This is a genomic window from Fictibacillus phosphorivorans, from assembly GCF_023715845.1.
GTDB lineage: Bacteria > Bacillota > Bacilli > Bacillales > Fictibacillaceae > Fictibacillus > Fictibacillus phosphorivorans_D.
The window spans coordinates 1-57,671 of the sequence record NZ_JAMBOR010000013.1; the positions used below are offsets into that span (position 1 = coordinate 1).

51 protein-coding genes and 2 pseudogenes (1 of these 53 running past the window's edge) are annotated in these 57,671 nt (G+C 41.2%); 17 read left to right on the forward strand and 36 right to left on the reverse strand.

Annotation, left to right across the window (positions count from 1 at the left end; genetic code table 11):
* Positions 1–184: 184 nt before the first annotated feature.
* From M3206_RS11130 to M3206_RS11145, 4 genes are all read right to left on the reverse strand, one after another.
* Positions 185–820, reverse strand: coding sequence for an FMN-dependent NADH-azoreductase (locus M3206_RS11130; RefSeq protein WP_251312598.1), 636 nt, complete (start codon positions 818–820; stop codon positions 185–187).
* Positions 821–841: 21 nt separating this feature from the next.
* Positions 842–991: a hypothetical protein gene (locus M3206_RS11135; RefSeq protein ID WP_251312599.1), complete on the reverse strand. Its 150-nt coding sequence runs from the start codon at positions 989–991 to the stop codon at positions 842–844.
* Between the two features lie 107 nt (positions 992–1,098).
* Positions 1,099–1,281, reverse strand: coding sequence for an alpha/beta-type small acid-soluble spore protein (locus tag M3206_RS11140; RefSeq protein WP_251312600.1), 183 nt, complete (start codon positions 1,279–1,281; stop codon positions 1,099–1,101).
* A gap of 190 nt (positions 1,282–1,471) precedes the next feature.
* Positions 1,472–2,041, reverse strand: coding sequence for a nitroreductase family protein (locus M3206_RS11145; protein WP_251312707.1), 570 nt, complete (start codon positions 2,039–2,041; stop codon positions 1,472–1,474).
* A 208-nt stretch (positions 2,042–2,249) separates the two neighbouring features.
* Between M3206_RS11145 and M3206_RS11150 the strand changes: the two genes are divergently transcribed.
* Positions 2,250–2,564 carry a MerR family transcriptional regulator gene (locus M3206_RS11150; protein WP_251312601.1) on the forward strand — a complete coding sequence of 105 codons (315 nt, stop codon included), beginning with the start codon at positions 2,250–2,252 and terminating at the stop codon, positions 2,562–2,564.
* 34 nt (positions 2,565–2,598) lie between these two features.
* Here M3206_RS11150 and M3206_RS11155 read toward each other — a convergent pair whose 3' ends face one another.
* The 3 genes from M3206_RS11155 to M3206_RS11165 are packed head-to-tail and all read right to left on the reverse strand — an operon-like array spanning position 2,599 to position 5,618.
* A complete protein-coding gene (locus M3206_RS11155) occupies positions 2,599–3,327 on the reverse strand; it encodes an exonuclease domain-containing protein (protein ID WP_251312602.1) in 729 nt (242 codons plus the stop codon).
* Entirely contained in the window at positions 3,324–4,316 is a 993-nt protein-coding gene (locus M3206_RS11160) for a DUF294 nucleotidyltransferase-like domain-containing protein (RefSeq protein WP_251312603.1), read from the reverse strand. Before M3206_RS11160 ends, M3206_RS11155 begins: the two co-directional genes overlap by 4 nt.
* A 27-nt stretch (positions 4,317–4,343) precedes the next feature.
* A complete protein-coding gene (locus tag M3206_RS11165; RefSeq protein ID WP_251312604.1) occupies positions 4,344–5,618 on the reverse strand; it encodes an ammonium transporter in 1,275 nt (424 codons plus the stop codon).
* A 210-nt stretch (positions 5,619–5,828) separates the two neighbouring features.
* On the opposite strand from M3206_RS11165, the gene M3206_RS11170 reads away from it, so the two are divergent.
* On the forward strand, positions 5,829–6,026 hold the full coding sequence (locus M3206_RS11170; protein WP_251312605.1) for a hypothetical protein: 198 nt from the start codon (positions 5,829–5,831) through the stop codon (positions 6,024–6,026).
* A gap of 94 nt (positions 6,027–6,120) precedes the next feature.
* Here the strand turns inward: M3206_RS11170 and M3206_RS11175 are convergent, their stop codons facing one another.
* On the reverse strand, positions 6,121–7,104 hold the full coding sequence (locus M3206_RS11175; RefSeq protein WP_251312606.1) for a bile acid:sodium symporter family protein: 984 nt from the start codon (positions 7,102–7,104) through the stop codon (positions 6,121–6,123).
* Positions 7,105–7,418: 314 nt separating this feature from the next.
* Positions 7,419–9,149, reverse strand: coding sequence for a ribosomal protection-like ABC-F family protein (gene abc-f / locus M3206_RS11180; protein ID WP_251312607.1), 1,731 nt, complete (start codon positions 9,147–9,149; stop codon positions 7,419–7,421).
* A gap of 393 nt (positions 9,150–9,542) precedes the next feature.
* Here abc-f and M3206_RS11185 point away from each other — a divergent pair, with 393 nt between their 5' ends.
* Positions 9,543–11,081, forward strand: a complete 1,539-nt coding sequence (locus tag M3206_RS11185; RefSeq protein WP_251312608.1) for an ATP-binding protein — start codon at positions 9,543–9,545, stop codon at positions 11,079–11,081.
* 38 nt (positions 11,082–11,119) lie between these two features.
* On the opposite strand, the pseudogene M3206_RS11190 reads toward M3206_RS11185, so the two are convergent.
* Positions 11,120–11,356 (reverse strand): annotated as a pseudogene (locus M3206_RS11190) (chitobiase/beta-hexosaminidase C-terminal domain-containing protein); the annotation flags it as partial.
* A gap of 455 nt (positions 11,357–11,811) precedes the next feature.
* Positions 11,812–12,723, reverse strand: coding sequence for an SDR family oxidoreductase (locus M3206_RS11195; RefSeq protein WP_251312610.1), 912 nt, complete (start codon positions 12,721–12,723; stop codon positions 11,812–11,814).
* Between the two features lie 86 nt (positions 12,724–12,809).
* Between M3206_RS11195 and M3206_RS11200 the strand changes: the two genes are divergently transcribed.
* The 3 genes from M3206_RS11200 to M3206_RS11210 all read left to right on the forward strand — a co-directional run bounded on the left by M3206_RS11200 (position 12,810) and on the right by M3206_RS11210 (position 14,637).
* Positions 12,810–13,781 carry a helix-turn-helix transcriptional regulator gene (locus tag M3206_RS11200; RefSeq protein ID WP_251312611.1) on the forward strand — a complete coding sequence of 324 codons (972 nt, stop codon included), beginning with the start codon at positions 12,810–12,812 and terminating at the stop codon, positions 13,779–13,781.
* 205 nt (positions 13,782–13,986) lie between these two features.
* The gene (locus M3206_RS11205) at positions 13,987–14,241 is read left to right on the forward strand and encodes a YiaA/YiaB family inner membrane protein (RefSeq protein WP_226536750.1); all 255 of its coding nucleotides are present in this window, start codon (positions 13,987–13,989) and stop codon (positions 14,239–14,241) included.
* 90 nt (positions 14,242–14,331) lie between these two features.
* Positions 14,332–14,637, forward strand: a complete 306-nt coding sequence (locus M3206_RS11210) for a GNAT family N-acetyltransferase (protein ID WP_349774011.1) — start codon at positions 14,332–14,334, stop codon at positions 14,635–14,637.
* Positions 14,638–14,657: 20 nt separating this feature from the next.
* On the opposite strand, the gene M3206_RS11215 is transcribed toward M3206_RS11210, so the two are convergent.
* The 4 genes from M3206_RS11215 to M3206_RS11230 all read right to left on the reverse strand — a co-directional run bounded on the left by M3206_RS11215 (position 14,658) and on the right by M3206_RS11230 (position 19,199).
* Positions 14,658–15,545 carry an AraC family transcriptional regulator gene (locus M3206_RS11215; RefSeq protein ID WP_251312613.1) on the reverse strand — a complete coding sequence of 296 codons (888 nt, stop codon included), beginning with the start codon at positions 15,543–15,545 and terminating at the stop codon, positions 14,658–14,660.
* A gap of 285 nt (positions 15,546–15,830) precedes the next feature.
* Positions 15,831–16,226 carry a hypothetical protein gene (locus tag M3206_RS11220; protein ID WP_251312614.1) on the reverse strand — a complete coding sequence of 132 codons (396 nt, stop codon included), beginning with the start codon at positions 16,224–16,226 and terminating at the stop codon, positions 15,831–15,833.
* Between the two features lie 399 nt (positions 16,227–16,625).
* Complete coding sequence (locus tag M3206_RS11225) at positions 16,626–18,257, reverse strand: M4 family metallopeptidase (protein WP_251312615.1); 1,632 nt, start codon at positions 18,255–18,257, stop codon at positions 16,626–16,628.
* Positions 18,258–18,635: 378 nt separating this feature from the next.
* Positions 18,636–19,199 carry a GNAT family N-acetyltransferase gene (locus M3206_RS11230; RefSeq protein WP_251312616.1) on the reverse strand — a complete coding sequence of 188 codons (564 nt, stop codon included), beginning with the start codon at positions 19,197–19,199 and terminating at the stop codon, positions 18,636–18,638.
* 163 nt (positions 19,200–19,362) lie between these two features.
* Between M3206_RS11230 and M3206_RS11235 the strand changes: the two genes are divergently transcribed.
* Positions 19,363–19,815: a universal stress protein gene (locus M3206_RS11235; RefSeq protein WP_251312617.1), complete on the forward strand. Its 453-nt coding sequence runs from the start codon at positions 19,363–19,365 to the stop codon at positions 19,813–19,815.
* 51 nt (positions 19,816–19,866) lie between these two features.
* Here M3206_RS11235 and M3206_RS11240 read toward each other — a convergent pair whose 3' ends face one another.
* The 5 genes from M3206_RS11240 to blaOXA form a co-directional block, all read right to left on the reverse strand.
* Positions 19,867–20,571: a polysaccharide deacetylase family protein gene (locus tag M3206_RS11240; RefSeq protein WP_251312618.1), complete on the reverse strand. Its 705-nt coding sequence runs from the start codon at positions 20,569–20,571 to the stop codon at positions 19,867–19,869.
* 723 nt (positions 20,572–21,294) lie between these two features.
* Positions 21,295–21,945 (reverse strand): YrrS family protein, encoded by a 651-nt coding sequence (locus M3206_RS11245; protein ID WP_251312619.1) that lies wholly within the window; start codon positions 21,943–21,945, stop codon positions 21,295–21,297.
* A 237-nt stretch (positions 21,946–22,182) separates the two neighbouring features.
* On the reverse strand, positions 22,183–23,436 hold the full coding sequence (locus tag M3206_RS11250) for an L-lactate MFS transporter (protein ID WP_251312620.1): 1,254 nt from the start codon (positions 23,434–23,436) through the stop codon (positions 22,183–22,185).
* Positions 23,437–23,680: 244 nt separating this feature from the next.
* Positions 23,681–24,019: a hypothetical protein gene (locus M3206_RS11255; protein ID WP_251312621.1), complete on the reverse strand. Its 339-nt coding sequence runs from the start codon at positions 24,017–24,019 to the stop codon at positions 23,681–23,683.
* 146 nt (positions 24,020–24,165) lie between these two features.
* Entirely contained in the window at positions 24,166–24,957 is a 792-nt protein-coding gene (blaOXA, locus tag M3206_RS11260) for a class D beta-lactamase (protein WP_425590733.1), read from the reverse strand.
* 137 nt (positions 24,958–25,094) lie between these two features.
* On the opposite strand from blaOXA, the gene M3206_RS11265 reads away from it, so the two are divergent.
* A complete protein-coding gene (locus M3206_RS11265; protein ID WP_251312623.1) occupies positions 25,095–26,441 on the forward strand; it encodes a PLP-dependent aminotransferase family protein in 1,347 nt (448 codons plus the stop codon).
* Between the two features lie 35 nt (positions 26,442–26,476).
* On the opposite strand, the gene M3206_RS11270 is transcribed toward M3206_RS11265, so the two are convergent.
* From M3206_RS11270 to M3206_RS11290, 5 genes and pseudogenes are all read right to left on the reverse strand, one after another.
* The gene (locus M3206_RS11270) at positions 26,477–27,565 is read right to left on the reverse strand and encodes an NAD(P)H-dependent flavin oxidoreductase (protein WP_285876930.1); all 1,089 of its coding nucleotides are present in this window, start codon (positions 27,563–27,565) and stop codon (positions 26,477–26,479) included.
* A gap of 68 nt (positions 27,566–27,633) precedes the next feature.
* Positions 27,634–28,905: a C4-dicarboxylate transporter DctP gene (gene dctP / locus M3206_RS11275; RefSeq protein WP_251312625.1), complete on the reverse strand. Its 1,272-nt coding sequence runs from the start codon at positions 28,903–28,905 to the stop codon at positions 27,634–27,636.
* Between the two features lie 197 nt (positions 28,906–29,102).
* Positions 29,103–29,260, reverse strand: a pseudogene (locus M3206_RS11280) (GNAT family N-acetyltransferase); the annotation flags it as partial.
* Positions 29,261–29,421: 161 nt separating this feature from the next.
* Positions 29,422–30,108, reverse strand: a complete 687-nt coding sequence (locus tag M3206_RS11285; RefSeq protein WP_251312626.1) for a response regulator — start codon at positions 30,106–30,108, stop codon at positions 29,422–29,424.
* Positions 30,105–31,694, reverse strand: a complete 1,590-nt coding sequence (locus M3206_RS11290) for an ATP-binding protein (protein ID WP_285876933.1) — start codon at positions 31,692–31,694, stop codon at positions 30,105–30,107. Before M3206_RS11290 ends, M3206_RS11285 begins: the two co-directional genes overlap by 4 nt.
* Positions 31,695–31,795: 101 nt before the next feature.
* Here M3206_RS11290 and M3206_RS11295 point away from each other — a divergent pair, with 101 nt between their 5' ends.
* Complete coding sequence (locus tag M3206_RS11295) at positions 31,796–32,857, forward strand: DctP family TRAP transporter solute-binding subunit (RefSeq protein WP_251312628.1); 1,062 nt, start codon at positions 31,796–31,798, stop codon at positions 32,855–32,857.
* 63 nt (positions 32,858–32,920) lie between these two features.
* On the opposite strand, the gene M3206_RS11300 is transcribed toward M3206_RS11295, so the two are convergent.
* A complete protein-coding gene (locus M3206_RS11300; RefSeq protein WP_251312629.1) occupies positions 32,921–33,565 on the reverse strand; it encodes a pentapeptide repeat-containing protein in 645 nt (214 codons plus the stop codon).
* A gap of 283 nt (positions 33,566–33,848) precedes the next feature.
* On the opposite strand from M3206_RS11300, the gene M3206_RS11305 reads away from it, so the two are divergent.
* Positions 33,849–35,054, forward strand: coding sequence for an endonuclease (locus M3206_RS11305; protein WP_425590730.1), 1,206 nt, complete (start codon positions 33,849–33,851; stop codon positions 35,052–35,054).
* A 55-nt stretch (positions 35,055–35,109) separates the two neighbouring features.
* Here M3206_RS11305 and M3206_RS11310 read toward each other — a convergent pair whose 3' ends face one another.
* Complete coding sequence (locus M3206_RS11310; protein ID WP_251312631.1) at positions 35,110–35,679, reverse strand: DUF4256 domain-containing protein; 570 nt, start codon at positions 35,677–35,679, stop codon at positions 35,110–35,112.
* A gap of 100 nt (positions 35,680–35,779) precedes the next feature.
* Positions 35,780–36,730 (reverse strand): phospho-N-acetylmuramoyl-pentapeptide-transferase, encoded by a 951-nt coding sequence (gene mraY / locus M3206_RS11315; protein ID WP_251312632.1) that lies wholly within the window; start codon positions 36,728–36,730, stop codon positions 35,780–35,782.
* A 239-nt stretch (positions 36,731–36,969) separates the two neighbouring features.
* Here mraY and M3206_RS11320 point away from each other — a divergent pair, with 239 nt between their 5' ends.
* Both M3206_RS11320 and M3206_RS11325 read left to right on the forward strand, forming a co-directional pair.
* Positions 36,970–38,631, forward strand: a complete 1,662-nt coding sequence (locus M3206_RS11320; protein ID WP_425590731.1) for a serine hydrolase — start codon at positions 36,970–36,972, stop codon at positions 38,629–38,631.
* Positions 38,632–38,738: 107 nt separating this feature from the next.
* Positions 38,739–39,107 (forward strand): VOC family protein, encoded by a 369-nt coding sequence (locus tag M3206_RS11325; protein WP_251312633.1) that lies wholly within the window; start codon positions 38,739–38,741, stop codon positions 39,105–39,107.
* A gap of 56 nt (positions 39,108–39,163) precedes the next feature.
* Here M3206_RS11325 and fdhD read toward each other — a convergent pair whose 3' ends face one another.
* Together fdhD and M3206_RS11335 are read right to left on the reverse strand one after the other, a co-directional pair.
* Complete coding sequence (fdhD, locus tag M3206_RS11330) at positions 39,164–39,958, reverse strand: formate dehydrogenase accessory sulfurtransferase FdhD (protein ID WP_251312634.1); 795 nt, start codon at positions 39,956–39,958, stop codon at positions 39,164–39,166.
* Positions 39,959–39,970: 12 nt separating this feature from the next.
* Complete coding sequence (locus M3206_RS11335) at positions 39,971–40,315, reverse strand: DUF2294 domain-containing protein (protein ID WP_251312635.1); 345 nt, start codon at positions 40,313–40,315, stop codon at positions 39,971–39,973.
* A 374-nt stretch (positions 40,316–40,689) separates the two neighbouring features.
* Here M3206_RS11335 and fdhF point away from each other — a divergent pair, with 374 nt between their 5' ends.
* Together fdhF and M3206_RS11345 are read left to right on the forward strand one after the other, a co-directional pair.
* Complete coding sequence (gene fdhF / locus M3206_RS11340) at positions 40,690–43,617, forward strand: formate dehydrogenase subunit alpha (protein ID WP_251312709.1); 2,928 nt, start codon at positions 40,690–40,692, stop codon at positions 43,615–43,617.
* Positions 43,618–43,632: 15 nt separating this feature from the next.
* Positions 43,633–44,112 (forward strand): DUF1641 domain-containing protein, encoded by a 480-nt coding sequence (locus M3206_RS11345; protein WP_251312636.1) that lies wholly within the window; start codon positions 43,633–43,635, stop codon positions 44,110–44,112.
* A 20-nt stretch (positions 44,113–44,132) separates the two neighbouring features.
* Here the strand turns inward: M3206_RS11345 and M3206_RS11350 are convergent, their stop codons facing one another.
* A complete protein-coding gene (locus M3206_RS11350) occupies positions 44,133–44,816 on the reverse strand; it encodes a TetR/AcrR family transcriptional regulator (protein ID WP_251312637.1) in 684 nt (227 codons plus the stop codon).
* A 108-nt stretch (positions 44,817–44,924) separates the two neighbouring features.
* Between M3206_RS11350 and M3206_RS11355 the strand changes: the two genes are divergently transcribed.
* On the forward strand, positions 44,925–45,464 hold the full coding sequence (locus tag M3206_RS11355; protein ID WP_251312638.1) for a DUF2269 family protein: 540 nt from the start codon (positions 44,925–44,927) through the stop codon (positions 45,462–45,464).
* Between the two features lie 396 nt (positions 45,465–45,860).
* On the opposite strand, the gene M3206_RS11360 is transcribed toward M3206_RS11355, so the two are convergent.
* The 4 genes from M3206_RS11360 to M3206_RS11375 form a co-directional block, all read right to left on the reverse strand.
* The gene (locus M3206_RS11360; protein ID WP_251312639.1) at positions 45,861–46,418 is read right to left on the reverse strand and encodes a GNAT family N-acetyltransferase; all 558 of its coding nucleotides are present in this window, start codon (positions 46,416–46,418) and stop codon (positions 45,861–45,863) included.
* A gap of 94 nt (positions 46,419–46,512) precedes the next feature.
* Positions 46,513–47,370 (reverse strand): amidohydrolase family protein, encoded by an 858-nt coding sequence (locus tag M3206_RS11365; protein ID WP_251312640.1) that lies wholly within the window; start codon positions 47,368–47,370, stop codon positions 46,513–46,515.
* Between the two features lie 12 nt (positions 47,371–47,382).
* Complete coding sequence (locus M3206_RS11370) at positions 47,383–50,505, reverse strand: GNAT family N-acetyltransferase (RefSeq protein WP_251312641.1); 3,123 nt, start codon at positions 50,503–50,505, stop codon at positions 47,383–47,385.
* A 701-nt stretch (positions 50,506–51,206) separates the two neighbouring features.
* Positions 51,207–52,085 carry an SMP-30/gluconolactonase/LRE family protein gene (locus M3206_RS11375; RefSeq protein WP_251312642.1) on the reverse strand — a complete coding sequence of 293 codons (879 nt, stop codon included), beginning with the start codon at positions 52,083–52,085 and terminating at the stop codon, positions 51,207–51,209.
* A gap of 453 nt (positions 52,086–52,538) precedes the next feature.
* On the opposite strand from M3206_RS11375, the gene M3206_RS11380 reads away from it, so the two are divergent.
* Both M3206_RS11380 and M3206_RS11385 read left to right on the forward strand, forming a co-directional pair.
* Positions 52,539–56,642, forward strand: coding sequence for a S8 family serine peptidase (locus M3206_RS11380; protein ID WP_251312643.1), 4,104 nt, complete (start codon positions 52,539–52,541; stop codon positions 56,640–56,642).
* A 491-nt stretch (positions 56,643–57,133) separates the two neighbouring features.
* On the forward strand, positions 57,134–57,592 hold the full coding sequence (locus M3206_RS11385; RefSeq protein ID WP_251312644.1) for a hypothetical protein: 459 nt from the start codon (positions 57,134–57,136) through the stop codon (positions 57,590–57,592).
* Positions 57,593–57,628: 36 nt separating this feature from the next.
* Here the strand turns inward: M3206_RS11385 and M3206_RS19010 are convergent, their stop codons facing one another.
* Positions 57,629–57,671: the 3' portion of a hypothetical protein gene (locus tag M3206_RS19010; protein ID WP_285876931.1), read on the reverse strand. 89 nt of this gene lie beyond the right edge of the window; the window shows 43 of its 132 coding nt (coding positions 90–132); the start codon falls outside the window, past its right edge — the gene reads right to left on this strand; its stop codon occupies positions 57,629–57,631.

The following is a 57,671-nucleotide window of genomic DNA, read 5'->3' on the forward strand; positions in this document are numbered from 1 at the left end:
ATAAAGCGCCCATAATAAAAAGCCTCTGTGAAGAGGCTCATTGATGTTCATATGAAAATCCCTTAAGAATGGGACTCAATTGAATATTTCTCACAAAATTTATCTCCACTTTATTGACAGAAGTCCATACTTAAGCAATAGGACCCAGCCCATTGCTTCTTTCTTAATTCAGATATGATTTTTCTTAAAAGGTATGCGCTGCGTCTTTGGCTCGTGCGATGGCGTTTTCCTTTATTTGATCGGCCTTGTCAGGCATTGCGGCATGTCCTTCGATAAAAATCCCTTCGAATGAGGGAACACCGAAAAATTGCATGATGATGCTTAAGTAGCGATGTCCCATTTCCATTCCTGCTGCAGGTCCTTCGGAATAAATGCCTCCGCGCGCTTGGATGTGTATTGCTTTTTTATCCGTTAGAAGACCAACCGGCCCTTGCTCTGTGTATTTAAATGTTTTCCCTGCAACGGCGACTGAATCGATATAAGCTTTCATTACTGGCGGGAACGAAAAGTTCCACAATGGCGTAACAAAGACATATTTATCGGCTGAGACGAACTGATCACATAACTCTGAAAGTCTTCCCACTTTTGCCTTTTCTTCTGAAGACAGTTCGTCAAATCCTTTACCTGATTGAAGTTTCCCCCAACCACTGAAAACATCTACATCGATTGGAGGAATATCATCTTTATAGAGATCCACGTTCACTACTTCATGATCGGGATTAATAAGTTTGTACTCTTCGATAAATACTTTGCCTACCGCCATGCTGTAAGACATAGTATCATCATGAGGATGTGCGGTTATGTATAAAACTCTTGTCATAGAATGAACCTGACCTTTCATTTATTCATTGGTTTCATGCAAATAAGGATTTCCGCTGATCTTCGCTCTCACTTTATCCGTTAATTCAAACGGCTCTGTTATCACTTCTTGCTCTGTTTCCCTTGTGCTTGGCAAGCTTCCATCATAATGAACTGGTTTATTTTCCACCATACACTCACCCCCCACTTATTTTATACCCTATATTTACACCTATTCATTTACTCTTTATTACAAAAAGACTATCTGCTTTAACAGATAGCCTTAGCCATGTTATTCAATTATTTACGGCCACCAAGAGCTTGAGCTACAAGACGCTTTGTGATCTCACCACCTACAGATCCGTTTGCACGAGATGTAGTGTCTGCTCCAAGGTTTACACCGAATTCAGAAGCGATTTCATATTTCATTTGGTCGATAGCTTGTTGTGCACCTGGTACTACTAATTGGTTGTTGTTAGGCATTATTTTCACCTCCTTGTGTTATTAAAGTTATAGTTCCACCCTCTTTTTTTCTTATACATACAAGGAAGAGGTAGTATTTGTTAAGAAATATAAAAAGAAACGATTGAAAAAACAATCGTTCCTGTGAAACTAATGGCAAACACTCATTTATACTCTTAATTTTTCACTGAACATTTAACTAATATTCTTTTTAATTCATCCATACTGTGTAATCTTCAAAGTCAGTTTTCTTTACGGCTTTTGGCGTTAAATCAGGGTACCCGATATAGATAAAGCCAGCCATTTCTCCTTTTGGTGTTAGCCCAAAAAATTCTTTTACTTTTTCATGATACGCTGCGCCCCCTGTTCTCCAAATCGCTCCTAAACCTAATGCGTGCGCGGTAAGCAGCATGTTTTGAATCGCGCTGCAGACTGCTGCATACTCTTCTTTTATCATAACGTTCTTCTTATCTCCAGGTTCCACACCTACCGCGATGATGACAGGAGCTCTTAAGGGATTATTCCTCGCTTTTTCCGCTTTTTTGTTCCATTCATCCGGCACTAAATCTACATTTTCAAGCCGGGCGATATCTTCTAATACTCCTCCGAGCTTTTTTCTGCTATCCCCTATTAACACAAAAAAACGCCAAGGCTCAGTTCGGTAATGGTTCGGTGCATATGTTCCTGCTTCAAGAATTTTTTTAATAGCGTCGGAAGAAACCGGATCATCTTTTACTTTGCCTATACTTCTCCTTGTTTTAATGGCTTCTGTAAGATCCATGATGGCCAACACTCCCCTCCCTAATAGAAGTATTCTGACCTTCCGATATCTAGAATACATAAAAAAATAGGAAGTAATCACCATTTTAAACGATAAACATAAAATAATGTAAGGAATCCTAACATGATTATGATATAATAAGTAACAAAATTCTGAAAAATAGTAGATAAATTGCTTTTCCTTCATTCTTAAAAGGGAGGTAACATCGATGTCTGATGATAAAACGTCGTATAAACACAAAAAAGTTATGTCGATCGGTATCGTTCGAGAGCTCACTGGTTTGTCAGAACGGAAGATTCGTTATTACGAAGAAAGAAAGCTGATCTTTCCTGAACGGACCGATCGGGGCACACGAAAATATTCTTTCTCTGATGTGGAAACGTTGATGGAGATTGCAAATCGGATAGAAGACGGCGTCCAAACCTTTGAGATTAAAAAGGAAATGAAGAGAAAACAGCAGCGTGAAGAACGAAACAAGATGATACGCGGACAGATCAACGCACAGTTTAATATAAGAAAATAAGACAGCTGGCTTACCCTACAGGTTTCCGGCTGTCTTATTTTGATAGCTTTTCATATACATCACGCAGCGTTTTACAACCCTGCTCTTGAATCTTATCCACGCATTGACACCAAAGTTCGGCAGTCATCTTCGCATCCCCTAATGCATGATGCCGGTCTTTTACTGGAATTCCGCAATGTTCACAGCAATCTTCCAATCGGATTACATTTGAATCTGGTTCTGCAATTTTTAATAAAAAAGACGTATCCACGATTCTATGCTTGAAATGCGTTCTGAATAGTTTCCAGTTGAAATGCTGCAGAAAGCTTTTTTCGTGGCTTGCATGATGAGCCACTAGGACATCCCCCTTTACAAACTTATAAAAATCGATAAGTACGTTTGATAAAGTTTGTGCATTCTCAAAGTCTTCTTCCTTTAAACCTGTCAACTGTTTGATCTCTGGGGTCAGTTCAGTATTGCATTTGGCCAATGAATAAAAGCTTTCTTCATCGACTACTTTTCCATGTTTTACTTTTACAGCACCAATCGAAAGAATCTCATTTCCTTTATCGGGGAAAAAACCGGTTGTTTCGAGGTCGAATACAACAGCATTCAGTTCGTTCAGCGGAATATCCAGACTTTCTTCAACTTTCACTTCTTTTTGAAGTTGTCTCAAAAAAGCCATGTGCTGAGCACTTGACTGCCCTTGCAACGAGGCATAAACACCCGGATTGATCTTGCCATGTACCTGTTTCATAAACTGAATGAATGGATTGATTCTCATTTACTCATCAATCCTTTGATGATTGACTGTGTATACTCCTGGAGTTTTTGTCCTGATTTTAAAATCTGTTTTAATTCTTTTCTTTCATTCTTATTTAACCCTTTTATGTTCAGATAGTGAATATCATCATAACTTTCCTTCATCGTCTTATGAAACAAAAGCCTGTAATGAAGCAGTTTCTCAAATTCACTTTTATATGCTAGCAGGTTATGGCTGTATTTTGGTAGCTGTGACAAAGCTTCCATCCTAGAAAGTGTCGAAACTTCTTCTACGTTTTCTTTAAGCGCTAATAATCGTACTGCATTCACATAGGGCAGGAATCCAGACTGCTTAATGTCAATGCTCCCGGCATGCGAACCATGAGTTTCAGGTAGAAACTGATGGAAAAAGCCGACTGCTTTTTTCGTGTGTATCGTATTTTCTAAAAAACGTTCTAGAAGTTCGGGCTTATTCTTGATGGTGTCATGAACCGTTTCCTTTAATTGAAGAAGATATTCCCTCTCTCCTTCCAACGCCCTCGCATCATAAAAGATCAGCAAGTACCGCAAGCTCTCAAAGCTTCGTTCATTAAGCCATCCTCTGAGCTGTTGTGCCCAGCTCACTCTAGATTTGCACCAGACAGGATTGGAACTCATCACTTTACCATCACAATAAGGATAACCCGCTTCATTCAATCCAAACGCTAATTCCTTTCCAAAGGCAATAAAGTAAGCGGCGTACTCCTCGCCATCTTGCTCATAAACGATACCGTGGTCTTGGTCACTGATGATCGCCTGTTCATACCTGCCTGCACTGCCCATGACAAACCAAGCATAATTACAAGGTGGTCGACCCATTTTCTTTTGAGCTGAATCAAACACCCTTTTCATGAGGGAATCGTGAAAGGCATTTAATTCGTTGGAGTCATTTATTTTTTCAATTTGGCTGTCTCGCCATTGTTTGATTTCGGTATAGGACATAAAAAAACACTTCCAATCGTGTAAAAGCATTGAGGCGCCCCCAATGCTTAACACTGTTTAATTTGCGATTTTATTCGTTTTTTCATTTGTAATAAATGCTTCAGGATAACCGTAGGTGCCGTGCTCACTTACGTCTAGACCTATAATTTCTTCTTCTTCACTCACACGCAATCCTTTCATCACTTTTTTCATAATAAATAAAATGGCGAAAGAAACTCCAAAGGCGTAGACCGCGGAAACAGAAACACCCAATGCCTGAACACCAAGCTGCGAGAATCCACCTCCGTAAAATAATCCCGGCTGACCGACTGTTGCGAGTTCTGGTGTAGCAAACAGTCCCGTCGACAATGTGCCCCAGATTCCTGCAGCTCCATGAACGGACAACGCGTAAATTGGATCATCCACTTTCAACCTGTCGAAGAACTTTACACTGTAGAAAACTAAGATTCCCGCTATAAATCCGATCACAACGGCCGCCCATGTTTCCACGAAAGCACAGGATGCTGTAATGGCTACGAGCCCCGCAAGTGCACCGTTTAAGATCGTGGGGATATCTGATTTCCCAAGCACAACCCATGAAATGATAAGCGCAGCTACTGCTCCCGCACCAGCAGCAATGTTCGTGTTAAGAGCAACAAATCCAAAAAAGCCATCATCTACTACAAGCGTACTGCCGCCGTTGAAGCCAAACCAGCCTACCCATAGAACGATTACCCCAAGTGCTGTGTAGACTTGATTATGACCAAAGATGTTGTTAACGGTACCGTTCTTATTGAACTTCCCAATGCGCGGTTTGAGTAAGACTGTTGCCGCGAATGCTGCCATCGCACCTGTTAAGTGAACGACGGTCGAACCTGCGAAGTCTTGCTTCCCATGTTCAGCTAACCATCCGCCACCCCAGATCCAATGTGCAACAACTGGATAAACGACTACTGAAAAAAGAATCGCGAATACGACATATGCAGATAACTTAGCGCGCTCAGCGAAACCACCAAATGCGATGGTTAAGGAGATGCCAGCAAAAGCGAGCTGAAAAAGGAAAAACGCTGCTGTGGCATAAGGCATGTCACCTAATTGTTCACCAGAATAAAAAAAGTCCGATAAACCAACAAAGAAATTTGCGTTTTCTCCAAAAATAAATCCGTAGCCAACTGCCCAGAATACGATCGATGCCAACCCAAACGTAAAGACTGTTTTTCCGGCAATGTGACCGGCATTTTTCATTCTAGTTGATCCTGCTTCAAGCAGGATAAATCCCCCTTGCATCAAAATGACGAGTAGTGCACCAAGCATCAGCCAGACACTATTCAATGAAAATAAGATTCCTTCCATTTTAGGACGCCCCCTGTAAGTGATATTTCTTTCATTCTATACGGTTCTGGCGCAGATTCTACTTTCATGTAAGGAAATCTGACATGGTTTTTGAATGAGCATCTTTAAGTCACTTTTCTTTACTTTTCTATTACAAATATTTATAGAAAAAGGACTGTCTGCTTATAGAGAGAAGTTATTATTATTCTGAAATAAGAAGGGGGTTCAATCTTGAATAAGGATCATTTTGATTTATTTCTCGTTGAAGCTGCCATTGAAAACAGATTGCATCGTGTGGTATATACAGTTCCTTCAGTACCTGAGGCATATGAGAAATTCATGGGGGAAATTAAGAAGAATCAGGATGTTCAGAAGATCAAATCACTTGCTGTAAAAAAAGGCACGATCCCGCTCGACATTTTCAAATAATTCTATTACAAAGCGAAAGGGAACTTCCTTTATGGAGAGTTCCCTTTTTATTGAATATGAGGATAATGTATGAGGAGGATTATGAACGAAATGATTACAGGGTTTTAACTTCAGCTTCATGCAGTTCGTTTTTGGCGTTTTGTGCAGGGTGTTCTTCTGCCCGTTTTCCCCACCACGTCGCTAAGAGTGGACCTGAGATGTTGTGCCATACGCTGAAAATCGCACTCGGGACAGCGGCAAGGGGTGAAAAGTGAGCCACTGCTAGAGCAGCACCCAATCCTGAATTCTGCATGCCCACTTCTATCGAAATCGCCTTTTGATCAGCAAAGTTTAGCTTTAATGCTTTCGCGATCAAAAAGCCGATCAAAAGTCCGAGCACATTATGAAGGACAACAATAGAGAATATTAAAAGACCTGTTTCAGCGATCTTTTCGGCATTAACTGCTACTACAGCTGCGGCAACGGCTACGATTCCAACAACGGAAACTAGCGGCAGGACCGTAATGCTTTTTTCAACCTGTTTGCGGAACAATACTTTTACCACAATCCCTAAAACGATAGGCACGAGCACGATCTGTACGATGGATAAAAGCAGATCACCCGCTGAAACGGCAAGCCATTTACTCGCAAACACTAGCGTTAATGCTGGTGTTAGAATCGGCGCTAACAAGGTAGATACCGAGGTTACCGCAACCGATAAGGCTGTGTTTCCTTTCGCAAGAAACGTCATGACATTTGATGCGGTTCCGCCTGGACAGCACCCAACTAAAATCACGCCTACTGCCACTTCAGGACTTAAACGGAAACCGACTGCCAGTCCAAATGCTAGGAGCGGCATGATCGTATATTGAGCAATCACTCCGATCATTACACTTTTTGGCTGTTGAAAAACGGCCTTAAAGTCACCGAGCGATAACGTTAGTCCCATACCAAACATGATGATGCCCAACAACAAGGCAATATGAGGAGCGATCCATGTGAATCCACCTGGAACAAAAAAGGCTAGGATGGCAAAAAGAATCACCCAAACTGCAAATGTACTGCCTGCTGCTTTACTTATTTTCTCTAGAAAACTCATGGTTCCCACTCTCCTTTTATGAGAGTATAAACTAGTTATCAGAAATTTCAATATATATTCAGCTAAAAGTTGAAAATTGTTTGGTGAGGCTTCCTCAAAATGTAAAATTGGACGGTGATAGTGTATTTTTGTACAGTCGCGCGCGCTGTATTTTTGTACAGTGGAATTTATACATCGGACAACATCCGTTCATTATCCGCTAAATACCCTCGTAAATTGCGGTTATCAATCCACTAACTAACAAAACAAACTTTCCGAATGTACAAATCCCAAACACAAAAAAGCCAACTCAAAATTGAGCTGGCTGCTAAAAACTACAATTCTTCCATCAGTTTTCTCTTTCTCTTCATGAATGCTTGCAGCTCCTGATCAACTTCTAGGTATTCATCGGTTCCTGTTTTGCAGAAGCTGATCTTACCGAGCAACTCGGTTATTTTATTTTCGACCAACACCAGTTCGTCGGCTATATTCCGATCTGACTGACCTGTCGTCTCAGCCTTCTTATCCTCATATTCTTTCAGCCCCATCTCATAGCGATGGATTTGCTTATTCTCGATGACGAGCAGTTTATCGCAAAGCTTCTCCACAAAGAATCGGTCATGCGACACGATCATGAGGGTGCCGTTGAATTCGTTCAATGTATCTTCCAGTTGCTCCCGGCTTGGCAAATCTAGATGGTTTGTCGGTTCATCCAGGATCAGAACATCATAGTCTTGAAGGATCATCCCTACGAGCTTCACGCGTGTACGTTCTCCTAAACTAAAATGAGAGATCGGCTTTGAAAGTTTCGCGTGATCGAGGCCCATGTTCGCAAAGATCGTTTCTGCTCTTCTCACACGGTCCCGCTCCTCTAACTCTAGATACTCATAGACGTTCATGTCTTCAGGAAGGTCACTTACATCCTGTGACAGGTATGCGATTTTCATCGATTCACTTTTCCAGATAGAACCCTTTGTTACAGGTTCTTCTTCAAGCAGCATCTTAATAAAAGTCGTCTTTCCTGCTCCGTTCGAACCGATGAGCGCAATCCGTTCACCATGCTTGATGTAAAAATGGCTCTTTTCAAATAGAAGATTTTCACCGTATTGTTTTGTCAGCCCCCGAATTTCAATCAGCCTCTTTCCTCTTTTTCCGGCCGAATCAAAATGAAAGAACACGTCTGCCTCTTCTTTAGGCTTTTCAACACCCTTTTTGGACAATTCTAGGTTCAATCGGTTCAGCTTGGACTTCACCTGCTTATCCTTTTTCTTCGCCTTTGCCCGTTCGAACTGCTTAAGACCCATCTGTCTGTTTTCAGAAAGTGTGCCTCCTTTACCTGCTTGTTTATGGGCTTTTTCGGCAAAGTTCTTTATGACGCTTACTTGCTCCTCGATCATCGCCACTTTTCTCTGCTGTTTTTCATATTCACGTTTCTGTTGTTCATACCGGCGTTTTTTTTCACTTCGATAAGCGGAGTAGTTCCCATCATATATGTTCAGTTTTCCATCTTCAATCTCAAAAATTTTATTAACGGTTTGATCGAGAAACCGACGATCATGCGAAATGATAAGAGCGGCTCCATCATAGCGGCTCACTTCTTCTTTCAACCAGTTGATCCCTTGAAGGTCCAGATGATTCGTGGGTTCATCGAGGATCAAGAACTCTGGGTGGTTCGCCCAGATCTTCGCGATTGATAACTTTAACCGCTCTCCGCCGCTAAGATGCTGAAACTCTTCATTTTCAATAATTTGTTTATGAAGGCCCAGACGTTTGCTCGTCTGAAAAAGCTCTTCCGCTGAATGCGTTAGCTCATCTTCAACATTCAGCGTATAATCTGTGGATTGCGGCAGGTAGCCCATCTTCAGATTTAATGGCCACGTTGTGATCGATCCCCTATCGTATGCCACTCTTCCCATCAGCATGTTCACAAGTGTGGTTTTCCCGCTTCCGTTCCAGCCAACAAGACCGATTTTCTCCCCTTGTCTGATTTCAAAACTGATTCCTTTTATAATTTCTCGTTCTCCAAATTTTTTCTGCAGATTCTTTACTTGTAATACCGTCGTCATGCAGTCTCACCTCGTTATCTATTTATAAACAGGAGGCAAACAAAAAACCTCCCTGGAGACCAGAGAGGTTTTTACTGCAAATTTGCTTAGTACATATCCAAACAAACACAAAAAACAACATGTTTTTGTGTGAAGTCACATTTGGGTTGTGGTACTTGTATACGCAAAATGGGCAGACTGATCCTATTCTCCAGGTCTCACTATTTATGAGTTAGCCTAAGAAAATAAGATTTTTCCACATCAGCGTAGTACCTTTCCTTTCCCTTTTGACTTCTTACAGTTACAGTATATTTTGGCAATACTATATTGTCAATTAGATTAAAATTAAAGGGTTTTTAGATCTAATTGTCTAATAGGAATAATATTCAAATTTTGTCAAGAGGTGAAAGAATCGTGAACACAGATGTAAGTTTATTCGGTTATATGCTGCAGATGCGCAGCCAACTGCTAGCAAACAAGATAACTGAGATTCATCAGCTAAGGAATCATTCACCTGAACCTGACAGGAAAGAAATGATCGAATGGCGCAGCAAGCTCTTCGAGTATCTCGGTTATGCTTTAAGTGAGAACTATGAAAAAGCTCAGGCTGATATTCAGGATTGGGCAGATTTAAAAAAGCAAAACGTCCCACATGAATACTCGCTGACCTATTATTTAAACTCGGTCTTCTATACCCGAAGTCTCATCTTGAGCGTTTTAGAAAAAGAAATAAAGGATAACACCGTATCTTCAAAAGCGCTCCTCGAAATCTTAAAGGTTATTGATCCATTACTCGATCATGCCACAAATTCGTTGACCACTAACTATACGAAAAATACATATCAAAACGAAACGGATGAAGACTTAATTATAACGTTAGAAGAATTGAAGGATTTTAAATTCGCCTTAAATGAGGCAACGATTTTCGCTGTAACAGATCAGAATAACATCATTTCCTATGTGAATGACCATTTCTGTAAAATCTCAAAATACTCTCGTGACGAGTTGATCGGAAAAGATCACGGTGAGATTTTCAAATCCGGCTATCATACAGAAGAATATCTAGATAACATTATCCATTCCATTCAACAGGGAAAAGTGTGGAAGGGAGAGATCTGCAACAAAGCGAAAGACGGGTCTCTCTATTGGGTAGATGCGACGATCATTCCCTATTTGAATTACGATGGCAAGACATATAAACACATCTCCATCCAATATGACATAACCGAGCAAAAGAAAACGGAAGAAATGCTGCTTAAATCAGAAAAGCTCTCTCTAGTAGGGGAACTGGCAGCTGGCCTTGCCCATGAAATCCGTAATCCTCTCACGACGATCAAAGGGATGGTCCAAGTGCTTCAGGAAACAAGTGAAGACAAAAGAGCCCTGTATTCAAATATCATCTTGACGGAAATCGACCGGATCAACTATATCGTCAGTGAATTTATGGTGCTGGCGAAACCGCATGCGATCTACTTTACGGAGTGCAGCTTAACAGAGATTCTAAAAAAAGTAATCTACCTCCTAGAAGCCGAAGCGAATTTAAAAAGCGTAGTCATCCAACATGAATTTAATGAAGAAGACATTACGTTGCATGGAGAAAAGAATCAGCTTACTCAGGTTTTTGTTAACTTATTCAAAAATGCGATGGAAGCACTGCCGAACGGCGGTATCATCCGGGTTTCCACATCACTCATTCAAGACCAAGTTAAAATTTCAATCGAGGATAACGGCGTAGGCATGACAGAAGAGCAAGTGAAAAAGATTGGTGAGCCGTTCTATACCACAAAAGCCACTGGTACTGGCCTCGGGTTGATGGTCAGCTATAAGATCATCCAGAATCATAATGGCAATATTTCTGTTAAAAGTGAAGTAGGTAAAGGAACAACCTTCGATATATGCTTGCCATTAATCAGGAACACACTTCATCATACATACAGTTCATCACATAATTAAAAGACGATGCCCCCAGAACAACCGGGGACATCGTTTTTTTATTTGATGACATACGTCTCTGAACGATAGTTTTTCTTTGTACCAACTGGGTTATAGTTGTTCTCTATGTTTCCACACGCATCCACTGCGAACCATTTTAACGTGGTTGTCCTATCAATGAGTAATGACTCCGCCCCTTCACGAGTACCACTCAACTGTAGTTTAGGAGAATCATAGGTTGGACGGCAACCATCCAGTGTATAGTAGATGGTTGCAGGCTCACTCATTTTAAAGTTTACTTCTACGGGATTTTTTAAGAGTCAGCCAAATATAAAAGCCATTAAGAGAAAGATAAAACACCCAATGGGATAAAAAATACTCATAACCAAAGATAAGATGGATAGCCTAAAGAATCGCCTATGACCGATGAACAACCTAACTGAAATAAAAGACAGCAAAAAACTGATACCCATTAAAATCTTATATGCCATTATGAGATGGTCACTGATATGCACCGGTAAATTAACATAGGATACGGTGAAATTTTCGAAATTAAGCTTTCCGAGTTGTAAGGTAGAAAAGATAGAAATAATTACAGGAGCGAGGAATGTAATAAGACTAAAGACCAAAGAGCTAATAAAGATTAAACGATATGATTTAATTGGTAATCCCTCCTCCAATCTTTTTTCTCATTTTACCAAAATATAGTGAAAATAGCAGAAGAACATTACTTCAGCTATTTTCTAATTTCTTACCTATACCCTTCTGTATTTGCTGGTTTCCCGGCTTCCACTACTTCTACTAAATACCGAAAGCAATCTGGCTGTGATCCATCCAGATCATAAAAGTCATATTTCTTTGCAAGTTCTCCACTTGAATAAGATAGACCATTCATTTCATGCCGATACTCATCCTGTGCGATGGCTGCCACAGCTCTTCCCACAAATCTTGGTGTTTCTGAGATGGCAAAGTGCGGGTCTTTCTCTGTTCCTTGTCTCCAGTTTTCCTCGGTTACACCAAATATCTCAAGCATAATTTCTGAACGCATCCAGCCTGGTGATACAGATACCACTGTACATTTGTAAGGAGAAAGCTCATGCGAAAGAGATTTTGCCATTCGGATCACAGACGTTTTCACTAGATCATAAAACATGGATACTCTATAGTTTTTATCGTTGTATTCTTTTGTCCCGTCCGTCATCTCAACCACGAGTCCGCCTTCATTTTTTATTAATAACGGAAGTGCATAATGGCTAGTGATAAGGTGTGTATCTACAGCAAGACGCAGCATGCGCAACCCTTTTTCAAGTGAATGTTTCCAAATGGGTGTATCCCACTCAATAAGATTTTCTCCGCCCCATATATCATTGACCAAGATATCGAGTCTGCCTTGTTCTTTTTCAATTTTTTCGATCAGCGCTTTCACTTGCTCGGGTACGAGATGGTCTGTCTGCATGGGGATTCCTATCCCACCTAATTCATTTACGCGATCGGCCGTTCCTTCAATCGTTTCAGGTCTTCCATATTCAGAAGTTTCGTTACGTGTCGTTCTTCCCGTAATATAAACGGTTGCTCCCGCAGCTCCTAACTCCATTGCAATCCCTCGTCCGGCCCCTCTTGTACCGCCGGCTACAAGTGCTATTTTTCCTTCTAGTGGTTTCAATTTGCATCCGCTCCTCTTTTAAATTATCTTTAGTTTATCCTTTAAAGTTGACACCTAATGTCATATTAAAATATAGGAGAAATCATATGAGAGCAGACCGACTGATCAGTATCTTATTACTGCTGCAAAATAATAAAAAGATGACAACGAAATCATTAGCAAAAGAACTAGAAGTAACTGAACGTACCATCCATCGTGATATGGAGGCATTAAGTGCTGCTGGGATTCCCGTACTAGCTGAACGCGGCAAACATGGCGGGTGGCGGTTGGTTGATCAATACCGAACAAAGCTGACAGGCTTAAAAGATACCGAGCTAAAAACGCTATTTCTTTCCCCTTCTTTTCAGTTGCTTAGCGATCTTGGTTTTACAAAAGACTGGAAGGAAGCAAGACAAAAGCTGTTGGCATCCCTTCCGACCACGATACAATCTCAAGCAGATGATATGTGGAACCGCGTCCATATCGATACAGATACTTGGAGACAGTCCCCGCAAGAACTTTCTGCATTAAGTACCTTGCAGCATGCAATCTGGGAAGAACGAAAAATAAAGATGGGGTATGAAAAAGCAAACCAGCAAACGTCAGAGAGAATCGTTGAGCCATTGGGGCTCGTCGCAAAAGGACGTACTTGGTATTTAATCGCGTCCTCAAACGGGGAACTCAGAAACTTTCGTGTATCACGAATAAAATCTTCTGAAATCATGGATGAGGGATTTGCAAGACCCCATAACTTTAATTTGGCGGAGTATTGGAACCAATCCAAACAAACCTTTGTTCAAAATCTGCCTGTTTTTAAAGTGGATGTTGAGGTGTCTCCTGCTATCCTTCCACGGTTATCGTTTACCGGTCGTTTTGGAAAAGTTCTCAGTACCGGAACACCAAATAAGAATGGTTGGATTCCTGTTAAGCTTTCTTTTGAAACGAAGGAAGAAGGAGTAGCCTATATTTTAGGATTTGGGGATCAGGTCAGGATTAAGCATCCTGTTTCTATGATTAATGATGTGACTAAAACGGCCGAGTCTGTGCTCTCTCTATACAACGAAGGACTGACTTCATAAAAAACAAATTTTACGGATCTTAAGCTGGTTAAGGGTAATTTGTTCAAGAACGTACTTCTATAGGCGTAAGGAAAACTCTTTTTGCTGTTCACCTCTTACCCGGCAAGAAAAATAAGGAAATTAAACCTTTTTTTGATTATAATGGAGATACGATTGGGCATATATATTTTTTATTCTATCTTATTGAAAAAAGGGGGATGTTCATATGCAAAAATATAGAAGAAGAAACACTCCAGCCTTCACCGTATTGGCGTATTTCACTTTTTTTGCAGGTGTTTCTATGTTCTGTATTGGTCTCTATAACGCGGATAATTTGCAGTTGAATGAAAAAGGGTATTACATTGCAGTGATGATCTTAGTCGCAGTAGGAGCAATCCTGACACAGAAAGTTACACGAGATAATGCAGAAGATGATGAGATCATCGCGGAACAAGAACGCCGAATGAGTAAAGCGGAATAGAAAAACAAGGGAAGGCTTTAAGAAAGCCTTCCCTTGTTAAATTCGTCATTTAAGTTTTTCGTTATTTTTTACGATTTTTTCTTTTGAAAGATCGCAACGGAAGACGATCATCTCATGGGTTGGGTTCTTGTGGGCACAGGAAAAAACTCATTTACAGAAAAGAGATACGGATTTATTTACGAACTTTTTGTCTTAGAGGCATTTCGAGGGGATGGGGTTTCTAAACGATTGATGGAAACGGGTATCCAACATCTTAAACAAGAAGGATATTCAGAAGTTCGTTTAAATGTATATGTAGGAAATCCAGTGATCAAATGGTATGAAAAATTGGGATTTGAAAATCGTACGATTACTATGAGCATGCCTATTTCAAACGAAAAGGAAAAAGACAGCTAGACCAGCTGCCTTTTTCGTGTTTATGCTTTTACTGTTCGTTTTATTACTGGGATATATATATCAATCTGTTTTTCTTTGCCCAAACATCTTTCATCATATAATTCGAACTCAAGACTGCCTTCTTGCTCGTATTCTGAACTCGGGAACCACTTTGAATAGATTTCAACCCATGTGGACTGGATACTCGACGGGAAGTTTTCTTCTGTTGCTTTCGGTGTTGTAAAGACCGCATACTCTTTTTTAGGGAAGCCTCTGTATACTAATCCCTCTGGTACCGGTGTCCCCTCCTCTACTTCCATCCCGATGATATAAACAAACTCTCCAGTTGTCATGTTGTAATCTGTACAAAGCCCTAGCTCATTTTTATTAAGCGGACTTGGTATTTTTGCCCCTAGATTGTTTTGAAGATAATGCTGCCAAAATTTAGGGACCTCACGATTGTTTTCTCCGTCTACGTTCCGAGTTTTCAGTTCATAGCCGATCAGGTTGAACGCCGGTTTTGTTACTAACTTCATTTCCATTGAAATTCCTCCCGTAAAACTGCTTCTACTCAGGTAAGCTTTTTGATGAAGAGACTTCGGAATAAAAGTTGCATTTCGGTACTGCCGAGGCGATACACCAAAATTTTTTTTAAAAGCACGATTGAATGACTCCTGGTATTGAAACCCGAGATCCAGTGCGATATCGATCACTTTTTCATCAGATTCAATCAAGCGGATGGCCGCTTGCGTCAGCCTTCTTTTTCGTACATAGTCCATTACGGATTCCCCTACGACAAAGTGAAACACGCGATGATAATGAAAAGGCGAGAAACAAGCGAGCTCTGCAAGCTCCTCTAATGTGATCCGTTCGTGCAAGTTCTCTTCTATATAATCCAGTGTTCGCTGAATACTAACTTTATAATCCATCTCTACCACCTACCCTGCCTCTATCATATACACGAACCCTTATTCGTTCTTAACCTTTTTTGCTAACCTTTAAATTCTAATCTTTTTTCTACAAAAAAAAGCCAATCCCTTTAATTGGATTGACTATTGTTCTTAAGATTTTATAGTTCCTTAATACTCAGTATCCATCATGTTTCTCGGACATGATAAAGTAGTCTGGTACGGATTTATCGTATCCATACCGCACAACTTTTCCGCCGCACTCAGGAATCCATCTCAGATTTTTTATTTCATTCATTTAGTGAATCAATCAAAAAAGGAGATATGGATCGTACTGCTAGTTCTTGATTTCGCAAAAAATTCCGCTTGAGCTCCATCAACAAAACCACCAATACTTCGGAAAATTCCACATTCACCTGCTGATAAATATCTTGCTCCTACATAATCATTATAACTTTCAGGATCATACTCCCATAATTCAACTTTCACCTCACCAGATGGACCCACGTTACGATCTCGACAAATCATATAATCTCCACCACCAGAGGCATACACATGACTTTCAGCACCATTTGAATAAAGAGTTTCTTCTCCTAAGTAATCCCATGATCCAGCTCCAGCTAAGTTAGCAGCTAAGCTAGAAGAAGGAGTGGCTAAAAGCAAAACGACCATTGCCGCAACAACCATTTTAAATGTTTTCAAGGTTTCATTCATCCTTCCGCGTTTTAACTTACACAACAATACCGCTTTTGTATGAGACAATGATGAAGAAATGTTACTCTGTCCGAACACAAGTAACCTGAGATACGGCTAAAACCCCTTTCTCAACTACTGTAAAAACTTACAGCGACATGGTTGGTTAGAAGATATATTAGATCTATTAAATTATGTATTTTATTTGTTTTACTAGTGGGATTTTATGACTTGTTATAATAAATCCCTCCTGTCTTTCTATCTATATCATTATTTCACTGTAATAATATTACAAAACCGACTCAGTATTCTAGATTAAAATTTCCTATTTTTAGTAAGACATAAAGGGTCATATTAACTAATTCCATAATAAAAAGCCAACCCTTCTTTTGAGGTTGGCTGCTTATCTTATTGAATGCCTACTGCATGAAATGCTTGATTCACCGATGTTACTTCTTGGGAAGATGCACCGTATAGATCCCTTGCAGCTTGGACCGCTGCTGCCCTCGCTTGGCTAAAGTTAGAGGAAGACGTCAAGTATACGGTATTCATGCGGTAGAAGATTGCTCCCAACTTTGCCCGTCCTATACCGGTTACTGAAACTCCATAATGTGTTCCGCCTTCACTTAATAAATAAGCCGCTTTGTTGATGATACCGCTGTTAATGTGAACTCCCCCGTTGTCACCTGTTCCTGTGTATCGAACAGAATAGTGATCCGGATCTTGATATTTAGCTGGGTTTGACATTGAGCGCAAGGCATCTCCTGCTGTACCTGGCGTATAGATATCTTCACCGATTTCAAAATCTGGATTTTTGCCGTTATAGTACTCAACTAAAGTTCCGAAAATATCGGACATTGCTTCGTTCAATGCCCCGGATTCATTCTGATACACAAGATCAGAACTTGTATCGGTTACCGCATGCGTAAGTTCATGGGCTACTACATCAATTCCACCGGATAAAGGGATGAAGGTTGTACCATCACCGTCTCCATAAACCATCTGCGATCCGTTCCAGAACGCGTTATTGTAATTCTTATTAAAGTGAACGGAAGATTTAATCTGTGCGCCATTATTGTCATAGGAGTTTCTGCCGAATGTATTCTTATAATAATCGTACGTCACGCCTGCATAGTAGTGCGCATCCACTACTGCTTTATCGTAGGTACTGTCGAAAATATTATCTGTCCCACTATAAAGCGTTCCTGGAAGGAAAAGTTCAGGCAGGAACGTACTGTTTTTCATGTCATAGGTGAAGATGCCTTTACCGCGTGTATTGTCTTGCATATAATATTTTCCGCTCGAAAGTGTAAGATTAAGAGTCTTAGAATCTCCTAGAACACCTTTACCGGTTCCCGTTGTGTTCGTTCCCGTTACTTCATGCATATCGTTGTAACGGTTGAGGATTTCCCCCGTTTGAGCATCTATAAAAAAGTTCCAGTTCCCTGGTTCTGGTGATAAGTAGTTTAAATTTACAAGATACGCATAATGAGCAGTATCCTCTTTCATATAGACGATCTTTTCAGCCTGAGGCTTTTTCTCAAATTGAGGAGTCAGACCAAGTGCATCTACAGCAATTTCCATCGCTTTTTTCGCTGGGATCTGTTTTTTAACCTTTAACTTCTCTTGCTTGTCCAATTCAGGAACAACTTCTCCTGAAATTACAGTCAGGACACCGTCTTTACTGATATGAGCGACTTGAGTAGAGCCCCAAACCGGTACACCGTTATAGTTTTGTTGAAGGCGAAGAACGTTGTTCCCATCTGCTTCTGTAGTACTTTCGATAATGGAAAATGACTCTTCGGCTTTTTTATTGCCTAATTTATAAGAGGATTTATGACTGTTCACGTAATCAAAAAGAATCTGCTGGGCTGAAGATTTAGATGGACCAGTTAGTTTTCCAGATAAAAAAGCTGGAGTTCCAAATTGGCTGTTCACCTTTGTTTGCACTTGTTCCGTTTGCGCTGAAGCTGGTGAAACAAAAGCCCCTGCTATTAGTGATGCTGCAATCCCTACCGCTACCCACTTCTTTTTTCTCATCGTTATTCCTCCATTTTCCTATAACAAATTAGCTAGCAAGCAACATCATATCACCTTTTCAACTTAATTTATATGAATTTTCTGAAAGTTAAATAGTTGTTACTAGGACTGAGGTTTAGTGATATATTCCTAGAGTCCTTTGGCATATTTTCATTTTAGTTCTTTGTTACCGTAAGAATATGTAACTATTAACCCCACAAAACTAACAAGTTAAAAGTTAACAGGTCCTCTTTTTCAGGAGAAAAGTATAATTCGCCAGTGTCTAAAACAAGTAAAATAGCACCAGAAATGAAATAACGTTAAAAACGACCAGATTTTTTTAATCTAGTCGTTTTCCCTTATTTATTATTTCGAATGATGTAAAGCGAAACCTCCTGTTTAAAACACTTTTGCATAAACACTTGTATCTCTTAGTATGGTTGTTGATCCCACTGCTAAAGAGTCATTCCTGTGAATTCCTTCTCGTGTAAAGCCTAATCGTTCAGGTATAGCAGCACTTCTAACGTTTTTCGTGTCACAGCGTATTTCAATACGGCGGGCTTTTAACTCATTCACTGCAAAATCAGTTATTCCTTGAACGGCTTCAGTCATGTAGCCTTTTCCAGCTTGTCTGGAGTCAATCCAATACCCGATCTCAAATTTCGGAATATCCCAATCAATCCTGTGCAAACCAGATGATGCGATGAATTCACCTGTTTTTTTTAAAAAAACAAGCAGGCGCAAATTTTCTCTCTTCAAAAATTTCAGGTGTGCTTCTCGAATGTTTACTTCCACATCTTCCTCTGTTTGATCAAGATGCGCAAATGGCAGCCATGGTTTAAGATCTTCAAGAGAAGCGTAGATCGCATCAAATATTACCTTGCCGTCTCCAGGCATCGGCATGCGAATGAACAGTCGATCTGTTGTAAATTCAGTTGGAAAGTCTAAAAGTATCGGTTTCATCAAGTACCTCCGAATTGTTATAAATATTGTATGATATAGGTTACTAAAACCCCTATTTAATGGAAAACGACTCATTGTTTACATAAAACTCCAAGGGGTACTATTTTTATAAGGCAACGATTTAGAAAGAAGTTGCCAAATCTGCATGAAAGGAGATCTCTTGATGTTATATGAAAAGATTCTCGTAGCAGTTGACGGTTCAGAAGGAAGCTTTGTTGCTCTTCACAATGCCATTGAGATCGCCAGAAACACGGGTGCTGAAATGACGGTGCTCTATGTGTCTAATGAAGTATCTCTTCCTTTATATGGCGGTGTTTACCCGGTAGGCATGTCAAACACAACGGTTGAAGTGAAAGAGGCTGCCATTGCCGAGCAAAGTCATGGAGAAGAAATCCTGAACAAAGCTCAATTTAGAATTGATCCTACAATCAAAACCACGTCAGCCATCCTGCATGGAGACCCGTCTGCGACTATTTGCTCGTATGCGGATACCCATAACATCGATCTCATCGTCATCGGTAACAGAGGCCATAGCGGATTTAAAAAACTTTTTCTAGGAAGTGTCAGTCAAAAGGTCGTAGCTGACGCACACCAGCCAGTACTTGTCGCAAAATAACATAGCACTTACAAAAATGAAGCCCACTAAAATAATGGTGAGCTTCTCTTTTTATTTCAGCATTTCAGAGACCGTTTGGAAACTGTACCCTTTAGCTTTCAAGTCTTTGATGATCCCTTTTACCGATTCCAATGATTCTTCACGGCTGCCATACATCACATGCAGCAGGATAATAGATCCGGGTTCTATTTTTTCATTTACATGCTTTACGATTTTCTCGGAGTCCGAGGCGATTTCAGGGTAAGAATCCGGTTCCAGGTTCCATAGGATCGTCTTTCGGTCGTGTTTGTCTAAATATCGAGGAAGTCCGATCAGTTTTTTTCCATATGGAGGTCTGAATGGAATCGGTCCTTTGTAACCGGCTTTCCGAATCAGTTCATCTGTTTTCTCGATCTCATTCTTGATAAAAGTTGGTGTTTTCAAAACCATTCGTTTATGAGAGTATGAATGGTTTCCCAGTTCGTGGCCAGATTTCGCAAGCTTTTGCGCCTCTTCAAAATTCTCCTTTACTTCTCGTCCAGTAACAAAAAACGTCGCTTTCACATCTTCTTCTTTTAGAATCGATAAGATCTCGTCTGTGTTATCCGTAGGACCATCATCAAATGTTAAGGCGACTACCTTATCTGTCGTTTCAGCTTTTGTGACGAGCCCGCCGTAAAACTGAAAATCTCTTGAACCGCTTATTCTGAAAAGACTGTATGCGACGACTAATAATACGGCAATTAAAAGCAGGGTAATGAATATCTTCTTTTTCATTTGTTTCTCCTTTAAATGTGGTCATTCATTAAACCTAATTCTTTTTATAAGTTAAAAAGTTTGCGTTTGCTAAAATTCGACGGGAATTTTCCAATCCCTTCAAATTTGGAGGAAATAGCTTTCTATTTTAAAATAACTATATTTTTAAAAGTGAAGACTATCACGGGGAAGTATTATCCACGCAGGGGCCGATGATCCTGCAGGCAACTCAGACGACCGCGTTTTGTGCGGGGAAATTAAGAAATCGCTTTGCTTTATGAGTGTGGAGAAACTTTGCGAGGTGAAAGGTGCATTGAACCACTTAAACGATGCATAGAAGTCTAGTTTTTGTGCATAGAAAAGCGTAATGTGCATAGAACTTTATTTTACGTGCATAGACCAATCCTTTTTGTGCATAGAAATCGAACTTATATGCATAGTCCTCACAGAACAGTACATAGAAAATCTTTCACGCTACTTCAAACATAAACAAAAGGCTAACGCCTACCTCTTGGCGTCAGCCAAGTTTCATTATAGTAAGAATTTCAGGAAAATGGACCTTTCATTGTAAAATAACTATTCTATCAGTCGATTGAATGGGTCAGCATCGAGTCCCCGACTGATATTTTTATGTTAAACAACACCGTTTTTTATTAAAAGCTAAAAAAATGAACTAAAAAAAGCTGACTCCATTATTCGGGATACAGTTCAGTTTAACCCTTTCTGGAATCAGCTTCTTTTTATTTACTTCTTCACACTCGTTACTTTCCAGCCTTTTTGGTCTACCCACTCAAGGTTTACCGTATATCGTTCACCCGGCTTACCATCCGGACTTACTTCGGCTACCGATTTTTGTGGTCCGCCGCCGTTAGCGATCTTCCAAACCGTCATGTTTTCATCAAGTCCAGTAGCAAGACGAATCGCTTTTAATTTCTCGTTCCAGTCTACACTGCCTTTTTCATAGCTTGATGTATGTGTTCCTGTTTGGGAAGTTCCGATTGGTTCATTGAGTTTAGGCTTATTGGCTGCCGCTTGCTTTTTCTTTTTCTCTTCTACTTTCTTCTTTTTCTCTTCTGCTTTTTTCTTTTGATCTGCTTCTTTTTCAGGATCTATACCGATCTCTTCAGAAGGCTCTTCAGTTGCTGTAGTTGCTTCTTCTTTTTGATCCTTGTTTGTCTCGTCATCATCATACGCACTCTCATTATCTGGCTGAAGCTTTACGACTTTATGTTTTGGTTCTTTGCTTTCCTTTTCAACCGGTTTTTCTTCTTCATTCCCTATTAATAATGCGTCTTTGGGCAGAAACAACAGAGCCAAAAGGATGGCACTTAGTGTACTGAACAAGACAACATTTCTTTTCTTTGTGCTGTTTTCTCGCTTATTATATCTTCCCATCTATTATTCACTCCTTAAAATACGGTTCCCTCTCTGTTTATAACAAAACAAAAAACTCCAATAAGAGGAGTTCTATCTCTTAAGGTCTCGTTTAATTACTCAACACTATTCGTTGAACTGGTGTAAAAAGATGAGGGTATAAGGAGCTTTACTAGAAATTGCTATCAAGTGAGTTTGGGAAATGGGGCATAGAAAAACAGTGCTTTCCCGCTAATGAAAGCACTGCATTCCTGTAGATTATGCAACTGATTTATCTTGTTTTGCTGCTAATCGTTTCATATCAAAACGTACCAAAATTGAAACGACGAGTGCCACAACGAACAGTCCTGAGAAAAATGACAAACTGTTAGCATAAGATCCCGTTGTGTCTTTGATCCAAGCAGCAAACAGTGGACCAGCTAGGCCTGCTACTGCCCATGCTGTTAAGATGTAACCATGAATCGCTCCAACTTGCTTTGTTCCGAATAAGTCGCCGATATATGCTGGGATAGATGAGAATCCTCCGCCATAACATGTGTAAATGACCGCTAACATCACTTGGAAGAGAATGGCCGAAGTGGTATGCGGCAGCATAAAGAAAAGAGCGATCTGTAAAACAAAGAACGTCGTATACGTGTTTGGGCGCCCGATATAATCGGAAATGGAAGCCCACCCGATACGGCCGAATCCATTGAATAATCCTAGCACTCCGACTAGTGCCGCAGCCTCTGCTGTAGAAAGTCCGATACTTTCTTGTGCGAGAGGTTTGGCAGCTGAAAGAATAGCTATTCCGCACGTTACATTAATAAAGAGCATGATCCACAGGTAATAGAAGCGGCGCGTTTTCACAGCTTCATTTGCTGTGAGTTGAGAGAGGTCATTCTTAATCTTCAACTTCCCGCTTTCCACTTTTTCTTTAAACCCTTCCGGCAGCCAGCCTTCTTCTGGTTTTTCTAAATAAAGCGAGGATAATGTCATGATGGCAAAGTATGCGATACCTAAAATAAAGAAGGTGTTCGCCACCCCTACGGACTTAATTAACGCATCCATGATCGGTGAACTGATGGCAGCCGCGAATCCAAAGCCCATGATCGCAAGACCTGTCGCGAGTCCGCGGCGGTCAGGAAACCACTTGATCAGTGTTGAAACAGGTGCGATGTAACCAACTCCAAGCCCTATTCCGCCAAGCACCCCGTAAAAGATATAAAGCAGCGGCAGTGAGCCTAGATTTACAGCTAGTCCAGATCCCGCAATCCCTACTCCAAAGAAAATGGCAGCCAGCATACCCGCCTTTTTGGGACCATGCTTTTCGACAAAATGACCTAGAAATGCGGCTGATAATCCCAAGAAAAGAATAGCGATACTGAATGTCATCTGGACTTGTGACGCTGACCAGCCAAACTTATCGATGAGCGGATTAGTGAAGTTGCTCCACGCATAGACAGACCCGATCGAAATATGAATACCAACAGCTGACAATGCAATAAGCCAACGATTTTTCGTCTTTCGCATTCAGACTTCCCCCTAAAAAGTTAATTTGGTTAAGTATTGATTCAAAAGGTCCCTCTATTGCAACAAAATAAAAAGGCAACATTCAAAAGAACTTATACAGGGATAAGTCTTAAAGAATGTTGCCTAACATCTCTACATACTCGTGCAGAGAGATCATTCATCATCATTTTATAAAATAGAAAATGAGCAGATCATGCAAATCTTCCATTCCATTTTGCAATAGTTGTAACCGCTTTTAATGTTATCAGATAGAACGGCAAGCCGCAATATAATTTTTTGATTTTTTTGACAATAACGATTTGAGATGTTTTTCTTCCATTTGAACGCATTTCATTTTACAGCGTTTGACCAGGTCACTTAAAAGGTTTGTGTCTGGTGAGGGTGTTAATTGAATAGGTTTGTCCAAAACTTCATGGAACACCTCGACTAGAATTTTCTCGGAGACTTGTTGATCTCCTGTTATTCTAGTGATTTTTTGTAAAAGTAGTGTGCTGTATGAACTGACGATTTGTTTAAGTGCATCCGGATCTTTTAACCCTCTTCTCTCAAAAAGCTTTCCATCTAGGTCGTTTTTTAGTTTCATACAGCATCACCTTTTCTTAGATTTATTTTACATTACCCCATCTCATCTCTTCGTTAAACGTTTGTATAGGCATTGCGCAATTATTTTTGTAGCGCACTGATAATCGCATTGGTCCATTTAAATAAACCTCTTTTACTCATCACGGCTTATTTAATAATTTTTTTCCGTTTCAACGTCTCCACTGTGATAGTTTTTGCTTCGGTCCCACTTCCATTAATATTCACAGCAAACACCCACGTATCTTTTTTGGTCTTGATAAAACCTACAAACCAGCCTAATCCAAAATCGGATAACCGAGTGCCGGTTTTTCCGTGTAAGACATAGTCATCCTGATCATCTTGAATCATGATTCTCTTTACTGTCTTCTGGTGCTTCTCTTCAAATGGGAGTTCTTCTTTAACGAGTTTTTCCATAAAATCCACTTGCTCGACAGCTGAAATCTTAAGTGAGCTATCCAGCCAGAATCTATCCATTCCGCCAGAGATGTCTTGATTACCGTACTCCATCCGGTTTACGTAATCTTGCATACGTTCCTCACCGATATCTTTAGCCATATCCTGATAGAACCAGATGGCAGACTCTCTCATCGCAGATGCCAGTGAGTGATCGCGGTTCCAAGTCTCGAATTCTCTTACTATGCCATCCCACCGCTTCACTTCATATTCATCTCTTACCGCACTAGTTTGCAATCCGATTAATGCATTTGGGACTTTATACGTTGATTCTGGCGTGATCCTTGTCATACTTCTTCTCTTATTGTACAGATAGGTCTGTTGTGTTTTGACGTTCTTCAGCACCATCGTTCCTTCTTTTCCCTTAAAAAGATCCTGAATCTTCAAGTCTTTTGTTTGCTGATCGGCACCAGAAGTTATTGTTCCTGAGAAAACTACCATAAACGAAATGACTAGCAGTAGGGCTGTTCTGATCATCTTCATTATTTCATCCTCCTTTTTTATAGGTAATTCTCATGATGTCGATTTCCTTTTGATACCCTATACTTTAAGCAATCGATGAGACCACGAAAAGCTTTGTTTTTTCCGTCTGTACCCATACAGATCAATAAGGAGAGATCATCATGCTTACTAAATATGAAGAAGTGATAATAGAAATTAAAAATAGAATAGAAGAAGGACATATAATGCCTGGGGAAAGGCTGCCTTCAGTCCGTGCTCTATCAAAAGAGCTTCAATGCAGCGTTAATTCAATCCTTAAAGCTTATGCAGAGCTTGAAAAAGAACATAAAATATACCCTGTTCCAAAGAGTGGGTATTTTCTGGTTGGGCGTACACCTCCTGTTCAGGAAAAACAGCCTGATCTGATCGACTTTTTATCCGCAGGGCCAGATCGCAGCAGAATGCCTTACCGGGACTATCAGCATTGTATGAACCAAGCAATTGAGTTTTATAAGGAGGAAATGTTTCAATACTCGGAACCGCTCGGACTTTTCACTCTTCGCCGTCAGCTTTCCAAACAGCTTCAGAATCTCCAGGTGTTCGCTCCTCCTGAAAGAATCGCTGTTGTATCAGGCTCTCAGCAGGCACTCGATCTCTTGATCACGCTCCCTTTTCCAAACGGTAAAGAGGTCATCTGTGTAGAACAGCCCACTCATTTTAGTTTTATAGAATCGATTACGTCGAGAGGATTAGAGGCCGTAGGAATTGAGATGACGAAAGATGGGATCGATCTTGAGCATCTAGAAGAGATCTTTAAAACACAGAGGATTAAGTTTTTTTATACGGTCTCTAGATTTCAGAATCCAACGGGCTACAGCTATTCGAATCATGAAAAAAAGAGGATGGTGCAGCTGGCACAAAAATATGATGTGTATATCATCGAGGATGATTACATGGGAGATTTGGATACGCGAAGGAAGGCTGATCCCATGTTTGCTTATGATCCATCTGGCCGGGTTATCTATACTAAAAGCTTTTCCAAGGTACTTCTTCCAGGTTTAAGACTTGGTGTCGCTGTGCTTCCTAATTGGATGATCGAGAACTTTACGAAGGCTAAATTTGCCGCTGATGTCCACACGCCCGTCCTTACTCAAGGGGCTCTTGAGATTTATTTAAAGAGCGGTATGTATTCTGCGCACATTCAGAAGTTAAGAAAACAGTACAAAACGAAGGGAAAAATCTTAAAGCATGCCTATTTAGAGCACCTTCCTAAAGGGACATCTTTTTCAGGGGGAGATTCCGGTTTTTACTCAACGGTTAAACTGCCGGGGCGCTTGAAACCTAGGCATCTTATTAAGCATCTCAAAAAAAAGAACGTCCTTGTGCAGGACGCTACGAATATGTACCTCACACCTTATCGTAAAGAAAATCAAATCCGGCTCAGTGTGTCACAGGTAGAAGATTCGCTCATCTCTATTGGTGTACAGAGGATAGGAGAAGGGATCCGGGAGCTTTTATTAAAAATGTGAGAAAAGGCTGATAGGTTGATTCAGCCCTTTTATTTTTATTTCCAATCTGTTGAAAGGCTGGATAGCGTATTTTTACAATCACTCACGAGCTGGTTGATCAGTTCTTTTGCTGTAGATTCTTTGCTCATGGCAGACGCCTGTCCTGCCCACATCGAAACGAACTCTTTGTTTCCTTGCCTTGCCGCTTCTTTTCTGATGTCCGATGTTAACATATGCTGAATCGGATAAGGCGGCAAGTTTTTGGTGTTCTCTAGACTTAACATCATTTCGTTCTTCATTCCTCGCGCGCTTTTTCCGGAGAACGCAGAAGTTACTTTTGTATCGGTATCCTTGCTGGCGAGGATCGCAGACTTGTGAATCTCGCTTGCTCCGCTTTCTTTGATGGTCAAAAAAGCTGTGCCCAGCTGTACCGCTGATGCTCCTAGTGAGAGAGCCGCCATCATTCCTCTGCCGTCCATGATACCGCCTGCTGCAATTACAGGACACTCGACAGCATCCACGATTTGAGGAACTAAAGCCATCGTGCCAATCAACGCTTCCTCTTCACCATTCAAGAAGGTTCCACGATGCCCGCCAGCCTCACTGCCCTGTGCCACGATCATATCCACACCGCGTAACTCTAGGTTCTTCGCTTCTTTTACAGTCGTCGCAGTCGCAATCACCGTAATTCCGTGGTCATGGAGTTTTTCTACCAAATCAGCAGAGGGTTCGTTGAATGTGAAACTCAAGACCTTTACGCCTGCTTCTATCATCACATTAAGCTGCTGTTCAAAATGATTCTGAATATCGGGGACCGTACTGACTTCTGGAAGGCCGAGCTTTTGTCGGTACTTGTTTAATTGTTTCTGCATGCTCAAGATCTGCTGTTCATTTTTTTCATAGACTTGTGGAAGAAAGAGATTCACAGCAAAAGGCTTTTCCGTTAATGTCATAATCTCTGAGAGTACCTTTCGTATGTCTTCTGGAGACATGTATCCTGCTCCAAGCGTTCCGAGAGCCCCCGCGTTGCTGACTGCAGCTACAAGCTCCGGAGTCGTCGGTCCTCCTGCCATTCCTGCCTGAATTATGGGGTATTTGATGTTTAGTCGTTTACAGATCTTCACGTACTCATTCACCTCTACCATCTTTTTTTAAATCATAACAAAAAGAAAGAGCTTTAGTCTGTTTTGACCAAAGCTCGATCTCTCCTGCACTATACGGCGACCTTTCTGTTTTCATACATTTCTTGGATCGCGTCTTCACTCTTGCTTTCATCAAATTCATTCTCACTCTTTGAAACTACAATTGTCGCGATTCCGTTTCCAATCAAGTTCACGATGGCACGTGCTTCACTCATGAAGCGGTCAACGCCAAGCAATAAGGCAAGCCCTTCAACAGGGATAACCTGCATCGCAGTCAGCGTGGATGCGAGGACGATGAATCCTCCGCCCGTAACCGCCGCAGCCCCTTTAGACGTGAGCATAAGAACCAAGATAATCGTTAACTGTTGAGTCAGACTTAGATCGATTCCGAACACCTGTGCCAAGAATACAACTGCCATGGATAGATAGATGGATGTTCCATCAAGGTTGAACGAATAACCTGTTGGGATGACAAGTCCAACGACTGACTTCGAGCAGCCGAACTTTTCCATCTTATTCATCATTCTTGGCAGGACAGATTCTGAAGAACTTGTCCCGAGTACAATCAGAAGTTCTTCTTTAATGAACTTCAAATACTTCCATAAACTGAACCCATACAATTTACAAATGATGTTCAATACGATAAAGACAAAGCAAAACATCGTCGTATAGACAGATATCATAAGTTTTCCTAGAGGTAAGAGCGACTGAAGACCGTAATTTCCGATCGTAAACGCCATCGCACCGAATGCTCCAAGTGGTGCAGCTTTCATGATGTAACCGACGATTTTGAAAAAGACGTTCAGCAACTTCTCAAAGAACTCAATTATCATTTTTCCGCTGTTCCCAAGCGCTGTTAGTCCTACCCCAAACAAGACGGAGAAGAAAAGGACTTGAAGGATATCACCTTTTGCAAAAGCGTCAACCATATTACTAGGAACAATGTGTGTGACGAACTCGATCCAGTCGATTTTTCCGCCACCTTCAGACGTATACTGTGAAACGTCACCTTTTTCAAGTTTATCAAAATCAAGTCCGGCACCAGGTTTAAGCACATTAACAACGATCAAACCGATTACGAGTGCGAGAGTTGTCACGATTTCAAAATAGATAAAAGCCTTTCCTCCAACTTTCCCGACTTTCTTCATATCCCCCATCTTTGCGATCCCAAGGACGATCGTTAAGAAGATAATCGGTGCAATGACCATTTTCACGGCATTGATGAACGTATCACCAACAGGCTTCATCTGCTTACCGACTTCCGGCCAAATCAATCCAACAAGCACACCAACTGCGATCGCAGTTAACACTTGAAACGTTAAGTTCTTAAAAAGCTTCTTCATGTTTCTCGTTCCCCTTCCGTGGTATGTTGCATTGAATTGTCTGGGGTCTGTCCCGGGACAGACCCCAGACAATTCATACACAATTCAAAATAAAAAAGCAGTATCAACATTTGTTAATGTCATGATACCGCTTTCAATCATTTGTTAGAATATTATGAACGTATTGGACGTTTTGGTCTTTTTGGTCTCGAACGTAATTATCTCACCATTTTGTACATTAAAACATCATCAACGTACTCATTTTCACTGAACTTAAACTCGTTCACTTTGCGTCGTTCTTCGACGAAACCAAGCTTTTTGTAGAGTTCGTTCGCTCTTTATGAATCGAGAACGTACCTAGTGAAACTATTTCAATCGTGTACGGTTAAGGACGAAAATTGTTCAGTTAAGCTTACTTTTTGTAAGGTTGCATCATATTTTTGTACAGTTAACCGCCATTTTTGTACGGTCCGCTCCAATTTTGTTCGTTTGACAGAGAATCACCTGTACGAACTCAGCCACACTAACACGATCAGCTTACTTCTTCAACAAATAACGGTTCACAGGGCGGCCAATCGTTCCATATTGGATATCCAATTCGATGCTTCCGTTCTTCACGAGATAGTCGAGGTATCTTCGGGCGGTCACGCGCGCGATTCCTACTCCTTCTGCCACTTCCTCAGCAGATTTCGCTACAGTTTGGGTCTTGAGAAACCCTTCAATCTGCCTGAGCGTTATTTCGTTTAGTCCCTTTGGAAGTTCAGTAGAATCAGCCACTGTTCTGCTCGTTTCCGCAAAGAAAAGGGTATCAAGTTCTTTTTGTGTAACGGATCTAGATGGTGATAGGGTTGTGTGAAAATCTTTGTATTTTTCAAGTGCCTTTTTGATCCGATCAAAATTGAACGGCTTGATGATATAATCGAAGGCACCATTCTGCAGCATCGCTCGGATAGATTCTTGATCGTTTGCGGCCGTGATGATGATCACATCAACAGGAATCTTTTCATTTCGTATCTGACGGAGTGTCTTCATACCATCCTGGCCAGGCATGTAAATATCGAGGACCACAAGATCTGGCTTTAATTTTCTTACGAGGCTTATGCCCTCGTTTCCGTCTGAAGCACATGCGATCACTTTGAATCCTTTTACTTTTTCGATAAACGCTTTATTGATCTCCTGTACCATCGGATCATCTTCAATCAGCAATACCTTTAGTTTACTCATACTTCTTCACCCCTATCTCCCATTGGGAATGTGATTAGGAAGCTTGTCCCTTGATTCTCGTGGGATGAGACTTCTAGTTCACCTTTCCCTTTTTCCACAATCTGCTTCACTAAATATAGGCCGATGCCTGATCCGTTCTCGCCTTTGGTTGTGTATCCCCTTTCGAATAGGTGCTCCTTAACATCGTTATTCATACCTGATCCATTATCTTCTACTAAAAGAGCACAAACATCCTCGTTCTGCTCGATGCTGATATCGATCCTTGCATCTGGAATCCCTGATACGGCATCAAAGGCATTCTCGATTAAATTTCCTATGATCGTTACAAAATCATGCTGATCGAGATGTTCGGGGAATGACTCAAACCGGCTCTCACTGTCGATCACAACCTTGACCCCTAATTCCTTTCCGCGTCCCACTTTACTTAATAAAAGACCTGCTAAACTTTCATTTTCGATTCGCTGGTTTAAGAACTTTGTGAGTTTCCCTTTTTCTTCTGATATTTGAAATACATATTGCATCGCTTTTTTTATTTTTCCAAGCTGAAGCAGTCCAGCAATGGTATGCAGCTTGTTCATATGTTCATGGTTCTGTACCCTAAGGGCTTCAACGAACGCTTTTACACCCGTTAGTTCCTCTGCCATTCTCGCCACTTCTGTACGATCTTGAAAGATGGCTACCGCACCGACGATCTGTCCGTTTACTTTAATAGGGACCCTGTTACTCATGATGACTTTTCCCTTGACCCGGATTTCCTGATTATAGACAGGGCGACTGAGTTCAATGATTTCTGGCAGACGCGTATCGGGAATCACCTCGCGGATCGGCTGTCCCACCACATCCCCTGAAACATTAAAGATTTGTTTCGCTTTTTCGTTAAAAATAGAGATGTGCTCCTTCGTATCAATCGCGATGACGCCTTCATGCATGGAGTGGAAGGTTGCTGTTCGTTCTTCCAGCATCCGGACGATCTCATGCGGTTCCAGATAAAACATCTGCTGTTTCAGGTGGCGCGCTAAAAGCCAAGCCCCAATGATCCCAAACGAAAGCACAAGCAATAGAATCAGCGTCATCTCGTCTTTCAGATCGTGAAACACTTCGTTAAACTCAGGGATAACGTGACCGACTGCAACAACACCGATCTGCTCAAGGTTCTCATTTTTAATCGGAACAAAAGCTCTTACTGCTGTACCCATCTCTCCTTTTGCTTTCGATATAAAAGTATGGTCTGCAAAAGCGGCGCTCTCGTCTTTTCCTTCTGATTTCGTTCCTAACATTTCTTTCACAGGATGAGAATACCGGACTCCATCCATATTCATGACAACGATGTAGTCTGCCTCATTGATCACTCGAATTTTCTCTACAACCGGCTCTATTCTCATCCAGCCGTCTTTTTCTTGAATATGCCCTTTCACCTCTGGAAGCTGAGCAACCGTCCGTGAAGTGATCATCGCACGTTTTCCAAGTTCTTCTTCTTGAATATCAAGAATTTTTCCGATTATGACGACACCACCGATGAGAATGGCGTAAAATACGATTCCAAAGGTGAGTACCATGATTTTAGTGCGGATAGGCAATCGTTTCATCGTCATTTCTCAGCTTCCTCCTTTAATCCTGACCTTATTGTATCATTCTCGACCACGTATGTTAGACTATTAAAAAAATGATGGATTCGGGGTCAAAGAGGATGAAAGCATTCTTAAGTGTTGCATTGTTATTATGTGTTGGTTTAGCTGTGTCCGTTTGGATCGGATTCCATTCGAGGTTCTCAGAGGGCACGCTCCCATTTGATGACGACCAAAAAGGGATCAAAGACCAAGTTGTGATCAAGTTCAGTCATGTCGTTGCTGAGAACACACCGAAAGGACTGGCTGCACAGCGATTCGCAAAACTTGTTAATGAGAAATCAGAGGGGAAAATAAAAGTAGAAGTGGTTCCAAACGGCGGACTGTATTCGGATCAAGAAGAACTCGAAGCATTAAAACGCGGAGATATTCAGATGATTGCTCCTGCCACAACCAAATTGAGTACCTTCTCTCCCAAGTTTCAGGTACTCGATCTTCCCTATGCCATGCCGACACGTGAAAGTATGATCGAAGTCTTAAACGGTGATATCGGTAAAACGCTTCTTCAATCTCTTACAAACAGCAACATGAAGGGTTTGACGTTCTGGACAAACGGCTTTAAGCAGATCACAACGAACGATGGGCCTCTCAAATCACCGTCCGATCTAAAAGGACAAACTTTTCGCATCATGCCCAGCCCTCTCTTAGAAAAACAGTTTCAGCTTCTAAACGCCAAAGCGGTCGGACTAGATTTTAATGAGACTTATCGATTGCTAGAATCAGGTGAACTGAACGGTGAAGAAAACACGATCTCCAACATTTATTCAAAAAAGTTCTTTGATGTTCAAAGTCATTTGACGGTGAGCGACCATGGATTTTTGGGCTATGCGGTAATCATGAACGAAGATTTTTGGAACGGGCTATCAAAGAGTCAGCAACAGATTCTCAAAGAGTCGCTACAAGAAACAACAACGTGGAACCAAACGTACTCTTTTGAGATGAATGATGAGCAGCTCCGTTTGATAGAAAAGCAGTCAGAAATCGAAATCTACCATCTGACAAAAGAAGAAAAACGAAAATGGGCCGACTTTTTCGAGCCCGTTTATAAAGCATTTGATGAAGAGATTGGTACGGAGTTGATCGAACAGATAAAGAAAGTACGTGCAAACCATTCTGAACTCTAAATCTATAACAATAGGCGCTGATTCTAAAATAGAATTTCAGCGCCTTTTTTGTATATCTAACACCTATTCGTCTTTCACTTTCACCCCGAACACTTCGATCAAGTTGACTGCCTGAAGGGGTGAGATAATGGCACCCCTGAGATCTTTCTCTTTTACATGAATAAATGAAAATTGGCATCTGCTTAAATCTATCTCTTTTAACGAGGTGTCTGAAAACTGAGCTTCTTCGATATTTGAAGTTCCAAATTGCACGTTGTCCAGCTTTGCCCCGATGAAATTGGCTTCCTTCAACAAGCAATTATCGAACCGAACATCTCGAAGGTCCGTGAGACTGAGTAAGGAATATGGAACTGGACAATCCATAAATTGAACATCCCGCAGAACCGTCTCATCAAAATCGGCACCAACCAGCTTACATTCAATAAACTCCACACGGTTAAACCGGGCTCCACTTAATTTCACGTTCGACAGATCACATTTTTCAAAAACAACATCATTCCATTCCGAAAAAGGCAGCTTAGAGTCAGCTAAGCTGACACCTTTTATAAGCATTTCATTAAACCGAATATATTTTGCATCAAGGGTTCCCGAAAGTGATTCAATCTTTCCCATTTCAAACGAATCACTATTCCCTAAACTGCTGATTTCTATGGTTTCCAAGTTTTCAGGAAGATCCGGTCTGTTGATCGGTCTATTTTTCTTTTTCAATGCCTTCTCCTCATTTCACTGTTTTCTCTTTTTGACTGTTTCGATATAACTACCATATCCCCTCTCAACGCACTTCCCTCCCTTTTATATTAAAAAAGGTCCATTTCTGTCAGTTCTCTTTCAAACTCTAGGAATATGTAACTGCTTTTTATTTAAAAATAGTTCGTTCCTTAGTAACTAGGTTGAGATTTTACAAGTCTGTAAAATGAAGGTGAAGACATCATGGCCAGATAAAAGCTGTTAAAAAAGCTTTCGAACGAAAATAAAAAAGGAGGCGTTGATGATGAAAAGAAGGTATGGAAACAAGAAGTTTCTTTCTATTATTTCGGTAGTCATTGCTTTAGTGGTCAGTACTCTCGCATTCATCCCCACGCTCCAGGCAACCGGTGATGGCTCCTGGACAAGTCCGTACTCTGTGTCTCAAGCATTATCCAACCAAAATAACAGCAGTAAAACGGTGCAAGGGTATGTTGTCGGACAGCCTACTGCGACCAATACGGTTGTGACGAGTAACTACCCGAACGATTACGCACTCGCTCTTGCTGATAGTGCTACAGAAACAAACACAGCCAACATGTTATACGTTCAAATCCCTTCTTCGTTTCGTTCAGAATTCGGCTTAAAATCAAATCCAACTTTAAAAGGACAAGCGATTAAAGTTACCGGAACGATGACGGCATATTTTTCTCATCCCGGTTTAAAAGATGCAACGGCTATGCAAAAAACATCAGGCTCTGACCCTGGCGATCCAGGAGATCCAGGAGATCCAGGAGATCCAGGAGATCCGACTGATCCGCCCGCTTATGACGACTCTTATTATGATTCTGCTAGAGGAAAAACGGGTTCTGCCCTAAAAACAGCTTTGCATAATATCATCGACGATCACACAGAACTTTCTTATTCTCAAGTTTGGGAAGCGTTAAAAGTAACGGATGAAGATCCAAACAACCGCAATAACGTTATTTTACTATATACCGGCCGATCTCAAAGTAAAACATCGAACGGAAGCAATGTGGACGACTGGAACCGCGAACATGTTTGGGCGAAATCGCATGGTGATTTTGGTACGACGATGGGGCCCGGGACTGACATCCACCACCTTCGTCCGACAGATGTTACGGTAAACAGTACAAGAAACAACCTTGATTTTGACAATGGCGGCAAAGAGCACTCTGAAGCACGTGGAAACTATTATGACAGTGATTCGTGGGAACCGCGAGATGCCGTAAAAGGCGATGTAGCACGCATGCTGTTCTACATGGCTGTCCGTTATGAAGGAGACAGCGGCGAACCTCAGCTGGAACTTAACGACAATGTTAATAACGGAAAGGCTCCCTACCATGGCAGAATGTCTGTACTGAAACAGTGGCATCAACAAGATCCCGTGGATGATCGGGAACGCAACCGCAATGACATTATCTACAACAATTATCAGCACAACCGAAACCCTTTCATCGACCATCCGGAGTGGGTTGAGGAAATTTGGTAAACCATAAGAAAAACGCTTGGGCTATCATGTCCAAGCGTTTTTTATTGTATTTTGATTAAACAGTTAAAGCCCCACGGAATCCTCTTGCTGCATAATAAGAATCTGCGCCATTGTGGTAGACAAAGACATGGCCATAACGATAATCACAGAAAAGAGCACCGCCTAGTTTTCTAATATCTGAAGGGGTTTGCACCCAAGTGGATGTTTTTTTATCAAAGGTTCCAAGCTCCTGTAAGGCTCGATACTGTTCTTCTGTTAAAAGTTCAATGCCCATTTCAGCTGCAACATCCATCGCACTGTTCTCTGGTTTATGCTTTTTTCTTGCATCGAGTGCTGCACGGTCGTAACAAAGACTTCTACGGCCTTTCGGGCTCTCGGGTGCACAGTCATAAAAAATATATTCATCCTTCGATTCATCATACCCCACCACATCGGGTTCGCCTTCTGTTCTTTCCATTTCATTGAGCGACCACAATTTTTCAGGATTAGCTTCTAGCTTTTCTTGGACTTTGTCCCACTCAAGTCCTTCATGACGCTCCCTATTTTTATCAAAACGAGTTTTCAATGTTTGTAAAAGTTCTTCTCGTTGTTCAATTGACAATTCCTTTTTTGTTTTGGTTGGCATATTCGTTCCTCCTCCAAATTCAGCTCATAATTTATTATAAGTAAATACAAAATGATAATCTAACAGATATTCAAACAATTATTTAATAGAATCGAACACATTACATAAACCACTCAAAATAGACGAGACATATCCCGCACGCCGCCCAGGAGACCATTGAGAAAACAGTGACGATCATGTTTTCTGACCAGCCGTACTTTATTCCGTAATGATAATGAATGGGTGTGAATTGAAACAGTTTCTTTTTGGTTCGTTTGAAATAAGCTACCTGGATGATGACCGAAAGCTGTTCGGCAAGATAGATGATAAACAGGATAGGAATCAAGATTTCAACATTTTCAATGATTGCGAGAAAAGACAGCGTACCACCGATCGCTAAAGAGCCGGTATCCCCCATGAACGCTTTTGCGGGATATAAGTTATAGATTAGGAAACCTAGAATAGTAGCGATCATCACTAAACAAAATACTTTCACTTCTGTGTTATCCGTGATTACAAAGAAAAAGAAGTACGTAGGGATCGCTACCATGCCCAATAGCCCGTCCATCCCGTCTGTAAAATTTATCGCATTTGCGGTACCAACGATAAAAAGTGTGATGATCACGAGATAAGGAATGTATGGCAATACAATGTGGAAGGACTCCGTTACTCTGATGCTCGTATCGATGTTAAACAGATCGATTCCTGTGTATAAGAGCAAAATCGTAAATCCAAATTGAAAGATGAGCTTTGTTCTCCCCGACACCCCGCCAGGATCTTGCTTTGATGCCTTCCAAAAATCATCGAGAAAACCGATAAAGCTAAACAATATAAATGTACCCACCAAAAAGAGCATAACAGGACTTGTGTAATAAGATAAAGCCACTATGATTCCAACGAAGAACACACTCCCCGCCATGAGCGGTGTCCCCTTCTTTTCTTGATGATCAGCGGGAAGTTCCACTCTGATCGGCTGTGTGAGCTTTAATTTCTTCAGCGTAAAAATCAATATAGGTGCTATAAGAACCGTTAGTAAAAACGTAATGAATGCAGGGGTAAGCTGTAAAAGCACGATAATCTCCTTTCAAGTTCGCCATTTATATAGAATTCGATAAAAGGGAAAATGTTCCTTCAAATTTCATAGAGGTCTAAGGTTGTCAGAATTGTTTGGGGTCTGTCCCGGGACAGACCCCAAACAATTCTGACCATTCAATAGGACCTTGTGCTATGGGTCTTCAGAGTGATGGACAGCTTCTTACCAGATTGATACTTTTAAAGTGTAAGAATTTTCAGAAATAAGGAGATGTACATATGAGAGGAAAACGCGTCTTAGTTTGTACCATGCTGAGCACAGCCATGCTTCTATCCAGTATGACCCCAGCCATTCTTGCAGAAGATTCTACCGTCAACCATCACATTAAACCAGGGTCTTGGAACAAACCCGTTCAATCTTCCGCTGTCCTTCACCCGGGAACTCCTGAAAGTGCCGGACTCAAGAGAGAGCCGCTTCGGAAGATCGATTCTTTTATTAAGAGTGAAATGGAAAAACGAACGATGCCTGGTGCTGTTGTTCTTGTTGCACGCAGCGGTAGCATCGCGAAGCATGATGCATACGGGTACTCCGCTCGCTATACGGACGACCAGTTTACCGAAATGGACAACCCTGTAAAGATGAAAAAGGATACGATCTTTGACATTGCTTCTATCTCTAAGCTTTTCACGACGACCGCCGCCATGCAGCTTTATGAACAAGGAAAGTTCAATCTGGATGATCCTGTCGGCATGTACATTCCAGAATTTAATGAAAACGGAAAAGAATCCGTAACGATCAGACAGATCATGACTCATACCTCTGGCTTTGTGGCATGGATTCCGCTTTATAACATGGGAACGAACCGTGAAGAAAGGCTGCAGATCGCTTTAAAATACCCATTAAATAATGAGCCTGGTACTACATATACATATAGTGATCTAAATTTAATCACACTTGGAGTTTTAGTAGAAAGGCTGTCTGGTCAAAGACTTGATGAGTTTGTAAAAGAGAACATCACAGAGCCTCTTGGAATGAAAGATACGATGTACAACCCTCCCGCTTCTCTTCGTGACCGTGTGGCAGCAACCGAATATCAGCCGAACATCGGCCGCGGCATGGTGTGGGGCAGTGTGCATGACGAAAACGCATGGAGCCTTGATGGTGTAGCTGGCCATGCAGGTGTCTTCTCAACGGCTAAAGATCTCGCCGTTTTTGGCCATATGATTTTACAAAAAGGAACGTATGGGTCGACTAAGATCCTCGAACCGGAAACTGTCCGATTATTAACCGAAAACCAGCTCCCTCAGTTTCCTGACGACTCACACGGACTTGGCTGGGAATTGAATCAAGGATGGTATATGGATTCGTTATCAAATGAAGAAACGCTCGGTCATACCGGATATACAGGAACATCAATAGTTGTATCTCCAAAAAATCAGACTATCGTGTTAACGCTGACCAATCGGGTCCATCCATCACGGGATACGGTTTCAATGAACCCAATTAGACGTGAAGTGGCTCAACTTGCTGGTGATTCGATATCCGTTCCGATGGGGCATAAAGATAAAGCTTGGTTTTCAGGCTATGGGGATAATCTTGCAAAAAGCTTAACGTTTAAAGTAAAAGAGGATCAGAAGAAACTTCACTTCCAAAATTGGTTCAGCATCGAAACCGACAGTGACAAAGGAATCGTTCAAGTATCTGAAGACGGTGAAACGTGGACAAACCTTTCTGACGTTTATACAGGCAAGGATGAAAAATGGACAAACGAAAAGATAGAACTTCCAGATGAGACACAATTCGTCCGCTTCCTCTATGAGACGGATGTTTCCGTAAATGGCAGGGGCTGGTATGTTGATGATGTGTTCACCACAGATTCAACAGGAAATAAAGAGAAAGTAAAAATGAGTGAAAGCCAGTGGGAACAGCGCAGCTGGTAGAAAAACGAGAAGCAGTTCTGCATCTTTTTGCAGGACTGTTTTTTTAAAAAAGGGTAAAAATAATCTTTACCGAAATATATAAGTGCAAACAATAAGGAGGAAAAATCATGGCCAAACCATTCATACATGAGATGCATTATTTCAGGATACCTGTTACTAATCTACAAGCGTCAATAACCTGGTACACAGAATGCCTAGGTTTTCAATTAAAGCACAGTGACGGTAAGCTTGCTGTTATCGAACTAAGTTCTGGTCCACTGCTCATATTAATACAAGGAGATCCGGATTCTAAAGGACATTTCACCATAAACGGGAAAGCTGAATTTTCGATCGGATTTACAACGTCAGCCATCAACGAGCTGTATACCTATTTAAAAGACCAAAATGTAAAAGTAGATGACATGCAAGAAGACAACGGCCACAGCTATTTTCATTTCTATGACCCTAGCGGAAATAAACTTCAAGTACATAATTAAATCAAAAAAAAGCAGTCACGCCATAACTGGCAGACTGCTCTTCTCTCTTCTTATTTTCACTCCGTAACAATCCGATCCGGTCTCGTATACACGTTCATCGAGTCTCCACGAATAAAACCCACCGTCGTAATGCCTAGCTCTTCAGCTGACTGCAGGGCAAATTCGGTCGGTGCGGACTTGGACAGTACGATCTCGCAGCCGATCTTCGCTACCTTCAACAAAATCTCTGATGAAATCCTCCCGCTGAAAACAAGAATCTTGTCCCCTATGAAAATATCATTCTTCAGGCAATAACCATAGATTTTGTCTAGCGCATTGTGACGCCCGATATCCATCCGGCTCAGCACGATTCCGTTCACATCACACAGTGCTGCGTTATGCACTCCGCCCGTTTCCTTAAATATGCCCGCTGAACTTTGCATCTCTTTCATCAAACGGAAGCAGTCATCAGGGGTCACTTTCACCCGAACGTCGTTCATGCTCTTAGCTGTAAGTGCATCGTTCGCAAACACGAACCCTTGTCTGCTCATTCCACAGCACGACGTTATGTATCTTTTATTCTGCAGATTCTGATAGAGCGGGTTCACCTTATCTAACGTCACATGAACAAAGTTTCCGTCCTCCTGCACCCAGATGTCCCGAATCTCTTGATAGTTTCGGATCACACCTTCTGAAGCAAGATAGCCGACAACCATGTCCTCTATATACTCCGGGCTGCAGACCATCGTCACGAATTCTTCCCCATTGATTTTGATCGTGACGGGAAGTTCGGATACAACGGTGTCTTCAACGAAAGACGCTCCACCTTTTTTAAATTGAAGAATTTCGCGCTTCGTTACGACTGGCTTCATGAAAGTCCCCCCTTAAGCGATGGGTTTATCAAAGACAAAGACTGAAACGGCCATGTCCTCATCTACTTTAAAATCTGAAAACAGATGAACAAACTTTGCACCTGTCACATCTTCTAACCCCTCAGGTGGTGCTGTTGCATAGATGTCCTGGATGAGGCGGGTTCTAGCAGCATGAACCATTTCTTTTCCTTCAGCTGTTCTTGCAATAAACTTCTCCGTTGGGGTCAAGTTGCCGTACATGGTTGAGATCGCCATGTTTTCAACAAAGACTGTATGTATTTTTTCAGGACCTTTTCCTAATAAATTCTTACGCAGTTTTCGGATGATATCATTGAAGTCGTGTATTTTTTTTGACATGTTAACCACCACCATTGTCTCACCATTTTTTACTAATCATACATGATGTACTTACTTTTCGCACGTAAAAAAATTTAGTTAGTTTGGAAGTTTCGTTGTTTCTTTACTATGAAACCGCTATAATAAAGGGAGAAAAGTTGGAAGCTGGAATAATGATTTGTTCCTCTTCCCTCTTAACGAATGATATAACTCGTCTATTTTTCAGAAGCCATCCGTTTTTATGAAAAATAGAAATGTTGGATTGGTCCGATAGTAAGTTCTGCTATTAAACTATTCCACCATGATACACATTTTCTGCGCCTCATAGAATCTGTGCTTTCGTGGTGGATTTTTTTGTACTTTCATCATTGAAAGGAAGGTCTTTAATGGAAAAAATGATTCAGATCAAGATAGACGGAAAGACGTACGAAGCATCAGCAGGAACGTCCATCCTGGATATCATCAATAAAAATGAACTTCCCCATCCTCAGATCTGTTACACGCCGCAAGTGGACCCGATCGAGACGTGTGATACTTGTATCGTCGAAGTTGATGGCAAACTGGTGCGTTCGTGCTCAACGATGGCCTTAGACGGCATGACGATTGATCGTTCATCTTCCCGAGCGAAAGATGCACAGAACCAGGCGATGGATCGACTCTTGGAAAATCACCTTCTCTATTGCACAGTCTGTGATAACAACAACGGAAACTGTAAACTGCACAACACAGCCGAACTGATGGAGATCGAACATCAGTCTATTCCCTACTCGCCGAAAGAAGAAACGGTGGACATCGATATGTCTCACCCGTTCTACCGTTATGATGCAAACCAGTGCATCACGTGCGGTCAATGCGTGGAAGTATGCCAAAACCTTCAGGTGAACGAGACCCTTTCGATCGATTGGGAACGAGAACGCCCGCGTGTCATTTGGGATGCAGGTTCAAGTATCGATGAATCCTCTTGTGTCAGCTGCGGACAGTGTGTAACGGTTTGTCCTTGTAACGCCTTAATGGAAAAAACTATGCTAGGTGAAGCAGGTTTCATGACGGGCTTGAAAGAGGATCTTCTGGAGCCGATGGTCGAACTTGTAAAAGAGGTTGAGCCTGGCTATAGTGGTATCTTTGCCGTGTCTGAAGTGGAAGCAGCGATGCGTGAGACACGTACGAAAAAAACAAAAACGGTTTGTACGTTCTGTGGTGTAGGTTGTTCGTTCGAAGTCTGGACGAAAGGAAGAAAGATTTTAAAAGTAGAACCGAGTGAAGGCCCTGTAAATGCTATTTCCACTTGCGTAAAAGGAAAGTTCGGCTGGGATTTCGTGAACAGCGAAGAACGTCTGACTACTCCCCTTATCCGTAAAGACGGGGTGTTTGTTGAATCCACTTGGGATGAAGCCCTATCCTTAATCGCGAGCAAGATGGACCAGATCAAACAAGATTATGGCAGCAACGCTCTCGGGTTCGTCTCTTCCTCTAAAATTACGAATGAAGAAAATTATTTAATGCAGAAGCTCGCACGCCAGGTTTTCGGTACAAACAACGTGGATAACTGTTCCCGCTACTGTCAGTCTCCTGCAACAGACGGCTTGTTCCGAACAGTCGGTATGGGTGGTGACGCTGGTACAATCCAAGATATCGCTGAAGCCGGACTCGTCATCGTTGTTGGAGCGAATCCAACAGAAGGACACCCTGTTTTAGCGACGCGCATTAAACGTGCAAACAAGCTTCATGGACAAAAACTGATCGTCGCTGATCTTCGTAAACATGAACTCGCTGAGCGCTCTGATATTTTTATCAGTCCAAAACAAGGAACCGATCAAGTGTGGCTGATGGCCGTTACAAAGTACATGATCGACCAAGGGTGGCACGATCAGAAGTTTATTGAAGAAAACGTCCATTACTTTGAAGAGTTCAAGGAGGTATTAGAAAAGTACACACTCGAGTATGCTGAAGAGATCACAGGTCTTAAGCAAGAGACATTGATCGATGTAGCAAAATTGATCCGTGACGCAGATGGTACCTGTATCCTTTGGGGCATGGGTGTGACACAGAATACAGGCGGAAGCGATACATCTGCTGCCATTTCGAACCTCCTTTTAGCGACTGGAAACTATCGACGACCTGGCGCAGGTGCTTATCCGTTACGCGGGCATAACAACGTTCAAGGCGCCTGTGACATGGGTACCCTTCCTGCCTGGCTGCCGGGTTATCAGCATATTACAGATGACGTAGCCCGCTCGAAATTCGAAAAAGCATATGGCGTTTCGATCGACAGCAAACCAGGAAAAGACAACATCCAGATGGTTGAAGGAATCGGTAACGGTGAGATCAAAGCGATGTACTTGATCGGTGAAGATATAGCTCTCGTGGATTCCAACTCGAACCATGTTCATGACATGTTGTCACAGCTTGATTTTTTCGTCGTTCAAGATATTTTCTTAACGAAGACGGCTCAATATGCAGACGTGATTCTGCCAGCGGCTCCATCCTTAGAAAAAGAAGGAACCTTCACGAATACTGAACGCCGCGTTCAGCGTTTGTATCAAGCACTGCCGACAACTGGCGAGTCACGTCCCGACTGGGAGATCATCCAGGCGATTGCGATTCGTATGGGAGCGGACTGGAACTATTCGCATCCGGGCGAGATTTTTGCAGAGATGGCGTCATTAGCCCCATTGTTTGGTCAGGCTAGCTATGATGTCCTTGAAGGCTGGGGCAGTTTCCTTTGGGGAGATTTCAGTGGTAAGAGCACACCTCTTCTTTACACGGACGGATTTAATTTCCCTGATAAAAAAGCGCGCTTTGCCCTTTCCGACTGGATGCTGCCAGCTGAATTCCCTGAAGAGTTTGATCTTCACATTAACAACGGCCGTATGCTGGAGCACTTCCATGAAGGGAACCTGACGAACAAATCGGAAGGAATTCAGCATAAAGTGCCAGATGTGTTTGTTGAAGTATCACCAACTCTTGCAGAGGAACGCGGTTTGATCGACGGTTCGGTCGTCCGGCTGATCTCTCCTTTTGGAGCCGTTAAACTGAACGCATTGGTTACCGATCGTGTAAAAAACAATGAACTCTACCTGCCGATGAACTCTGTGGATAAGGAATCCGCGATCAACTTCCTTACCGGACCGGCCGTTGACCATCGTACGCATACTCCGGCATACAAGCAGACAAAAGTACGAATGGAAATCATCAGCCGTGAAGGCGAAGTGAAATTGCCTGGCAATAACCCAAGAAACAAAAAGCGCTATCCACAAAATGGCGTGGAAGTACAAAGAAAATGGAACCGTCCTGGCTATGTCCATCTGACGGATGAAGTGTAGGAGGGCTGATTTCATATGGCAGAACCGATTACCGTTGTGAAGAAAAAGGTAAAAACAAATGAGCAAATTCAGCAAGAAAAACTCGCTGAACTTCAAAAAGCATTAGCAGAAAAAGATGCTGCCCTAACAAAGGCGCTCGATTTTATCGGAGAGCTTGATAAGATCGGTGCATTGGAAGCGGCAAACGCCATGCTTGAAGCCAAAGACAAGATTGCAAGTATCGCAATTGGCCAGGCCTCACGCGAACCGGTCACGAACATGATTAATAACTTGATGGGTGCAGCCGGCGTCTTGACGAAGATGGATCCAGAATCAACCTCTAAACTTCTCGACAGCGTCGTGTCAGGCTTAAAACAAGGGGAATCTTTTGTAGAGAGCGAACAAAAAGTCGGGGCTTTTGATTTGGTGAAATCATTAAAAGATCCTGATATCAATCGTGCGATCGGCTTTGGTCTTCACTTTTTGAAAGGCATGGGCCAGGAACTGAAGAAATAAATGAAGGACTTACCTATTTTCTAGGTAAGTCCTTTTTCTATGCGTTCCCTAATTCCGCTTAATAGGATGCTTAACCCCATTTCAAACGCATCCACACCATGTATACTTACCGAATGCTCAGCAAGTTCTACAAGTGCAGGAAATTCACTTTTGTCCAATGCTTTAAACATTTCACTTACCTCTTGCATTCTCTTTTCTGTCGATATACCTTCTGCTTTCGCCATTTCAAGGAGAGCCATTTCATCCTTTACAAAAGAAAGAACATAATTATGAATCAATCCTGCTGCAGCTGGCACTTCAGCCGCCTTAACCCCCGCTTTTAATAATACTTGATAGATGTATTCGATCAACTTGAGTCGTTCAGCTGTCATAGGGATAGTTTCTGTCATAATCTCAACAGAATCTCGAATGGCGAACAAAGCGCTTCGATACCCTTTACCAAATTCAATGATTTGCTCATCCCAGCTCTTTGCCGCGTCAGGATAAGGAATCTTTTTTACGATCTCTTCAGATAGCAACTGCATTAACTCTTGTTTATTTTTAATGTGCCAATAGAGAGAGGCTGCACTCGTATTCAGGGACGTTGCGACGTTTCGCATCGAAAGCTTCTGTAATCCTTCAGTATTGATCAAATCGATAGCTGTCTCAAGAATTTTATTTTTATCAAGAATATCCTCATAGCTCGTTCGTTTTTTTCTACCCATAAAAAAACCTCCTTTGCCTATTGACAATTCTAACATTTACCATTTAAAATTAACAGTGTTAAATTAAATTTAACGGTGTTAAATAAAGCGTAGAAAGAAGTGAAAAAAATGAAGAAATCTTCTCCAAAAAAGTTGACGCGAAAAAATTGGTGGCTCATCTTTCATTTAATCTCAACCGTTCTATTTGTAGGAGGAAGCTTTACACAATGGGTCCTCATGATCTCCGCACTCACAGCAAATTCAGCAGAAGTTTTAAGAGTGTCACATCATTTCATGCATATCGTGGATCTTTCCCTAATTATTCCGGGGTTATTAGGAGTCATAATAACAGGCGTTTTTCTTTCCCTACGAACACATTGGGGGTTTGTTAAGCATTATTGGATCATAGCAAAGGAAATTATTACCCTTATTACTTTAGGAATTGGCAGTGTATTAAACATTTGGGTTCAAAGTTCTATCCAGATTACAAAAGCTAAAGGTTTGGACGCGCTGACAGATCCTGTCTACCTTCATGACCGAAACATGCTAATCATCAGTGCCATCATTCAAACATCACTTCTCCTATTTGTGATTGTCATATCCGTTTTAAAGCCATGGGGAAAGCGAAAACAACAAAAGCAAACCAAAGCATTATCTCAAAATGGATAAAGCCTCGGGGATACTCTCCCGAGGTTTTGTTTTTATTAAAATTTGGCTCCTGAAACGATTAATTTAGCATGTAAAAGAAGCTGGGTACGCGGAATCCCACGAAAAATAGAATGTATCCCACGTTAATTCACTTTTTTCCTGCGTTAATTGAAATAATCCCACGTTAATAAAAAAATAACCACGAGACGACAAATTACGACAAAAAAGAGCCCCACCCTCAAGATTGTTCATCTTAAGGGCAAGAGCTTATCAGCATGCCCCTTCTAAACATTGTCAATACCTTTTCTCGCATATTCGTCAACCATTGAATCCCATTCCACTTTTTTATGTGATAAACTTCCAAAATTATGTGATGAACCTCAAAAATATGTGATCGGTTAAAAAAACGCTGTAATATTAAGCTTCATCATGAAAATCTTCCCTTAAAAGCCCCATCACAATGGTGTCATAGTAGTTTCCATCAATAAACGTATCTTCTCTTAGACGTCCTTCGATCACAAATCCGACTTTTTCATAAGAACGGATCGCACGCGTGTTTCCGCTCCACGTATCAAGTTGGATCCTTCTCAAATTCATCGTCTTAAACAGGTAGCTGACCAAAGCTTTTAAGGCATCGGTTCCATATCCTTTGCCCCACAGCTCTTTTTCTCCAATCCCAATACCGACTACGCACCGTCGTGAAACAATATGAAGATCTCGATACCCGATCGAGCCGATATGCCGCGCATCGTCTCCAAGGGTATAAATCGAGAATTCCCCTACCTCTCGTTTATCAATGGAAAGAATATCTTTTTCATAGCTGGCTTCAATTTTTTCTAAAGGTGTATGACTATAACGATACATCCCGGAACCGGCATCAAGCTTAGCTGTTTCTTCATCGTTTCGCCAAAGGTACGATCGTTTATGGTCTTCTAATGATACCGGCCGTAACTCTACCAGTTTACCTGTAATCATAGAGGTGATTCCTCCTTGCTGGTTTTCTATTAAATTTCTTCTGACAAAATCCCGTAACCATTACCAAAGGCATCACCCCTCTCTCATTCAATTATTATTTTATGAACGGTCTGATCTTCGGGAAAACGTTTAACGCTGTGTTATAAAATACATCTTCATGATGCTCTTCTGGTATCATCTCTTTCACAAATTCAATGTACGGCTGTATTGGCACGAGTGGCCAGTCGGTGCCGAACAAGAACTTCTTATAGTTATCCGTAAAAGTCAGCGCATGCTTCAGGTGGTTGAAGAAACGGGGTGAATCTTTGTATCTCTTAATCTCTTCTCTTGTTCCGACGACCAGTCCGGAAAGGTCCGCATACATGTTGCGGTTCTTGTATACCACCTCAGCTCCGTCCAGTGTCCACGGATCACCGAAATGAGCCATCATAAAATTCACATCACGATGCATAACTGCCACTTCATCCAGTGTTAAGGGATGAGAATACTTCAGCAACCCGCGCTCTGAATACGTGTCTCCTGTATGGAACACGACCGGCAGATTGTATTTAGCGGCTAGTCTATAAACTGGCTGGTATACCTCATCATACGCATAGAACGGATAATAGCCTAAGTAGATCTTCAATCCGACCACTTCTGGTTTTTGCACCGTTTCTTCGAGTTCTGCCAGTTCCTTCTCTCCTAGATGATGAGGATTGATGCCTGCGCAGTACACAACATTTTCAGGAATTCTCTTTTCTAGATCGATTCCCATCGGTGTAGCGGTCAAGGGATCCGGAAACCCCTCAACCTCTTTTTCTGTAAGACCCATCGCAATCCCGAGAACAACCCCGGCATCCTCGTATTCTTTTATAATGCCTTCATAGGAATAGTCTAGTTTGGACAGATTGATTGCCGTGTGCTTAAAGCTTTCAATGTTTGAATAGTGCATATGTGCGTCGATGATTTTCATAGACTCTCTCCCTTAGCAAAAACGGATTTTCTTCAAATCTTCTAAAGCTATATCTGGAATTACTTTGTTAGAGAACAGATAGAACACAGGCGATGTAAAATGTGTAGAACCGTGTGCCAAGTGAAGTTTCTCAGCGCATCCGAGTTCAATCACTTCCTTATTGATATAAGAATCCACGAATGTAGCATTCTGATCAGCGACAATCTGCAGCAGGTTCTCATGCTCATCACTTCCGAACACAACGCTTCGGTCAACAGCCATCTCTTGTTCGCCTTTTCCTCCATAAACCATCGTCCATTCACCTGTTTCACTCTGGAAGCTCGCCCAGCTCTTTGTCAGTTCAGATCCTGGATTTAAAAAGCATCCCGTATAAAAATTCTCCCCATTAAGATAACTCCCCATTGTCTGAACGATTTCTGTTGTATGACAAAGAACAGGCACGCCTGGCAGCATTAAGAAATACGTATGGACCTCAAGCCCCTTGAAGGTTTCATGCTTTTCGTATTTAGTGGAGATTCTCAAGCCTTTCCACACGTTCCCTTTAATGTCCTCTTTCTCAGCAAACGCCACGGTACTTTCCTCTTTTAATAGAGAGTTCAAACTCGTTCCTCCTACAAGTCCTGCGATCCCACCCATCCATGGATTCCACCATGATTTTGGAGCAGGCTTAGGAAATGGTGTGTCCATCCATTCCTGTCCTTTATATTGGAGGGAAAACAGACTTGGAGCGAATTGGCCAGAAGCTGAAATCTTCAATTCACCGTTATCTGCAGATAAAACTTCGAGCTCATTCTTTATGCTTTTCTCGTATTGAACCGGTGTTTCCTTCGTGACAAAAGCCGCAGTTTGACGCGTAATATCGACCTCATCCAAACTCATTTTAGATGTTAAAACGTGAACCGGTTCTTCAGCATCCATTGGAATCTCAAACGATGCATGAGTCAACCCCTCGTCTGATGTGAACAAGTGGCTTTGCAGAATTTCATCATCCCTTTTGATTTCTATTAAGCCGTTAAAAAACGCTGATTTTCTGTCTTTAACCACCGCTTTACATTCCTCCCCGCTCACGAACGGGTTTCCATCTTCCAAAGAAAACATCATATGGTTCTTAGGGCGCTCAGCAGCCATGTTGCTTTTTTGCACGGCGTATTCACGGAAAGATTGCCAGTCTTGAAATGCACCGATTGAAAATACAACAGGCTTTGTTTCGACCGATTGATGTGCTGCTAACTTCCCAAGGTTATGTTCAAAATACATAAACCATGATGCAAAATAGATGCTTGCCTCTTTTGACCAAGAGATTCCTCGAGGGTTGTTCTGTCCTCTTAAGAAGATCCAGTTTTCAGTGATGTTTTTGCTTTTCCAATAGTCAAGAAAAGACCCCGTCGAATCGTTAAGTTCCACAATATCTCCCTCATAAGGCAATACGGCTCGCTCTAAAATCCGGCTAAAAAGGATCGGGTTATTCAGCCAAACTTCTTCTGACGTTTCTGTTTCCTGTGTATTCGTAATTTCATAATGCTGCTCAATCAAACCTTCACCATACAATTTCACCACAGAAGCCAGTTCGAGCCCTGGAAAAGCATTTGAACGATAAATCGCTTTCATGCCGGCGTATCCCTCTTCAAAGATCGGTTCTACACAGTAAGGGCGAATTCGTGCCAGCTCTTCTGAGAACGGTTTACCGAGTTTGGGATGCATCAACGCGATTTTGAAGTCTTTACTTCCTTTACCTGGTTTGATCCAGTTATCGAATTTGTCGTGGGTCAGATGATATTGTCCGTTGTACACGTGAAAATAATCTGCACATTCACCTGCAAATTTTTTACCGATTCCTTTGAAGGCAGTTCCTATCCTTTTAGAAAAAACAACAGAGCTTCCATCCTTTTTTGTTGCCTTAATCTTAAGGTCTGCTGAATAGAATCCATGCTTTTTTAACGTAAAAGGTACAGGCACCGATTGCTTAATACGAGCCGCTAACGAAATACGGAATATGCGGTCTTCCAGATCGATCAGTTCTGATTCAGGCAATTCAAAGGTAAAAGTAGCTTCTTCATTAAAATTATTTTCAAGGTCGAGATAGAACGTTGAAGCATTTCCGATAAACGATAGAGTATCAGAAAACTTGCAGCTTAAATTCAATGGAAACTTTGGGCTGATTCCTACTTTAAAAGGTGCTTTCTTACCATTGATAGTAAGCATGGCACTCACTGTCGGATGTGTCCGCCAAATACTCTGTTCTTCATCGATCGCATTCACTGTAAAAGGCACTTCAATCGTCTCTTCGCCCGTTACCGTTATTTCCTTAGCGACCTGAAACTCGATATTCTTGTCGTTCATCCCTTCAATAGCTACCGTTAAAGGTTTGCCCGATTTATTGATGATTTGGTACTTCATTTTATAATCTGAGCCAAATACAAGATTGAAGTCTTCAACCGTAGCAGAGATCAGATAGTCATCCGTTTCAATGAGACGGAGGCCCCTTCCAAAACGTTCAAACTCCATTCTTAATTTCTCTTGTTCCTTCGTTTCCCACGAGTACTCATAATAATGAAAATCATTTTCTTTTTTCCCATCAGGTACGACTTCTATCTTTCGGGTGCTATTTTCATACCAGTCCACCTTATTGAAGAAATCAGAAACCGCCTCAATCTGCATGACCGAAGGCATGAAGTTCATAAGATGTGTAGTATCATCGCGATCTTCCCAAAAGAAACCGCATTTTTTATAAAGAGGCGTTGCTTTTGTATTACCTGGCCATGTATAAAGATCGAGACGCGGCCACTTCATTTCAATCGCTTTTTCAACAGCTTTTAAAACAAGCTTCTTCCCGATCTTTTTCCCATGATAATCATCTCTCACATTCAAAAGTGGGATGTAAAGGGCTCCTTCATCTTCCCGGTACTCACCAAAGCTGCAATAACCGACGACTTTTTCACCATCTAAAGCCAAATAAAGATGGAGGTTTGTGGAGTTCGCTTCCTGTTTTAAAACTTGCTCTTCGGTTCTGAGCGAATTGCTTCCACCCCAGCCGTCACGACTGTTGTTCCACATCTCAGCGACTCTTCCTGCATAGCTTGGATCATATTCAACGATTGTAATTTGATCGATAACAGATTGTTGGACTACTTCCATTTTTGTTGCCTCCAGTCGTTTTATTTATGATTGTTGTGTTATTCGTTTTTTATTGACGTGATTTTCTGTACTGTATCATCGTGAGCACCCCTTTAATTTGTTAAGTTAAAGTTAAGTAGGTAAAAGAGCAAAATAAAAAAAGCCACCAGAATACTGATGACCTTTGGATACACGAAAAAAGTGCATAAAAAGGCCCCAGAATGCATACACATCCCAGGGCTCCGATTCACATCATGAAAATCAAACGGATTCCATAAAGAAGGTTGTGTATTGGACTTTACATTTAATTGTTTTGATTGTTTCTAAGTTAAATTGAATCATGTCCAACGCCTCCTTTATTTGAAATATTTTCCTTACCCTAGATATTGTAATTCAAAGCTCAGGAAAAGTAAATATAATTTTCTGAAGTTTTAAAATTGTTCTGAATGGAATGTATAGAACAGCTCATAGAACGTTTATATCGACCCATAGAACTTCGCTTTTGACTCATAGAATTTGTTTAGGCTCATAGAGTCTAAGTTTTGACTCATAGGCTTTATATTTTGACCCATAGAATGATCAGTTTGACTCATAGCCGCAATGTTTAGACTCATAAAAAATAAAAAGTCACTTTAACAAGAAAGAAGCCAATAAGGTTACCCCATGCAACATCGCTGTTACGGGTGGCTTCCCTCATTGACTTCTCGTATTAATGATTCAATTTAACCGCCAAATGAATACGCGGGGCTACCTTTCACATCAGTTTCTACTTTAAAAAGGCCTCCTGTGAGTGGATATTTCCCCCATTCTTCTTCGGTCATGTTCTTTCTTGCTGTCGTGATGTAGAGCGTCTTAAGATCAGGACCGCCAAACGTGCATGATGTTACATTTAAAGCTGGCACCGAGATCGAAGTCAATTGTTCACCCGTCTCAGGATTCCATCTTGAAACTTGTGCACCGTTCCAATGGGCAATCCACAGCATCCCTTCTTCATCAATCGTCATTCCATCCGGAAATCCTTCCCCTTCTTTAAACTCGATTACTGGAACCGGATTGTCGATTGCTCCAGTCTCTCCATCATAATCAAAACGCGTTACCTTCCTAGTCGGTGTATCGATTAAGTACATGAACCGATGATCCGGCGACCAAGCAAGCCCATTGGATATCGTGAGGTCTCCTACTTTCTTTTCCACATTAAAATCCGAATGCAAACAGTAGAGCGAGCCCTTTCCTTCTTCTTCACTCAAACTTAAGGTTCCCGCCCAGAACCTGCCGTATGGATCACACTTTCCATCATTAAAACGATTCTCTGGTAGCTGTTCTTCAGGATCAACGATTTCAGTGAGCTGCTCCGTCTCTGAATCCAAGAAATAAAATCCTTTTTGCATCGCCACAACAACCCCGCCAGATTCCCGAGGAACCACGGTACCGACTTGCTGACCAACATGAATCTCTTTATTTTCATTTGTCTTTGGATCGTAAATATTCACGGTCTTCCCTAAAATATTCACCCAATACAGTACACCTTTTTTCGAGTCCCAGCATGGTCCTTCGCCAAGAGCCGCTTTCGCTGGCAATACTAATTCTGCTACGTCTTTCACTCTAAAACCTCCTGTTGGCAGTTCGTTATCTACTTTCATTCCCTTAACTCACTATAAATATGATTTTGATTATATCATTTCTTATCCAAGGTACGAGTAGAAACGGGAAATTACACGAATAGTTATATTGCACTATCCTAGCGAGTGAATACATTTTACCAGATCATTCTTTAATAGATTTCTAGCCTGTTCTAAACCTGCTTCTATCGACTAGTAGATTTATGAAAATTCTATAAAAAATAGTCTATTTTACTATTTCTGAATACTAATTTCCTTTAGCTATTTATAGTATAATATGGGACTTTTTGTAGATGTTTGACAAATATTGTTTTGTTACTTTTAAATGACAGATTATTTGCAAAATAAAAATATCTGAAAAAAATGATTTGGACAAGGAGGCTAACGTTAGGGATCGTAAAGTTACGATAATAAATGGAGAAAAGGGGTTTTTAGGTGAGTAGATTAAATATCTTGAAAAAAAGCATCGTACTTTTATTTATTTTTTTATTAACATTTTCAAATTTAGCCTTTGCCACGACACCAAACACGAACACAAATAACCTAGGTTCAGAAAAGGCTACATCAGCAACGAAAGAAGAAGCTTTTGATAACGTGAAGGCTGACCTTCCATTTAAAGCTAAGGACAAAGTCAGAGTAATTGTAGAAGTAGAAGGTAAAACTGCCATTGAATTGGCAAAAGAAAAAGGAACCAACTATACAAAGCTAGCAAAATCTTCACAAAAAGCATTGCAAGAAAAGGTAACAACTGCACAAAAGCAAGTCAAGCAGAGTATTGCTGATCAGAAAGTCGCCATGAATTATAAATTTAACTTTACGACTGTTGTAAATGGATTTAGCGGTGAAGTGCAATACAGTGAGATTAAAAATATTGAAAAACTGCCAGGGGTAAAAGGCGTTTACGTATCAAACGAATACGAAAGACCAATCGTGGAACCCGATATGGTCACAAGCCACGAATTTATCCAATCCTATAAAGCTTGGACAGAAGGTAAATACAAAGGCGAAGGAATGGTCGTTTCTGTGATTGACTCTGGGATTGATCCCTCTCACAAAGATTTCGTACTTAGTCCTGAAACAGATGAAGATCTTACAGAATCAGAGGTTAATAGTCTAAAAGAAGAACATCAGTTGTCAGGCGTATTTTTTACTGAAAAAGTGCCATATGGGTATAACTATTTTGACCGCAATACGAAAATCCGTGATTTAGTACCTGATGGATCCAATCATGGTATGCATGTTGCAGGTATTGTAGCGGCGAACGGTAACCCTGAAGATGGAGGTATCAAAGGTGTTGCGCCTGAAGCACAACTATTAGCGATGAAAGTTTTCAGTAACGATCCTGGGTACTCCTCTACTTTTTCAGATGTTTACATAGCAGCGATCGATGACTCAATCAAATTAGGAGCAGATGCGATTAATATGAGTCTAGGTTCTGTTGCTGCTTTCTATTCTCCGGACGATCTAGCAAATCTAGCAATCACTAGAGCCGTAGATAATGGTGTGGTCGTTTCGGTATCAGCCGGAAATTCGCGCCATATTGGTGACCCTGAGAAAACACCGTTTGCAGAGAACCCGGATATCGGGGTTGTTGGAGCACCAGGTCTATCCTATGATTCTATCCAAGTTGCTGCTTCTGGAAATAAGCAGACGTGGTTTAATTACAATCTATCTTTAAACGGAAATCTGATCGACGGCTTCGGTTATTCAAGCGATGATTGGGTTGAAAAACTAGGCGAGCAACAATATGAGATCGTTTCATTAGGAAATAAATCCGGTTCCGAGTCTGATTATGAAGGGATCGATGTTTCGGGTAAAATTGTTGTCGTTACACGTGGCGGTACCCCAGGTCCGTTCATAGACAAGGCTGCAGTTGCAGCTGAACAAGGCGCGGTAGGAATAATCGTGGCAGACAATGGTACTGGCGGAACGATCTATCGTGATCAAGGACATTTTGCAATCCCTTTCATACTTACAACAAAAGAAACGGGCGACCAATTAAACAGCCTTTATAATGATGGAAATAAAAGCCTTACTTTCACGGTTGATACGGCTGAGCCCTCTCCACAACAGGGACGACCAACTTCTTTCTCTTCATGGGGATCCACACCAAGTTTGGATCTCAAACCAGAGGTCATGGCGCCAGGTGGTAACATCTACTCTACCCTCAATGATGATAAATACGGGTGGATGAGTGGTACATCTATGGCAGCCCCTCATGTTGCAGGTGGATCTGCGCTCGTAATGGAGTACATTCAAGAACACGCAGATTATAAAGACCTATCTGCTAGTGAACAGGCTCATTTAGCAAAAACGTTATTAATGAATACTGCTGAGGTTGTAAAAGGTACGAATGGATATGCCTTCTCCCCTCGTGTGCAAGGGGCCGGGCAAATGCAAATACACAATGCAACAACCACTCCTGTACGTGTTGTTGATCCAAATACAAACGAAGCCAAGGTGGAATTACGTGACTTTACGGAGAAAACAGTCACTTTTACCGTAGAAGCGACCAATGATTCTAAGGATAAAGATGTCACTTATGCTGTTAACGTGGATGTGCTGACTGATGCTATTCAACGAACTGCTGAAGGAGATTTGAACTGGTCAGCAGCTGTAGAAAGTGAAGGAAATCCTCATTTACGAGGCGGTGAGCCGTTAAAGAATATAAATGTTGATGCACCAGAAACCGTTTCCGTACCTGCTGGAGAGTCCGTTGAGGTTCAAATCAGCATCGATCTTACTCATGCAAGAATCCCTGGTTATAATGAAGACGGATCACCGAATGAAGAAGGATTCGACCTAAAAGAAGACATCTTCGTAGAAGGATTTGTCCGTTTTGAAGATGTTGATGGTGAAGAAGCCAACCTTGTTGTCCCTTATCTCGGTTTTTATGGAAAGTGGGATCGCCCAAGCATTTTTGATGGCATGAACCACATAGATGATAAGTTCTTTTATCAATTTTGCTGGGGAAATCCATGTGCCGGCCTTTACCAAAAACCTGGTAACGATGGATACCTTGGATGGGATCCGATCAATGGTTATGAGAATGCTGTAAGCAAATATGCTATCTCTCCAAATGGTGATGGCGTTTATGATACCGTCACGCCTATGGTTACTTTCTTAAGGAATGCTAGTGATGTCCAATACAATATCTTGGATGAAGATAAGAACAAAATCCGGACGATCCGAAATGAAAAAAATGTTAGAAAAAACTATGCAAGCTGTTTTTGCCGAAGAGATTCCGGTTACTTAGCAGAACGGGGCTGGGATGGAAAAGTCAACGGTGAAGTTGTTCCAGATGGAAAATATTATTTTGAAATCAAAGCTCGTATCGATATGAAACATCGCCAAGCAGACTGGCAAAGTAAGAAGATTCCTTTTATGATTGACACGAAACAACCTGAAGTTTCGGCTAAGTATGACCTTACAACTAAAACATTGACCTGGGAAGCGAATGACGGCACAGGAATCGGGATTTCTCATTTCTTTATCAAAGTAGATGGAGAGAACATACTGCCAGAAAATACGTTTTTGCCTTCTAACACGAGAGAATATGATTTATCAGATGTAGAGGTTCCTGAGGGTTCTGAAGTGAAAGTTGTCGCTTATGACTTTAGTCAAAATATCACAGAGCAAGAAGCTGATCTTGTAGTAAGCGGTGACGAAACGGATCCCATCATTGTCTTACAGGCTCCTTCAAGTGGAACGATTCTTTCTTCAAAAACCATCAACTTAAGAGGTTTTGTAACGGATGAATCCCCTCTCGAAGCTGTTTATGTGAATGGTGAATCTGTTGAGTTCAATCGAGTAATCGAGTTCGATGAAGAAAGATACCGCTTTGATATGGAGTGGACCGTTGAAGAAGATGAAGTCTATGAGATTGAAGTTAAAGCCGTAGATATTGCGGGTAACGAAACCGAATTCCGCAGAAGACCGATTTTCGTTGATACAACACCGGCAATCATCGGGGTAGATGCACCCGCTGCTGTTCAACATTCTATGACATCCACTCCAATAAACATTCATGTTCAAGATAATTACGATTTAATTCGAGTTTTCGTAAATGATGATGAAATCGAGTACCATCCTGGTCCAAGTTCTTTCGAGCATCCAGTTCCGTTGGATCTAAACCTTCAAGAAGTAGTCAACCTTAAAGAAGGAGACAATACATTTACCATTCGTACAGTTGATTTAGCAGGTGCCACGACCACACAAACAGTTAACATCTACCGGCTGAGTGAGGGAGAAACTTCTATCATTAATGAAACAAGTGTTACACCAAGAAAAATAACAAACTTGAAAAAAGCTGTTTCTATTTCTGCAAAGGCAACTAAATCGATTAAATGGTCTACCAAGATTGTTACCCCAAGTGGTGATCAAATTGAATTACCAAAGACCAGTGGTAAACGATTTAAAGAAAAATACAAGCTCGGAAAAGATGCTGAAAATGGAACATATCAAGTTGTTTTCAGTGGCGTCGGTTCTCCGGACGATCATGTAGCTCAAGTCATTGAGGAATTCATTGTGGAAAAATAGGTTAAAGGCTCTTTCATGAAAAGCTCCTGTCATTCTGCAGGAGCTTTGTTTATTAGAGATATTGAGCAATGGTTGCTGAAACCTTGTCAGTTTATTCATTAGATTTTGGAAAAAACATTAGAAGTTGGTCATAATGAAATTGTATAACCGGCTTTGACCATTTAGGTGTTAAACTTCTACAAAAATGTTGACGCGAATTTATTGTGAGAAGAAAAGTCAATGTGTGGATGACGATATCACTCACGTAGATGAATATAAAAAATGATCTAGAACGTTTGACTGAGATGGAAAAAGTCATCGGAGAGGGTTATAAATCGATGGATTTATATCGCAGACAAACGAAATAAAAACAAAAGTGACGAACTTTCTCGTCACTTTTGTTTTATGGAAACTGATAGAACCGCTAGTTATGTTAGTCAAAAAACCAAGGAATTTTATCCGCTGTGAAGAATACCTTTTAATATTCCATCTGAATATAGGAGGTATCTAAATTGAAGAAAAAACTCCTTATCGCCGTTTTTTTATTATTTGGGTTCGCTTTCGCATCAACGTTTTTTAACGGACAAGATTCACAAGTAAAAAAAGCAGAAACCACTATATCCACAGAACCTTCAAAAAATGATGGAACTGTTTTCTACAAAGGTGAAAATGACTTTTGGGAAGCAGAGTTTTTCATTACAAAAAATATGGTGAACCAGCTAAGAGTCGAACCTAAATCCACGAATAATGAACTCCCAAAACAGCTAACCTTCACATTAAGTACGGCTTTTTCTCAAGATAAAAAACAACATCAACTTGGTAAATTTACCGTATCGTTTGATGATTTCCCAAGTGAGTTGTCCCTTCATTTTAAAGAAAATAAAATCTTGAAACCTCTAGAGGAAAACTTGGTCTTAAAAATCACCGGTGAAGGACATTATCAGTTTTTTAATATGTATGTAGTTGATTAATCGTTAACCATCTATACAAGTAGGCTAATGTAAAATTTACTTATCTTTAATTTCTCTTAATAGCTCAATCATTTTTTCG

Bases quoted from the DNA above. Each gene is read 5' to 3' on its own strand.
- M3206_RS11130 (WP_251312598.1), bottom strand. From the start codon at position 820: ATGACAAGAGTTTTATACATAACCGCACATCCTCATGATGATACTATG.
- M3206_RS11135 (WP_251312599.1), bottom strand. From the start codon at position 991: ATGGTGGAAAATAAACCAGTTCATTATGATGGAAGCTTGCCAAGCACA.
- M3206_RS11140 (WP_251312600.1), bottom strand. From the start codon at position 1,281: ATGCCTAACAACAACCAATTAGTAGTACCAGGTGCACAACAAGCTATC.
- M3206_RS11145 (WP_251312707.1), bottom strand. From the start codon at position 2,041: ATGGATCTTACAGAAGCCATTAAAACAAGGAGAAGTATAGGCAAAGTA.
- M3206_RS11150 (WP_251312601.1), top strand. From the start codon at position 2,250: ATGTCTGATGATAAAACGTCGTATAAACACAAAAAAGTTATGTCGATC.
- M3206_RS11155 (WP_251312602.1), bottom strand. From the start codon at position 3,327: ATGAGAATCAATCCATTCATTCAGTTTATGAAACAGGTACATGGCAAG.
- M3206_RS11160 (WP_251312603.1), bottom strand. From the start codon at position 4,316: ATGCTTTTACACGATTGGAAGTGTTTTTTTATGTCCTATACCGAAATC.
- M3206_RS11165 (WP_251312604.1), bottom strand. From the start codon at position 5,618: ATGGAAGGAATCTTATTTTCATTGAATAGTGTCTGGCTGATGCTTGGT.
- M3206_RS11175 (WP_251312606.1), bottom strand. From the start codon at position 7,104: ATGAGTTTTCTAGAGAAAATAAGTAAAGCAGCAGGCAGTACATTTGCA.
- abc-f (WP_251312607.1), bottom strand. From the start codon at position 9,149: ATGACGACGGTATTACAAGTAAAGAATCTGCAGAAAAAATTTGGAGAA.
- M3206_RS11200 (WP_251312611.1), top strand. From the start codon at position 12,810: ATGAGAGCAGACCGACTGATCAGTATCTTATTACTGCTGCAAAATAAT.
- M3206_RS11205 (WP_226536750.1), top strand. From the start codon at position 13,987: ATGCAAAAATATAGAAGAAGAAACACTCCAGCCTTCACCGTATTGGCG.
- M3206_RS11215 (WP_251312613.1), bottom strand. From the start codon at position 15,545: ATGGATTATAAAGTTAGTATTCAGCGAACACTGGATTATATAGAAGAG.
- M3206_RS11225 (WP_251312615.1), bottom strand. From the start codon at position 18,257: ATGAGAAAAAAGAAGTGGGTAGCGGTAGGGATTGCAGCATCACTAATA.
- M3206_RS11230 (WP_251312616.1), bottom strand. From the start codon at position 19,199: ATGAAACCGATACTTTTAGACTTTCCAACTGAATTTACAACAGATCGA.
- M3206_RS11235 (WP_251312617.1), top strand. From the start codon at position 19,363: ATGTTATATGAAAAGATTCTCGTAGCAGTTGACGGTTCAGAAGGAAGC.
- M3206_RS11240 (WP_251312618.1), bottom strand. From the start codon at position 20,571: ATGAAAAAGAAGATATTCATTACCCTGCTTTTAATTGCCGTATTATTA.
- M3206_RS11245 (WP_251312619.1), bottom strand. From the start codon at position 21,945: ATGGGAAGATATAATAAGCGAGAAAACAGCACAAAGAAAAGAAATGTT.
- M3206_RS11250 (WP_251312620.1), bottom strand. From the start codon at position 23,436: ATGCGAAAGACGAAAAATCGTTGGCTTATTGCATTGTCAGCTGTTGGT.
- M3206_RS11255 (WP_251312621.1), bottom strand. From the start codon at position 24,019: ATGAAACTAAAAAACGACCTAGATGGAAAGCTTTTTGAGAGAAGAGGG.
- M3206_RS11265 (WP_251312623.1), top strand. From the start codon at position 25,095: ATGCTTACTAAATATGAAGAAGTGATAATAGAAATTAAAAATAGAATA.
- M3206_RS11270 (WP_285876930.1), bottom strand. From the start codon at position 27,565: ATGGTAGAGGTGAATGAGTACGTGAAGATCTGTAAACGACTAAACATC.
- dctP (WP_251312625.1), bottom strand. From the start codon at position 28,905: ATGAAGAAGCTTTTTAAGAACTTAACGTTTCAAGTGTTAACTGCGATC.
- M3206_RS11285 (WP_251312626.1), bottom strand. From the start codon at position 30,108: ATGAGTAAACTAAAGGTATTGCTGATTGAAGATGATCCGATGGTACAG.
- M3206_RS11290 (WP_285876933.1), bottom strand. From the start codon at position 31,694: ATGAAACGATTGCCTATCCGCACTAAAATCATGGTACTCACCTTTGGA.
- M3206_RS11295 (WP_251312628.1), top strand. From the start codon at position 31,796: ATGAAAGCATTCTTAAGTGTTGCATTGTTATTATGTGTTGGTTTAGCT.
- M3206_RS11305 (WP_425590730.1), top strand. From the start codon at position 33,849: ATGAAAAGAAGGTATGGAAACAAGAAGTTTCTTTCTATTATTTCGGTA.
- M3206_RS11310 (WP_251312631.1), bottom strand. From the start codon at position 35,679: ATGCCAACCAAAACAAAAAAGGAATTGTCAATTGAACAACGAGAAGAA.
- M3206_RS11320 (WP_425590731.1), top strand. From the start codon at position 36,970: ATGAGAGGAAAACGCGTCTTAGTTTGTACCATGCTGAGCACAGCCATG.
- M3206_RS11325 (WP_251312633.1), top strand. From the start codon at position 38,739: ATGGCCAAACCATTCATACATGAGATGCATTATTTCAGGATACCTGTT.
- fdhD (WP_251312634.1), bottom strand. From the start codon at position 39,958: ATGAAGCCAGTCGTAACGAAGCGCGAAATTCTTCAATTTAAAAAAGGT.
- M3206_RS11335 (WP_251312635.1), bottom strand. From the start codon at position 40,315: ATGTCAAAAAAAATACACGACTTCAATGATATCATCCGAAAACTGCGT.
- fdhF (WP_251312709.1), top strand. From the start codon at position 40,690: ATGATTCAGATCAAGATAGACGGAAAGACGTACGAAGCATCAGCAGGA.
- M3206_RS11345 (WP_251312636.1), top strand. From the start codon at position 43,633: ATGGCAGAACCGATTACCGTTGTGAAGAAAAAGGTAAAAACAAATGAG.
- M3206_RS11350 (WP_251312637.1), bottom strand. From the start codon at position 44,816: ATGGGTAGAAAAAAACGAACGAGCTATGAGGATATTCTTGATAAAAAT.
- M3206_RS11355 (WP_251312638.1), top strand. From the start codon at position 44,925: ATGAAGAAATCTTCTCCAAAAAAGTTGACGCGAAAAAATTGGTGGCTC.
- M3206_RS11360 (WP_251312639.1), bottom strand. From the start codon at position 46,418: ATGATTACAGGTAAACTGGTAGAGTTACGGCCGGTATCATTAGAAGAC.
- M3206_RS11365 (WP_251312640.1), bottom strand. From the start codon at position 47,370: ATGAAAATCATCGACGCACATATGCACTATTCAAACATTGAAAGCTTT.
- M3206_RS11370 (WP_251312641.1), bottom strand. From the start codon at position 50,505: ATGGAAGTAGTCCAACAATCTGTTATCGATCAAATTACAATCGTTGAA.